49 protein-coding genes and 1 pseudogene (1 of these 50 running past the window's edge) are annotated in these 57,671 nt (G+C 71.3%); 18 read left to right on the forward strand and 32 right to left on the reverse strand.

The window, feature by feature from the left end; translation table 11 throughout:
• The 5 genes in view from tkt to pgl are tightly spaced (at most 34 nt apart) and all read left to right on the forward strand, a layout consistent with a single transcriptional unit that may run on beyond the window.
• Window positions 1–830, forward strand: the final stretch of a protein-coding gene (gene tkt, locus OO67_RS23100) for a transketolase (protein WP_033303103.1). Its footprint begins 1,258 nt before the window's first position; 830 of the gene's 2,088 nt are visible here — the last part of the coding sequence; the start codon falls outside the window, past its left edge; the stop codon is at window positions 828–830.
• Between the two features lie 34 nt (window positions 831–864).
• Window positions 865–1,983, forward strand: coding sequence for a transaldolase (tal, locus tag OO67_RS23105; protein WP_033303104.1), 1,119 nt, complete (start codon window positions 865–867; stop codon window positions 1,981–1,983).
• A gap of 4 nt (window positions 1,984–1,987) precedes the next feature.
• The gene (zwf, locus tag OO67_RS23110; RefSeq protein ID WP_033303105.1) at window positions 1,988–3,520 is read left to right on the forward strand and encodes a glucose-6-phosphate dehydrogenase; all 1,533 of its coding nucleotides are present in this window, start codon (window positions 1,988–1,990) and stop codon (window positions 3,518–3,520) included.
• Window positions 3,517–4,548: a glucose-6-phosphate dehydrogenase assembly protein OpcA gene (gene opcA / locus OO67_RS23115; RefSeq protein WP_033303106.1), complete on the forward strand. Its 1,032-nt coding sequence runs from the start codon at window positions 3,517–3,519 to the stop codon at window positions 4,546–4,548. Before zwf ends, opcA begins: the two co-directional genes overlap by 4 nt.
• Window positions 4,545–5,327 carry a 6-phosphogluconolactonase gene (pgl, locus tag OO67_RS23120; RefSeq protein WP_033303107.1) on the forward strand — a complete coding sequence of 261 codons (783 nt, stop codon included), beginning with the start codon at window positions 4,545–4,547 and terminating at the stop codon, window positions 5,325–5,327. Before opcA ends, pgl begins: the two co-directional genes overlap by 4 nt.
• Window positions 5,328–5,539: 212 nt before the next feature.
• Here pgl and OO67_RS23125 read toward each other — a convergent pair whose 3' ends face one another.
• Complete coding sequence (locus OO67_RS23125; protein WP_078598193.1) at window positions 5,540–6,637, reverse strand: GlxA family transcriptional regulator; 1,098 nt, start codon at window positions 6,635–6,637, stop codon at window positions 5,540–5,542.
• Window positions 6,638–6,763: 126 nt separating this feature from the next.
• On the opposite strand from OO67_RS23125, the gene OO67_RS23130 reads away from it, so the two are divergent.
• Together OO67_RS23130 and OO67_RS23135 are read left to right on the forward strand one after the other, a co-directional pair.
• Window positions 6,764–7,648: an NAD(P)-dependent oxidoreductase gene (locus tag OO67_RS23130; RefSeq protein WP_033303108.1), complete on the forward strand. Its 885-nt coding sequence runs from the start codon at window positions 6,764–6,766 to the stop codon at window positions 7,646–7,648.
• Window positions 7,645–8,256: a DinB family protein gene (locus OO67_RS23135; RefSeq protein WP_033303110.1), complete on the forward strand. Its 612-nt coding sequence runs from the start codon at window positions 7,645–7,647 to the stop codon at window positions 8,254–8,256. The genes OO67_RS23130 and OO67_RS23135 overlap by 4 nt, the downstream gene beginning before the upstream one ends.
• A 155-nt stretch (window positions 8,257–8,411) precedes the next feature.
• Here OO67_RS23135 and OO67_RS23140 read toward each other — a convergent pair whose 3' ends face one another.
• From OO67_RS23140 to uvrA, 14 genes are all read right to left on the reverse strand, one after another.
• On the reverse strand, window positions 8,412–9,929 hold the full coding sequence (locus tag OO67_RS23140) for a PH domain-containing protein (RefSeq protein WP_033303112.1): 1,518 nt from the start codon (window positions 9,927–9,929) through the stop codon (window positions 8,412–8,414).
• Window positions 9,926–10,429 carry a PH domain-containing protein gene (locus tag OO67_RS23145; RefSeq protein WP_033303114.1) on the reverse strand — a complete coding sequence of 168 codons (504 nt, stop codon included), beginning with the start codon at window positions 10,427–10,429 and terminating at the stop codon, window positions 9,926–9,928. Before OO67_RS23145 ends, OO67_RS23140 begins: the two co-directional genes overlap by 4 nt.
• A 3-nt stretch (window positions 10,430–10,432) precedes the next feature.
• Entirely contained in the window at window positions 10,433–12,085 is a 1,653-nt protein-coding gene (pgi, locus tag OO67_RS23150; protein WP_033303116.1) for a glucose-6-phosphate isomerase, read from the reverse strand.
• A 155-nt stretch (window positions 12,086–12,240) separates the two neighbouring features.
• The gene (locus OO67_RS23155) at window positions 12,241–12,576 is read right to left on the reverse strand and encodes an RNA polymerase-binding protein RbpA (RefSeq protein ID WP_078598194.1); all 336 of its coding nucleotides are present in this window, start codon (window positions 12,574–12,576) and stop codon (window positions 12,241–12,243) included.
• Window positions 12,577–12,685: 109 nt separating this feature from the next.
• Window positions 12,686–12,922, reverse strand: a complete 237-nt coding sequence (gene secG, locus OO67_RS23160) for a preprotein translocase subunit SecG (protein ID WP_033303120.1) — start codon at window positions 12,920–12,922, stop codon at window positions 12,686–12,688.
• Window positions 12,923–13,060: 138 nt separating this feature from the next.
• On the reverse strand, window positions 13,061–13,849 hold the full coding sequence (tpiA, locus tag OO67_RS23165; protein WP_033303122.1) for a triose-phosphate isomerase: 789 nt from the start codon (window positions 13,847–13,849) through the stop codon (window positions 13,061–13,063).
• A gap of 6 nt (window positions 13,850–13,855) precedes the next feature.
• A complete protein-coding gene (locus OO67_RS23170; protein ID WP_033303124.1) occupies window positions 13,856–15,067 on the reverse strand; it encodes a phosphoglycerate kinase in 1,212 nt (403 codons plus the stop codon).
• 112 nt (window positions 15,068–15,179) lie between these two features.
• Window positions 15,180–16,190 (reverse strand): type I glyceraldehyde-3-phosphate dehydrogenase, encoded by a 1,011-nt coding sequence (gene gap, locus OO67_RS23175; protein WP_033303126.1) that lies wholly within the window; start codon window positions 16,188–16,190, stop codon window positions 15,180–15,182.
• Between the two features lie 654 nt (window positions 16,191–16,844).
• Window positions 16,845–17,834, reverse strand: a complete 990-nt coding sequence (gene whiA, locus OO67_RS23180; RefSeq protein ID WP_033303128.1) for a DNA-binding protein WhiA — start codon at window positions 17,832–17,834, stop codon at window positions 16,845–16,847.
• Window positions 17,825–18,859, reverse strand: coding sequence for a gluconeogenesis factor YvcK family protein (locus OO67_RS23185; protein ID WP_033303129.1), 1,035 nt, complete (start codon window positions 18,857–18,859; stop codon window positions 17,825–17,827). The genes whiA and OO67_RS23185 overlap by 10 nt, the downstream gene beginning before the upstream one ends.
• Complete coding sequence (gene rapZ, locus OO67_RS23190; RefSeq protein WP_033303131.1) at window positions 18,856–19,821, reverse strand: RNase adapter RapZ; 966 nt, start codon at window positions 19,819–19,821, stop codon at window positions 18,856–18,858. Before rapZ ends, OO67_RS23185 begins: the two co-directional genes overlap by 4 nt.
• Entirely contained in the window at window positions 19,818–21,944 is a 2,127-nt protein-coding gene (gene uvrC / locus OO67_RS23195; protein WP_033303132.1) for an excinuclease ABC subunit UvrC, read from the reverse strand. The genes rapZ and uvrC overlap by 4 nt, the downstream gene beginning before the upstream one ends.
• 78 nt (window positions 21,945–22,022) lie before the next feature.
• Complete coding sequence (locus OO67_RS23200) at window positions 22,023–22,451, reverse strand: Rieske (2Fe-2S) protein (RefSeq protein ID WP_033303134.1); 429 nt, start codon at window positions 22,449–22,451, stop codon at window positions 22,023–22,025.
• 234 nt (window positions 22,452–22,685) lie between these two features.
• The gene (gene uvrA / locus OO67_RS23205) at window positions 22,686–25,718 is read right to left on the reverse strand and encodes an excinuclease ABC subunit UvrA (protein ID WP_033303407.1); all 3,033 of its coding nucleotides are present in this window, start codon (window positions 25,716–25,718) and stop codon (window positions 22,686–22,688) included.
• A gap of 175 nt (window positions 25,719–25,893) precedes the next feature.
• On the opposite strand from uvrA, the gene OO67_RS23210 reads away from it, so the two are divergent.
• Both OO67_RS23210 and OO67_RS23215 read left to right on the forward strand, forming a co-directional pair.
• Entirely contained in the window at window positions 25,894–26,583 is a 690-nt protein-coding gene (locus OO67_RS23210; RefSeq protein WP_033303135.1) for a maleylpyruvate isomerase family mycothiol-dependent enzyme, read from the forward strand.
• A gap of 10 nt (window positions 26,584–26,593) precedes the next feature.
• Window positions 26,594–27,250 (forward strand): MBL fold metallo-hydrolase, encoded by a 657-nt coding sequence (locus OO67_RS23215; RefSeq protein ID WP_033303136.1) that lies wholly within the window; start codon window positions 26,594–26,596, stop codon window positions 27,248–27,250.
• A gap of 68 nt (window positions 27,251–27,318) precedes the next feature.
• On the opposite strand, the gene OO67_RS23220 is transcribed toward OO67_RS23215, so the two are convergent.
• The 5 genes from OO67_RS23220 to OO67_RS23240 form a co-directional block, all read right to left on the reverse strand.
• On the reverse strand, window positions 27,319–28,317 hold the full coding sequence (locus OO67_RS23220; RefSeq protein WP_033303137.1) for a TerC family protein: 999 nt from the start codon (window positions 28,315–28,317) through the stop codon (window positions 27,319–27,321).
• A gap of 291 nt (window positions 28,318–28,608) precedes the next feature.
• Window positions 28,609–30,543, reverse strand: coding sequence for a TerD family protein (locus OO67_RS23225; protein WP_033303138.1), 1,935 nt, complete (start codon window positions 30,541–30,543; stop codon window positions 28,609–28,611).
• Window positions 30,544–30,667: 124 nt separating this feature from the next.
• Window positions 30,668–31,246: a TerD family protein gene (locus tag OO67_RS23230; protein WP_033303139.1), complete on the reverse strand. Its 579-nt coding sequence runs from the start codon at window positions 31,244–31,246 to the stop codon at window positions 30,668–30,670.
• A gap of 131 nt (window positions 31,247–31,377) precedes the next feature.
• On the reverse strand, window positions 31,378–33,513 hold the full coding sequence (uvrB, locus tag OO67_RS23235; protein ID WP_033303140.1) for an excinuclease ABC subunit UvrB: 2,136 nt from the start codon (window positions 33,511–33,513) through the stop codon (window positions 31,378–31,380).
• Between the two features lie 39 nt (window positions 33,514–33,552).
• Window positions 33,553–34,425: an MHYT domain-containing protein gene (locus OO67_RS23240; protein WP_033303142.1), complete on the reverse strand. Its 873-nt coding sequence runs from the start codon at window positions 34,423–34,425 to the stop codon at window positions 33,553–33,555.
• Between the two features lie 213 nt (window positions 34,426–34,638).
• Between OO67_RS23240 and OO67_RS23245 the strand changes: the two genes are divergently transcribed.
• The 5 genes from OO67_RS23245 (at window position 34,639) to OO67_RS23265 (ending at window position 39,456) form a co-directional block, all read left to right on the forward strand.
• Window positions 34,639–35,511 (forward strand): glycerophosphodiester phosphodiesterase, encoded by an 873-nt coding sequence (locus tag OO67_RS23245; RefSeq protein WP_033303143.1) that lies wholly within the window; start codon window positions 34,639–34,641, stop codon window positions 35,509–35,511.
• A 49-nt stretch (window positions 35,512–35,560) separates the two neighbouring features.
• Window positions 35,561–36,106: a methylated-DNA--[protein]-cysteine S-methyltransferase gene (locus tag OO67_RS23250; RefSeq protein ID WP_033303145.1), complete on the forward strand. Its 546-nt coding sequence runs from the start codon at window positions 35,561–35,563 to the stop codon at window positions 36,104–36,106.
• 79 nt (window positions 36,107–36,185) lie between these two features.
• Window positions 36,186–37,502: an MFS transporter gene (locus OO67_RS23255; protein ID WP_078598195.1), complete on the forward strand. Its 1,317-nt coding sequence runs from the start codon at window positions 36,186–36,188 to the stop codon at window positions 37,500–37,502.
• Window positions 37,503–37,570: 68 nt separating this feature from the next.
• Window positions 37,571–38,524 carry a pseudouridine-5'-phosphate glycosidase gene (locus tag OO67_RS23260; RefSeq protein WP_033303150.1) on the forward strand — a complete coding sequence of 318 codons (954 nt, stop codon included), beginning with the start codon at window positions 37,571–37,573 and terminating at the stop codon, window positions 38,522–38,524.
• On the forward strand, window positions 38,521–39,456 hold the full coding sequence (locus tag OO67_RS23265) for a carbohydrate kinase family protein (RefSeq protein ID WP_244300298.1): 936 nt from the start codon (window positions 38,521–38,523) through the stop codon (window positions 39,454–39,456). Before OO67_RS23260 ends, OO67_RS23265 begins: the two co-directional genes overlap by 4 nt.
• A gap of 426 nt (window positions 39,457–39,882) precedes the next feature.
• Here OO67_RS23265 and OO67_RS23275 read toward each other — a convergent pair whose 3' ends face one another.
• Both OO67_RS23275 and OO67_RS23280 read right to left on the reverse strand, forming a co-directional pair.
• Window positions 39,883–40,524: a nucleoside/nucleotide kinase family protein gene (locus OO67_RS23275; RefSeq protein WP_033303408.1), complete on the reverse strand. Its 642-nt coding sequence runs from the start codon at window positions 40,522–40,524 to the stop codon at window positions 39,883–39,885.
• 237 nt (window positions 40,525–40,761) lie between these two features.
• The gene (locus OO67_RS23280) at window positions 40,762–41,460 is read right to left on the reverse strand and encodes a winged helix-turn-helix transcriptional regulator (RefSeq protein ID WP_033303156.1); all 699 of its coding nucleotides are present in this window, start codon (window positions 41,458–41,460) and stop codon (window positions 40,762–40,764) included.
• A gap of 69 nt (window positions 41,461–41,529) precedes the next feature.
• On the opposite strand from OO67_RS23280, the gene OO67_RS23285 reads away from it, so the two are divergent.
• Both OO67_RS23285 and OO67_RS23290 read left to right on the forward strand, forming a co-directional pair.
• The gene (locus OO67_RS23285) at window positions 41,530–42,741 is read left to right on the forward strand and encodes a pyridoxal phosphate-dependent aminotransferase (protein WP_033303157.1); all 1,212 of its coding nucleotides are present in this window, start codon (window positions 41,530–41,532) and stop codon (window positions 42,739–42,741) included.
• Window positions 42,738–43,367, forward strand: coding sequence for a cysteine peptidase family C39 domain-containing protein (locus OO67_RS23290; protein WP_033303158.1), 630 nt, complete (start codon window positions 42,738–42,740; stop codon window positions 43,365–43,367). Before OO67_RS23285 ends, OO67_RS23290 begins: the two co-directional genes overlap by 4 nt.
• A gap of 154 nt (window positions 43,368–43,521) precedes the next feature.
• Here OO67_RS23290 and OO67_RS23295 read toward each other — a convergent pair whose 3' ends face one another.
• The 3 genes from OO67_RS23295 to OO67_RS23305 all read right to left on the reverse strand — a co-directional run bounded on the left by OO67_RS23295 (window position 43,522) and on the right by OO67_RS23305 (window position 49,045).
• The gene (locus OO67_RS23295; RefSeq protein ID WP_033303159.1) at window positions 43,522–44,799 is read right to left on the reverse strand and encodes an SWIM zinc finger family protein; all 1,278 of its coding nucleotides are present in this window, start codon (window positions 44,797–44,799) and stop codon (window positions 43,522–43,524) included.
• Window positions 44,796–47,786 carry a DEAD/DEAH box helicase gene (locus tag OO67_RS23300; RefSeq protein WP_033303160.1) on the reverse strand — a complete coding sequence of 997 codons (2,991 nt, stop codon included), beginning with the start codon at window positions 47,784–47,786 and terminating at the stop codon, window positions 44,796–44,798. The genes OO67_RS23295 and OO67_RS23300 overlap by 4 nt, the downstream gene beginning before the upstream one ends.
• Before the next feature lie 122 nt (window positions 47,787–47,908).
• Entirely contained in the window at window positions 47,909–49,045 is a 1,137-nt protein-coding gene (locus OO67_RS23305) for a slipin family protein (RefSeq protein WP_033303161.1), read from the reverse strand.
• 219 nt (window positions 49,046–49,264) lie between these two features.
• Here OO67_RS23305 and OO67_RS23310 point away from each other — a divergent pair, with 219 nt between their 5' ends.
• Entirely contained in the window at window positions 49,265–49,621 is a 357-nt protein-coding gene (locus OO67_RS23310) for a hypothetical protein (protein ID WP_033303163.1), read from the forward strand.
• Here the strand turns inward: OO67_RS23310 and OO67_RS23315 are convergent.
• The 3 genes and pseudogenes from OO67_RS23315 to OO67_RS23325 form a co-directional block, all read right to left on the reverse strand.
• Entirely contained in the window at window positions 49,615–50,076 is a 462-nt protein-coding gene (locus OO67_RS23315) for a DoxX family protein (protein ID WP_033303164.1), read from the reverse strand. The genes OO67_RS23310 and OO67_RS23315 overlap by 7 nt on opposite strands.
• Window positions 50,077–50,188: 112 nt before the next feature.
• Window positions 50,189–50,883 (reverse strand): annotated as a pseudogene (locus OO67_RS23320) (class I SAM-dependent methyltransferase).
• A 111-nt stretch (window positions 50,884–50,994) separates the two neighbouring features.
• Entirely contained in the window at window positions 50,995–52,137 is a 1,143-nt protein-coding gene (locus tag OO67_RS23325) for an ADP-ribosylglycohydrolase family protein (RefSeq protein WP_033303165.1), read from the reverse strand.
• A gap of 76 nt (window positions 52,138–52,213) precedes the next feature.
• Between OO67_RS23325 and OO67_RS23330 the strand changes: the two genes are divergently transcribed.
• On the forward strand, window positions 52,214–52,492 hold the full coding sequence (locus OO67_RS23330) for a DUF6343 family protein (protein ID WP_033303409.1): 279 nt from the start codon (window positions 52,214–52,216) through the stop codon (window positions 52,490–52,492).
• A gap of 150 nt (window positions 52,493–52,642) precedes the next feature.
• Here OO67_RS23330 and OO67_RS23335 read toward each other — a convergent pair whose 3' ends face one another.
• The 4 genes from OO67_RS23335 to rpsA all read right to left on the reverse strand — a co-directional run bounded on the left by OO67_RS23335 (window position 52,643) and on the right by rpsA (window position 57,276).
• Window positions 52,643–53,011, reverse strand: coding sequence for a tetratricopeptide repeat protein (locus OO67_RS23335; RefSeq protein WP_033303167.1), 369 nt, complete (start codon window positions 53,009–53,011; stop codon window positions 52,643–52,645).
• A gap of 72 nt (window positions 53,012–53,083) precedes the next feature.
• Window positions 53,084–53,686 carry a dephospho-CoA kinase gene (gene coaE / locus OO67_RS23340; RefSeq protein ID WP_033303170.1) on the reverse strand — a complete coding sequence of 201 codons (603 nt, stop codon included), beginning with the start codon at window positions 53,684–53,686 and terminating at the stop codon, window positions 53,084–53,086.
• 43 nt (window positions 53,687–53,729) lie between these two features.
• Window positions 53,730–54,668, reverse strand: coding sequence for a PAC2 family protein (locus tag OO67_RS23345; RefSeq protein WP_033303172.1), 939 nt, complete (start codon window positions 54,666–54,668; stop codon window positions 53,730–53,732).
• A gap of 1,087 nt (window positions 54,669–55,755) precedes the next feature.
• Window positions 55,756–57,276 carry a 30S ribosomal protein S1 gene (gene rpsA / locus OO67_RS23350; protein WP_033303174.1) on the reverse strand — a complete coding sequence of 507 codons (1,521 nt, stop codon included), beginning with the start codon at window positions 57,274–57,276 and terminating at the stop codon, window positions 55,756–55,758.
• Window positions 57,277–57,671: the final 395 nt, after the last annotated feature.

Here is a 57,671-nt window from a genome sequence, read left to right on the forward strand (position 1 = left end):
CCGAGGCCGACCCGTACGGCCGGACGATCCACTTCGGCATCCGCGAGCACGCCATGGCCGCGGCCATGAACGGCATCGCGCTGCACGGCAACACCCGCATCTACGGCGGCACCTTCCTGGTGTTCTCCGACTACATGCGCAACGCCGTCCGTCTCTCCGCGCTGATGCACCTGCCGGTGACGTACGTGTGGACGCACGACTCGGTCGGTCTCGGCGAGGACGGTCCGACCCACCAGCCGGTCGAGCACCTCGCCTCGCTGCGGGCCATCCCGGGTCTGAACGTCGTCCGCCCGGCCGACGCCAACGAGACGGCCATCGCCTGGCGCGAGATCCTCGAGCGCGGCAAGAAGGACTTCGGCAAGAGCGCCCCGCACGGCCTGGCGCTGTCGCGCCAGGGGCTGCCCACCTACCCGGCGGACGAGAACGCCGCCAAGGGCGGGTACGTGCTCTTCGACGCCGAGGGCGGCGAGGCACAAGCCGTCCTGATCGCCACGGGCTCCGAGGTCCAGCTGGCCGTCGAGGCCCGCGACGAACTCCAGGCGGCCGGCGTGCCGACCCGTGTGGTCTCGATGCCGTGTGTCGAGTGGTTCGAGGAGCAGGACCAGGCGTACAAGGACAGCGTGCTGCCGCCGTCCGTCAAGGCCCGGGTCGCCGTCGAGGCGGGCATCGGCCTCACCTGGCACCGGTACGTGGGCGACGCGGGCCGGATCGTCTCGCTGGAGCACTTCGGTGCGTCCGCGGACGCCAAGGTCCTCTTCCGCGAGTTCGGCTTCACCGCCGCGCACGTGGCGGAAGCCGCCCGGGAATCTCTCGCCGCCGCTGCGCGCTGACGCGGTTACACGACAAGTAGGAGATGTAATTCTCATGACAGACGCACTCAAGCGCCTCTCCGACGAGGGTGTGGCGATCTGGCTGGACGACCTGTCCCGTAAGCGGATCACGTCCGGCAACCTGGCCGAGCTGATCGACCAGAGCCACGTCGTGGGTGTCACGACCAACCCGTCGATCTTCCAGAAGGCCATCTCCTCGGGCGACGGTTACGAGCAGCAGCTCACCGATCTCGCCGCCCGTAAGGTCACCGTCGAGGAAGCCATCCGCATGATCACGACGGCGGACGTCCGTGACGCCGCCGACATCCTGCGTCCGGTCTTCGACGCGACGGACGGCCAGGACGGCCGGGTCTCCATCGAGGTCGACCCGCGACTGGCCCACAACACCCTGGCCACGGTCGCCGAGGCCAAGCAGCTGGCCTGGCTGGTGGACCGGCCGAACACGCTCATCAAGATCCCGGCGACGAAGGCCGGCCTGCCGGCCATCACCGAGACCATCGGGCGGGGCATCAGCGTCAACGTGACCCTGATCTTCTCGCTGGAGCGCTACCGCGAGGTCATGGACGCCTACCTGGCGGGCCTGGAGAAGGCCAAGGCCGCGGGCCTGGACCTCTCCAAGATCCACTCGGTCGCCTCGTTCTTCGTGTCCCGTGTGGACACCGAGATCGACAAGCGGCTGGACGCGGTCGGCAGCGACGAGGCGAAGGCCGCGAAGGGCAAGTCCGCCCTCGCCAACGCCCGTCTCGCCTACGAGGCGTACGAGGAGGTCTTCGCGGGCGACCGCTGGGCCGCCCTCGACAAGGCGCACGCGAACAAGCAGCGTCCGCTGTGGGCCTCCACCGGCGTCAAGGACCCGTCCCTCAAGGACACCCTGTACGTCGACGACCTCGTCGCCCCGAACACGGTGAACACCATGCCGGAGGCGACGCTGGAGGCCGTGGCCGACCACGGCGACATCACCGGCAACACCGTCGCCGGGGGCTACGACCAGGCACGCGCGGACCTCGACACGATCAAGGAACTCGGAGTCAGCTACGACGAGGTCGTCCAGCTGCTCGAGGACGAGGGTGTCGACAAGTTCGAGGCCGCCTGGAACGACCTGCTCAAGTCGACCGAGGCCGAGCTCGAGCGCCTCGCTCCTTCGGAGGGCTGACCACTTGTCTGGTGTTCCCGGAGCCAACCCGCTCCGTGACGCCCAGGACCGACGGCTCCCGCGTATCGCGGGGCCGTCGGGCCTGGTGATCTTTGGCGTCACGGGCGATTTGTCCCGTAAAAAGCTGATGCCCGCCGTCTACGACCTGGCCAACCGCGGCCTGCTGCCACCGGGCTTCTCGCTCATCGGCTTCGCGCGCCGCGACTGGGAGGACGAGGACTTCGCCCAGGTCGTCCACGACGCCGTCAAGGAGCATTCCCGCACCCCGTTCCGCGAAGAGGTCTGGCAGCAGCTCAGCCAGGGCATGCGCTTCGTCCAGGGCAACTTCGACGACGACGACGCGTTCGAGACCCTCAAGGCCACGATCGAGGAGCTCGACAAGGCGCAGGGCACGGGCGGCAACTTCGCCTTCTACCTCTCCGTGCCGCCGAAGTTCTTCCCCAAGGTCGTCCAGCAGCTCAAGAAGCACGGGCTGGCCGACCAGAAGGAGGGCAGCTGGCGGCGGGCCGTCATCGAGAAGCCGTTCGGTCACGACCTGGAGAGCGCGCAAGAGCTGAACCAGCTCGTGCACGACGTCTTCCCGCCGAACGAGGTCTTCCGGATCGACCACTACCTCGGCAAGGAGACGGTCCAGAACATCCTGGCGCTCCGCTTCGCCAACACCATGTGGGAGCCGATCTGGAACAGGTCGTACGTCGACCACGTCCAGATCACGATGGCCGAGGACATCGGCATCGGCGGCCGGGCCGGTTACTACGACGGCATCGGCGCGGCCCGCGACGTCATCCAGAACCACCTGCTCCAGCTGCTGGCGCTCACGGCGATGGAGGAGCCCGGCTCCTTCCACCCCAAGGCCCTGGTCGCCGAGAAGCTGAAGGTGCTCACCGCGGTGGAGCTGCCCGAGGACCTGGGCAAGCACACGGTGCGCGGGCAGTACACGCACGCGTGGCAGGGCGGCCAGGAGGTGCCCGGCTATCTGGAGGAGGACGGTATCGACCCCAAGTCGAAGACCGACACCTTCGCCGCGATCAAGCTGACGATCAACAACCGGCGCTGGGCGGGCGTGCCGTTCTACCTCCGTACCGGCAAGCGTCTGGGCCGGCGCGTCACCGAGATCGCGGTCGTCTTCAAGCGCGCCCCGTACCTGCCCTTCGAGTCCGGTGCGACGGAGGAGCTCGGCGGCAACGCCCTGGTCATCCGGGTGCAGCCCGACGAGGGGGTCACGGTCCGGTTCGGCTCCAAGGTGCCCGGCACGTCCATGGAGGTGCGGGACGTCACGATGGACTTCGCCTACGGCGAGTCCTTCACGGAGTCCAGCCCGGAGGCGTACGAGCGGCTCATCCTCGATGTCCTGCTCGGTGACGCCAACCTCTTCCCGCGCCACCAGGAGGTCGAGCTCTCCTGGAACATCCTCGACCCGATCGAGGAGTACTGGGACAAGCACGGCAAGCCCGCCCAGTACGCGGCCGGCACCTGGGGTCCGGCCGAGGCCGACGACATGCTCGCACGCGACGGACGGAGCTGGCGCCGGCCATGAAGATCGATCTCACGGAAACCACGTCCAGCAAGATCAACCAGGCCCTCATCTCGGCCCGCCGGTCCATCGGCTCCCCCGCCGTCGGCATGGTCCTCACCCTCGTCATCGTCACGGACGAGGAGAACGCCTACGACTCCCTCAAGGCGGCGAGCGACTCCTCGCGCGAGCACCCCTCGCGGATCATCGTGGTGATCAAGAGGGTCAGCCGTTCGCCGCGTGCGCGGCGCGACGCCCGGCTCGACGCCGAGATCCGGGTCGGCTCCGACGCCGGCTCGGGTGAGACCGTCGTCCTGCGTCTGCACGGCGAGCTGGCCAACCACGCCCAGTCCGTCGTCCTGCCGCTGCTGCTGCCGGACGCCCCGGTGGTGGCGTGGTGGCCCGAGGACGCTCCCGCGGATCCGGCGAAGGACCCTCTGGGCGCACTCGCCCAGCGCCGTATCACCGACACCTACTCCGCCGAGCACCCGCTCGACGAGCTGTCGGTGCGCGCGGCGACGTACCGGCCCGGGGACACCGACCTGGCCTGGACGCGCATCACGCCGTGGCGCTCGATGCTGGCGGCGGCGCTCGACCAACAGCCCGCGCAGGTCGTCTCGGCGACGGTCGAGGGCGAGTCCGACAACCCGAGTTGCGAACTGCTGGCCATGTGGCTCGCGGACCGGCTCGGGGTGCCGGTGGAGCGCACCCACTCCGGCGGCCCCGGCCTCACGGCCGTGCGGCTGGAGACCAAGAACGGCTCGATCGTCCTGGACCGGCCGGACGGCTCGCTGGCGACACTCTGCATGGTCGGCCAGCCGGACCGCGCGGTCGCGCTGAAGCGGCGGGAGACGGCCGAGCTCCTCGCGGAGGAGCTTCGCCGTCTGGACCCGGACAACATCTACGAGGCCACGGTGAAGTTCGGCGTGGAGCGCCTCGGCGGGCCCACGGAGCCGTCCTCCGTCGGTTCGGGGCAGAAGCGGCCGGAGCCGGCGGGCTCCGCCGCGCCTGCGGCGAAGAAGACGGCGGCCAAGAAGGCGGCGTCGAAGTGAGTGCTCCGCAGCTCGTCGTGCACCGCGACAAGGAGCTGATGGCTCAGGCCGCGGCGGCCAGGCTGATCACGAAGATCGTGGACGCCCAGGCCGCCCGCGGTTCCGCCTCGGTGGTCCTCACCGGCGGGCGCAACGGCAACGGCCTGCTGGCCGCGCTCGCCGCCTCGCCCGCCCGGGACGCGATCGACTGGTCGCGGCTCGACCTGTGGTGGGGCGACGAGCGGTTCCTCCCCGAGGGGGATCCGGAGCGCAATGTCACTCAGGCCCGCGAGGCCCTGCTGGACAAGGTGGAGCTGGACCCCTCGCGGGTCCACGCGATGCCCGCGTCCGACGGGCCGTACGGCGACGACGCCGACTCCGCCGCCGCCGGTTACGCGGCGGAGCTCGCCGCCGCGGCGGGTCCGGAGGACCACGGGCCCGTGCCGACGTTCGACGTGCTGATGCTGGGCGTCGGCCCGGACACCCATGTCGCGTCGCTCTTCCCCGAGCTGCCCGCGGTGCGCGAGACCGAGCGCACCGTCGTCGGTGTGCACGGTGCCCCCAAGCCGCCGCCGACCCGCGTCTCGCTCACGCTGCCCGCCATCCGGGCCGCGCGTGAGGTGTGGCTGCTGGCCGCCGGTGAGGACAAGGCGGAGGCGGCGGAGATCGCGTTGTCCGGTGCGGGAGAGATCCAGGCACCGGCCGCGGGAGCGTACGGCCGCAGCCGCACGCTGTGGCTGCTGGACGCCGCGGCGGCCTCGAAGCTGCCGCGCGCCCTGTACCCGCCCGCCTCGGCGTAGCGAAGCACCTCGGAAGGCCCGTCACCGCTCCCAGGAGCGGGGGCGGGCCTTCGCCGTGCGGCAACGGGGAGTCCGGGCCGCTCGGCCGTCCGGGGAGGTGTTCACGCCCAGGCCGACAAGGGCACCGCAGGGGCGCCGCATGGGGCAGCGCATGGCGTCAGGACTGCCGCGGCTGCTCGGGCACCGCTGGCGTCAGACCTGTCCGCCGGGAGTCAGGCACCGGCGGACGAAGTCCGCGGCGGCCTGCGGGGAGCCGCCGGAGGCCGGCCGGAGCCCTCGCCCGGCGGCCGGCTGCCGGGCACCGACGGGAGGGACGCGGGAACCGCCCGGGGGAACGCCCTCCGGTAGCTGCCCGGCGACACCCCGATCTGTCTGAGGAAGTGATGGCGGAAGTTGTTCGCCGTGCCGAGGCCGCTCAGCTCCCCGACCTTCTCGATGGGCAGGTCCGTGGATTCCAGCAGGCTCTGTGCCCTTGCCAGGCGCTGGTTCAGGAGCCACTGGAGCGGAGTCGCCCCGGTGGCTGCCCGGAGCCGCCGGTGGAGGGTCCGCGGGCTCATCGCCGCGCGCCGTGCCAGGTCCTCGACGGTCAGGGGCTGGTCCAGGTGTGCCCGGGCCCAGTCCAGCACGGGCGCCAGGCTCCCGTCGTCGGTGGTGGGCACGGACAGGTCGACGAACTGCGCCTGGCCGCCGGGCCGGTGTGCCGGCACCACCATCCGGCGGGCCAGCTGATTCGCCACGTGTGCGCCCAGGTCACGGCGGACCAGGTGGAGGCAGAGGTCGAGTCCGGCGGTCAGTCCGGCGCTGGTGAGCACGTCGCCGTCGTCGACGTACAGCACCGAGTCGTCGACCCGCACCTTCGGGAAGCGCTCGGCCAGTTGGGCGGTGTGCATCCAGTGGGCGGTGGCGCGCCGTCCGTCGAGCAGCCCGGCCTCGGCGAGCGCGAAGGCCCCGGTGCACAGGGAGACCATGCGGGCGCCTCCCTCGTAGGCGCGTCGCAGCGCGGTGATCAGTGCCGGCGGCAGCGGTCTGCCCTCGTCGACACAGGGGTCGGGCACGGAGGGCACGATGACGGTGTCGGCGCCGACGAGGTCGTCGAGCCCGTAGGGAGTCGACAGGGACAGTCCGGCCCCGGGCGGAGAACCGTCCTGCTGTAGCTCCCCCGTGCTGCACAGCCGCAGGTCGTACCAGGGGTCCGCCAGGTCGGGCTGCGCCTTCCCGAAGACGGTGCAGGGGATGCTCAACTCGTACAGATCCCACGAGGGGACCCCGAAGCCCTCGGGCACGACCACGGCGACCGAACCAGCGTTCATGCCCGAAGGGTATGGCAGGAATTTGGTGGTTGCCGTCATCCACGTCACTGTTCCCGGCCGCGGCCTGCTGCGATCTTGGTCCTCAGTCGACCGACCGCCGCAGGCGGACGTACAGGGAGTTGTGACATGCATGCTGATCGCCCCGCGGTAACCGTCATCGGACTGGGCTCGATGGGGTCGGCGCTGGCCACCGTGTTGATGGAACGGGGGCACCCGACCACGGTCTGGAACCGCTCGGCGCACAAGGCCCGGTCGCTGGCCGACCGGGGCGCCCTCCTCGCCACGAGCCCCGAGGAGGCGATCGCGGCGAGCCCGCTGACCATCACCTGCGTACTGGATCACGAGGCGCTGCACGCCCTTCTCGACCCCGTGGCGGGCGCTCTCGCGGGCAAGGTCCTGGTCAACCTCACCTCGGGCTCCCCCGAACAGGCCCACGAGGCCGAGGCATGGGCCCGGTCGCACGCCTTCGACTACCTCGACGGAGCGATCATGACCACCCCGCCGGGGGTCGGCAGCGCTGAGACGATGTTCCTCTACAGCGGTTCCCACGCCGCCTTCGAGGCCCACCGTCCGACTCTGGCGTCCCTGGGCGACCCCCTGCACCTGGGCACCGACCCGGGCCTGGCTTCCCTCTACGACGCCGCCCTGCTCGGCCTGATGTGGTCGACCATGACCGGCTGGCTGCACGGCACCGCGCTGGTCGGCGCGGAGAAGACACGGGCCACGGACTTCACCCCTGTCGCGATCCGCTGGCTGACCGCGGTGACCGGCTTCCTGACCACCTACGCGCCCCAGGTGGACGCCGGCCGCTACCCGGGTGACGACGCGACCGTCGACGTCCAGATCGCGGCCGTCGGCCACCTCATCCACGCCGCAGCGGCCCGCGGCATCGACAACGCGCTGCCCGAACTCCTGAAGTCCGCCATGGAACGGGCCAGGGCCGCGGGCCATGGCTCCGACAGCTACGCGAGCGTGATCGAAATCCTGAGGAACCCGGCGGACCACGGATGACCCCGACACCGACAACTGTCCCCGTTGCCGCCGCGCAGTGGACGGACCTTCTGACCGCTGCCGCCGACACCTGCCTCGCCGCCCTCCTCGACGGAGCCGGCCAGGACTGGTCACGTCCGGCCCACGGCCTCGACTGGTCCTGCCGCCGGACACTCGACCATCTCGCGCTCGGTCTGACGGGCTACACCGGCCTGCTCGTCGCCCGCCCCGACGACCGCTACATCACCCTCTTCGCGTCACTCGACCCCCAGGCCGGGATCCCCGACTGCCTGGACGGCCTCCGGATCGCCACGTCACTCCTCGCCTCCACCGTCGGCGTCACGACTGCCGACGTACGTGCCTGGCATCCATGGGGCCATTCCGACGCCGGCGGCTTCGCCGCCATGGGAATCACCGAACTGGCCGTCCACACCTACGACATCACCCGCGCCCTCGGCCTGCCCTGGACCCCGCCGGACAGCCTCAGCGCCGCCGTCCTCGCCCGTCTCTTCCCCACCGCTCCGTCCGGGCACAGCCCGTCCGACACCCTGCTGTGGTGTACGGGCCGCATCCCGCTCCCCGGGCTGTCCCGGCGCACGGACTGGCAGTGGGACGGCACAGTGCGCTGACCGCCACCACCGCCGCCGTCCCCCGCCCGGCCCCGGCCCCGGCGGCCCTGACGGCTCCGGCGGCCCTGACGGCTCCGGCTGCCCTGACGGCCCTGACGGGCCTGACGGGCCTGACGGGCCTGACGGGCCTGACGGGCCTGACGGGCCTGACGGCGTCACCGTCCGGACCGGCCACGCTCCAGGAAGGGCTCCAGCAGTCCCGGGACGGCGTCGGCGGCGAAGGCGAGTCCCTCGGAGGCGTCGGTGTCGTGGGCCGTGTACGCGCCGCCTCCCGCCGCCGTCGTGGCGGTGACGCTCAGCAGCCCGGCCCGGCTCTGGAACCACGACTGCTTCACCGTCCAGCCGATCACCCCGGCCCTCTCCAGTGCCGCTGTGGAGCGCCGGACCGACCCGGAACGGGTCACGAGGTACGCGCCGCTCAGCGCGTGCCCCAGGGACCGGTAGGCGTCGAGCGCCAGCGCCACGGCGACGGGCAGGAGCACCACCGCGCAGCCGAGCGCGGTCCACAGCAGTACGGGCGTCAGCAGGACGCCCAGGAGGACCTGGATCAGTACGGGCGCCAGGGCCGCCACCAGGGCCCGGCGCAGCCGTCGCCCACGGGCGGCCCGGGGGTGTGCCGTGAGCGGAGCGCCGGTGGGGGTCGCCGGCTCCCGCAGCACTTCCGCGGCGATCGTGTCGGCCAAGGCGCGGGGAGCGGCCGGCAACAGGGTGTTGTGGTCGGCCGCCCGTTCCTCGTCCTTGGTCAGGCCGGTGGCGATCGCGTCCACCCGTGCGGCGCCCGCGAGGCGGATGCCGAGGGGTTCCACCAGGTCCACCCCGCGCAGCCGCCGTTCCTCGACGGACAGGGAGCGCGAGGTGAAGAGTCCGCGCCGCACCCGCAGGGTGCCGCCCGGTTCGCGCTCCAGGCGGTAGTTCCACCACATCTCGATCCACAGCCCGAGCGCGCCGATCACACCGGCGACCAGGGCCGCCCCGGCCAGAACGACGATCGTCCAGACCAGCGGGGTGTCCCGGAGGCGGTCGGCGATCCAGTGGATCACCTCGGCCTGCGCCCCGACCCAGTCGCTGACCTGCATCACACCACCGGCGGCAGCGCCCCCGAGCAGGGGCGTGGCGAAGGAGAGGGGTGCGTAGCGGATCCACCGGGGGTCGAGCGTGGCCAGTTGGCCGTCGCGGTGCGTCCCGGGGACGTCGGCGACGGCACGGTCGAGGAGGTCACGGCGCAGCCGCTCGCCCTCGGCCCGGGAGACGGGGTCGAGCTCCAGCGTGGAGTCGCCGCCGGTGTGTTCACCGGTGCCGATGCGGACCGAGACCAGCCCCAGGATCCGCAGCAGCGGGTGGGCGGTGAGGTCGACGCTGCGGATCCGCTCGCGCGCCAGCGAGCGGCGCTTCACCAGGAGGAGCCCTGTGTGCAGGTCCACCCGCTCGGCGCCGACGCGGTAACGGGTGCGCCGCCACCGTACGTGGTCACCGGCGGCCGCACAGCCGATCAGCAGGACCGCTCCGGCCAGCGCCCAGCCGACGGCTGTCGCGTACCCGAAGCGGCCGGACAGAGCGACCGTGACCGGCACCGCGGCTCCCACGGCGACTCCCGCCGTGACCAGCGCGGTGACCAGGACCGTACGGCGATGGAGCCGCCGCCAGTCGGCGCCGCTGTCCGCGGCCGTGCTCACGTGGCGTCCCCGGGTGTGTCCTGGGTGATACGGGTCAGCCGCTCGGCGAGCTCGGCGGCGGCCTCATGGGTGAGCCCCTCGATCTCCACGGCGCCCTTGGCCGAGGCCGTGGTGACGGTGACCGTGGCCAGCCCGAAGAGCTGTTCCAGGGGGCCCCGCACGGTGTCCACGGTCTGGATGCGGGACATCGGCGCGATCCGCCACTCCCGCAGGAAGGCCCCGGTGCTCACGTACACCGCTTCGTCGGTGACCTCCCAGCGGTGGGTGCGGAACCACCAGAGGGGGAAGAGGACGGCGCACAGCAGGCCGCCGGCCGCGAGCACCGCGGCGGGCGTCAGCAGCCAGAACCTGGCGGGAGCGATGAGCCCGCCCAGGATGCCGAGGACCGCCACCGGAGCCGCTGTCAGCAGCAGCCACTGGACCCGCCACCACCCGACCGCCCGGCGGTCCGGTGCGTTGCGCGGTGGCCTGAGCCGTATCGTCCCCTCCCCCGTGGTCATGGCTCAGCGACCGCGCAGCGAGCGATACGTCGAGACGAGCGCCGCGGTGGAGCTGTCCAGCTGTTCGCCGCCGGTGCCTTCGGTCAGGACCGGCTCGATCTTCTTGGCGAGCACCTTGCCCAGCTCGACGCCCCACTGGTCGAAGGAGTCGATGTTCCAGACGGCGCCCTGGACGAACACCTTGTGCTCGTACAGCGCGATCAGCTGGCCGAGCACCGACGGGGTGAGCCGCTCGGCGAGGATCGTGGTCGTCGGGTGGTTGCCCTGGAAGGTCTTGTGCGGCACGAGCTCCTCGGCCACACCTTCCTCACGGACCTCGTCGGGGGTCTTCCCGAAGGCGAGGGCCTGGGTCTGGGCGAAGAAGTTGGCCATCAGCAGGTCGTGCTGGGCGATCAGCCCGGGCAGCAGGTCCTGGACCGGCGACGCGAAGCCGATGAAGTCGGCCGGGATGACCTTCGTGCCCTGGTGGATCAGCTGGTAGTAGGCGTGCTGCCCGTTCGTGCCGGGGGTACCCCAGACGACCGGCCCGGTCTGCCACTCGACCGGATTCCCGTCCCGGTCGACGGACTTGCCGTTGGACTCCATGTCCAGCTGCTGCAAGTACGCGGTGAACTTGGACAGATAGTGGCTGTAGGGCAGGACCGCGTGGGACTGCGCGTCGAAGAACTGGCCGTACCAGACGCCCAGCAGGCCCAGCAGCAGCGGGGCGTTCTCCTCGGCGGGGGCGGTGCGGAAGTGCTCGTCGACGAGGTGGAATCCGTCGAGCATCTCGCGGAACCGGTCCGGGCCGATGGCGATCATCAGCGAGAGGCCGATCGCCGAGTCGTACGAGTAACGGCCACCGACCCAGTCCCAGAACTCGAACATGTTGGCCGTGTCGACACCGAAGTCCGTGACCTTGTCCGCGTTGGTCGACAGCGCCACGAAGTGCTTGGCGACGGCTTCCTGACCGGCCCTCAGCCCGGTGAGGAGCCAGTCGCGGGCGGAGGTGGCGTTGGTGATGGTCTCGATCGTCGTGAAGGTCTTGGACGCGACGATGAACAGGGTCTCGGCCGGGTCCAGGTCGTGGACGGCCTCGTGGAGGTCGGCCCCGTCGACGTTCGACACGAAGCGGACGGTGAGCGAGCGGTCCGTGAAGGAGCGCAGCACCTCGTAGGCCATGGCCGGTCCGAGGTCGGAGCCGCCGATGCCGATGTTCACGATGTTCTTGACCGGCTTGCCGGTGTGACCGGTCCACTCCCCGGCCCTGACCCGCTCGGCGAAGGACGCCATCCTGTCCAGGACGGCGTGCACGGCGGGCACCACGTTCTCGCCGTCGACCTCGATCACGGCGTCGCGCGGGGCGCGCAGCGCGGTGTGCAGGACGGCCCGGTCCTCGGTGGTGTTGATCTTCTCGCCGCGGAACATCGCGTCCCGCAGGGCGGCCACTCCCGTGGCGCCGGCGAGGTCCCGCAGCAGACGGAGCGTCTCGTCGGTGACCAGGTGCTTGGAGTAGTCGATGTGGAGGTCGCCGACCCGGAGGGTGTACGCGGCCCCGCGGTCCGGCGCATCCGCGAACAGCCGGCGCAGATGGGTGTCGCCGAACTCCTCACGGTGCTTGCCGAGAGCCGCCCACTCGGGCGTCTGGTTGAGCTTGGTTCGGCTTTGTGCGTTCATCCCGGAAATCGCCCACTTCTTCTCGTACCTGCAACCTTCCCCGCTGCCCCTCCAACCTAATTGATCTGAGGGGTGCGGCGGGGCAACGGCGGGCCACGGGGCGGCATACGGATTCCGGCCGGGCACCCAGGGGGTGACCGGCCGGTGAACAACTTCTAGATCTCGCCGCGGAGTTTCGCCAGGGCTTCGGCGAGGATGGCTTCGCCGTCCGCGTCGCTGCGCCGCTCACGCACGTACGCCAGGTGCGTCTTGTACGGCTCGGTGCGGGGCGGAGCCGGCGGGCTGTCCCGGTCCTGTCCGGCCGGGAAGCCGCAGCGCGGGCAGTCCCAGGTCTCCGGTACCTGCGCGTCATGGGCGAAGCTCGGCTGCGTCTCGTGCCCGTTCGAGCACCAGAAGGAGATGCGGAGGCGCGGCGCTGACTCGCCTCGCTCGGCCTCCCCCATCGGCCCCGCTCCGACCCGGCTTCCCCGGATCGCGTTGCCACTTGCCACGGTCGTAACTCCCTGCGTGATGGTGCTCGAAGATGCCCCAGTCTACGTAAGGCCCAACGCGCGTCCAGTGAAAGGAGTTACACCCTCACCGGGAATCGCGAACGACGGGTCAGCCGTCCAGCTTGATGAGCAGACCGAGAACGACGATGCACGCGAACCAGATCAGACCGACCACGACGGTGATGCGGTCGAGGTTCCGCTCGGCGACCGACGAGCCACCCACGGAGGACTGCATCCCGCCACCGAACATGTCGGAGAGGCCGCCGCCCTTTCCCTTGTGCATCAGCACCAGCAGCATCAGCAGCAGGCTGAAGACGATCAGGGCGATCTCGAACGCCAAAACCACGGCTGGTCCCTACTTTCCGGAATTCATAGGACTGCATGTACGAACAGCGGGGGCCCGGGGGTACACCCCCCTCGGCCCCCGCAAGGGTACGACGGATCCGCGTCACCGCATACTCACCGGTTGCGGAGGCGGACGATTCTACTGGTCGCGGAAGCGAACGATCTTGACGAACTCGTCGGCGTCGAGCGCGGCGCCGCCGATCAGGGCACCGTCCACATCGGGCTGCGCCATGATGGCCGCGACGTTGCCGGACTTCACCGAGCCGCCGTACTGGATGCGGACGGCGTCGGCCAGCTCCTGCGAGTACAGCTCGGCGAGCCGGCGGCGGATCGCGCCGCAGACCTCCTGGGCGTCCTCGGGGGTGGCGACCTCGCCGGTTCCGATGGCCCAGACCGGCTCGTAGGCGATCACGATGGACTCGGCGTGCTCGGCCGGGACGTCCTTCAGCGCGCCGTCGAGCTGCGCCAGCGTGTAGGAGACCTGGTCACCGGCCTTGCGGATGTCCAGCCCCTCGCCGACACAGAGGATCGGGGTCAGGCCGTGCTTGAACGCGGCCTTGACCTTGGCGTTGCAGATCTCGTCGTTCTCGCCGTGGTACTGGCGGCGCTCGCTGTGGCCGACGGCCACGAACGTGCACTTCAGCTTGGCGAGCATGGGGCCGGAGATCTCACCGGTGTAGGCGCCGGAGTCCTGGGCCGAGATGTCCTGGGCGCCGTACTTGATCTTCAGCTTGTCGCCGTCGACCAGGGTCTGCACGGAGCGCAGGTCCGTGAAGGGCGGCAGGACGGCGACCTCGACGGCGTCGTAGTCCTTGTCGGCCAGGGCGAAGGCGAGCTTCTGGACGTGGGCGATGGCCTCGAGGTGGTTGAGGTTCATCTTCCAGTTGCCCGCCATGAGCGGGGTACGGCCTTGTGCGGGAGCAGTCATTGAGGGTCAGTCCTCCAGTGCGGCGAGTCCGGGAAGCGTCTTGCCCTCGAGGTATTCGAGGCTGGCGCCGCCACCGGTCGAGATATGGCCGAAAGCGTTCTCGTCGAAGCCCAGGATGCGGACGGCGGCGGCGGAGTCCCCGCCACCGACGACGCTGAAGGCCTGGGAGTCGACGAGTGCCTGGGCGACCGCCTTGGTGCCCTCGGCGTAGTCGGGGTGCTCGAAGACGCCCATCGGGCCGTTCCAGAAGACGGTGGCCGCGTCGGCGAGCTTCGCTGCGTACAGCTTGCGGGTCCCGGGCCCGATGTCCAGGCCCTCCTGGTCCGCCGGGATGGCGTCGGCGGCGACCGTGGTGGGGTCGGCCGGGGCCTTGGTCTTCAGGTCCGGGAACTCACGGGCGACGAGGACGTCGACGGGGAGCACGAACTCCACACCGAGCTCCTCGGCCCGCTTGAGGTACCCCTGGACGGCCGGGACCTGGTCCTCCTGGAGCAGCGAGGTCCCCACCTCGTGGCCCTTGGCCTTGAGGAAGGTGTACGCCATGCCGCCGCCGATCAGGATGCGGTCGGCCTTCTCCAGCAGGTGGTCGATGACTCCGAGCTTGTCGGAGACCTTGGCACCGCCGAGGACCACGGCGTACGGGCGCGCGACGTCCTCGGTGAGCTTCTTCAGGACGCCGACCTCGGTCGCGATCAGGCCGCCGGCCGCGTGCGGAAGCCGGGCCGGGAGGTCGAAGACCGAGGCGTGCTTGCGGTGGACGGCGCCGAAGCCGTCACCCACGTACACGTCGGCGAGCTCTGCGAGCCGGTCGGCGAAGGCACCGCGCTCGGCGTCGTCCTTCGACGTCTCGCCGGCGTTGAAGCGGAGGTTCTCGATGACGGCCACCTGACCGTCGGCGAGGGCGGCGACCGTCGCGCGGGCGGACTCACCGACCGTGTCGGTCGCGAAGGCGACCTCGGCACCGAGCAGCTCGCCCAGACGTGCCGCGGCGGGTGCCAGCGAGAAGGCCGGGTCAGGGACGCCCTTCGGGCGGCCGAGGTGCGAGGCGACGACGACCCGCGCACCGGCTGCGGCGAGTTCGGCGACCGTGGGCAGGACGGCGCGGATGCGGCCGTCGTCGGTGATCGTGGTGCCGTCCAGCGGCACGTTGAGGTCGGCGCGGACGAATACCCGCTTGCCCGCGACCCCTTCGGCGAGAAGTTCGTCGATCGTCTTCATCTGTTCCCATACTCCTTGGAAGGACTGATGAGCATGCAAGGGGGCTCGAACGGCGCCGCGTCGCGCCGTCCGAGCCCCTCACATCACACCTGGATGCCTGCCGATCCTAGGATCAGAGCTGGCCGCCGACGAAGACGGTCAGGTCGACGAGGCGGTTGGAGTAACCCCACTCGTTGTCGTACCAGCCGAGGATCTTCACCGAGTTGCCCTCCTGGACCATGGTCAGGGAGGAGTCGAAGGTGCAGGACGACGGGTCGCCGACGATGTCCGAGGAGACGATCGGGTCCTCGGTGTAGGTCAGGAAGCCCTTGAGGTCGCCGTCGTCGGAAGCCTTCTTGAACGCGGCGTTGACCTCGTCCTTGGTGACCTCGCGCTGCAGGGTCACGACGAGGTCGGTGGCGGAACCGGTCGGGACCGGGACACGCATCGCGATGCCGTCGAGCTTGCCCTTGAGCTGCGGGAGGACCAGGGCGGTCGCCTTGGCGGCGCCCGTCGTGGTCGGGATGATGTTCTCGGCGGCGGCGCGGGCGCGACGCAGGTCCGAGTGCGGGAAGTCCAGGATGCGCTGGTCGTTCGTGTACGCGTGGACCGTCGTCATCAGGCCCTTGACGATGCCGAAGTTCTCGTCGAGAACCTTGGCCATCGGCGCCACACAGTTGGTGGTGCAGGAGGCGTTGGAGATGACGTGGTGGTTGGCCGCGTCGTACTTGTCCTGGTTGACGCCCATCACGATGGTGATGTCCTCGTCCTTGGCCGGAGCCGAGATGAGGACCTTCTTGGCGCCACCGGCGATGTGCTTCTCGGCGTCGGCCTTCTTGGTGAAGATGCCGGTCGACTCGATGACGATGTCGACGCCCAGCTCACCCCAGGGGATGTCGGCCGGGTTGCGCTCGGAGAGCACCTTGATGGTGTGACCGTCGACGGTGATGGTGTCGGCGGTGTGGCTGACCTCTGCCTTGAGACGACCCAGGATGGTGTCGTACTTCAGCAGGTGAGCCGTGGTCGCAGTGTCACCCAGGTCGTTGACAGCCACGATCTCGATGTCCGCACCCTGCTCCAGCAGCGCGCGGAAGTAGTTACGACCGATGCGGCCAAAGCCGTTGATGCCTACGCGGATCGTCACGAACCGATCTCCTCGTTAGGAACGCCGGTTTCGATGCCGGCGAGTTTTATAGGGATGTCCCCGACCGCCTCCGACCCTACCTCTCCGAAGGCTCCGAAGTGACATCGAGAGCGCCGCTGCGAAGAGGGATCTCCTTACCGTCGAGTAGGAGCAGGGGATTCCGGCCGCGGACGCCGGCATGGGCGGCCCCGGCCCGCCCCCGGTCACCAAGCGTCAACAGCCGCCGGAACCGGGCCCCTTACGGCGCGAGGGCGGGCGGCGCCACCCGGTGGCGCGTTATCACCGGGAGTCACCGACGTGGGTCCGCCCCTCTCGGTGCGGCCCGCCGCCTGCGGCGGCATTGGCCCGATCCGGCGCCCTTCCGGAAGTACGCCACGGCGGACCGGGAGTTTCGCGCTCAATCGTGCAGCTCGGCACTCAATCGATGAATTTTCCAGGCCACCTGCGGGCTTTCGGGCGCGCGGGCGACAGAACTGCGCGAATCTTCCCGCTCAATCGTGCAGAGGCGCACTCGAATGCATTCCGAAAAAGGTCCTGCCCCATTCGGATCACTTCCCGCACCTGGCCGGTAAATGCCGTCGGCCCCACCTTCCGGGGCTCTGGCGGAGGGCCCCGGCCGCGCGAGGAAGGCGGCCGGTGCTCCCTGCGCCGCTCTCAGCCCACGAGGCCGTCGGCCAGCTCCTCGCTGAGGGTCGATTCCGTGCCCGGGATACCCAGGTCCTGGGCCCGCTTGTCGGCCATGGCCAGCAGCCGCCTGATCCGGCCCGCGACCGCGTCCTTGGTCAGCGGCGGGTCGGCGAGCGCTCCCAGCTCCTCCAGGGAGGCCTGCTTGTGCTCCATACGCAGCCGTCCGGCGGCCGCGAGGTGCTCCGGCACCTCCTCGCCCAGGATCTCCAGCGCGCGCCCCACACGGGCGCCCGCCGCGACCGCGGCGCGGGCGGAGCGGCGGAGGTTGGCGTCGTCGAAGTTGGCGAGCCGGTTGGCCGTGGCGCGGACCTCGCGCCGCATCCGGCGCTCCTCCCAGGCCAGCACCGCCTCATGGGCGCCGAGGCGGGTCAGCAGGGCACCGATCGCGTCACCGTCCCGGACGACGACGCGGTCGACCCCCCGCACCTCCCGGGCCTTGGCCGCGATGGACAGCCTTCGGGCCGCACCGACCAGCGCGAGCGCGGCCTCCGGGCCGGGGCAGGTCACCTCGAGCGAGGACGACCGGCCGGGCTCGGTGAGTGACCCGTGGGCCAGGAAGGCGCCCCGCCAGGCCGCCTCCGCGTCGCAGGTGGCCCCCGAGACCACCTGCGGGGGCAGGCCGCGGATGGGGCGGCCACGGCCGTCCACCAGACCGGTCTGGCGCGCCAGCTGGTCGCCGCCGGCCACCACCCGGACCACGTAGCGGGAGCCCCGGCGCAGTCCGCCGGGAGCCATCACGATCAGCTCCGAGCTGTGCCCGAAGATCTCGAGGATGTCCCGCTTGAGCCGGCGGGCCGCCATGGCCGTGTCCAGTTCGGCCTCGATCACGATCCGGCCGCTCACCAGGTGCAGCCCGCCCGCGAACCGAAGAATCGCCGAGACCTCCGCCTTTCTGCAGCAGGTCCGGGTCACGGGAAGCCGAGAGACTTCGTCCTTCACCGCTGGCGTCATCGCCATGGGCCGATCCTTCCATGCATCCGAAAAATACGGTCGTACGCGGCGGCCAACAGCTCCGGATCATGAATCGGAACGCCGTCGGGTGAGGCCACGGGGGCCAGCTCGACCGCGGCTCCGAGCCGCTGGGCGGCGTCGGCGAGGGACTCGCGGTCGGGCACGGCGGCCTCGTCGGCCAGCACCACGTCCATGGCGAGTTTAGGGGCGTGTCGTCCCAAAACCTCCAAATGACGCTGCGGTGAGAAGCCTTCTGTTTCACCGGGCTGTGGTGCGAGGTTCAGCGAGAGGACCTTACGGGCCTTCGTGGTCACCAGCGCGTCGAGCAGTTCGGGTACCAGCAGATGCGGAATCACGGAGGAGAACCAGGATCCGGGACCGAGCACCACCCAGTCGGCGTCGAGCACCGCGGCCACCGCTTCGGGCACCGCCGGCGGGTCGGCCGGCACGACGTGGACGGACTGCACCTCCCCGGGGGTGAGCGCCACCGTCGCCTGCCCGCGCACGACGACCGTGCTGTCGGGGCGCTCCGGGTCGTGCCCCCGTACGAGCGCCTGGAGCTCCAGGGGGACGGCGGACATCGGCAGCACCCTGCCGTGTGCTCCGAGGAGCTTGCCGACCAGGTCGAGGGCCTGGACGTGGTCGCCCAGCTGTTCCCAGAGGGCGACGATGAGCAGATTGCCCACCGCGTGCTCGTGGAGTTCCCCCTTGGACTCGAAGCGGTGCTGGATGACCTGGGCCCAGGTCTGGCCCCATTCGTCGTCCCCGCACAGCGCCGCGAGCGCCTTGCGCAGGTCGCCCGGCGGGAGGACGCCGAGCTCCTCGCGGAGCCGGCCGCTGGAACCGCCGTCGTCGGCGACGGTCACCACGGCCGTGAGGTCGCCGGTGATCCGGCGGAGAGCCGTGAGCGAGGCCGACAGCCCCATGCCGCCGCCGAGAGCGACGACCTTGGGCTGGGCGCCGCGCTTGCGGCCGGAGAGCGCGGCCGTGGCCCTGCTCAGCCGGCGCTGACGCAGATGGCGACTGCTCACTCTCGCCCCATGTCCCGGTGGACGAGGACGGTCTCGATCCCTTCGGTGGCCAGCCGGGCGGACAGCTTCTCCGACATGGCGACGGAACGGTGCTTGCCGCCCGTGCACCCGACCGCGATGGTCACGTAACGCTTGCCCTCGCGGCGGTAACCGGCGGCGATGAGCTGCAGCAGCTCCGTGTACTGGTTGAGGAATTCCTTGGCGCCCGGCTGGTCGAAGACGTAGTCGGACACCTCCTCGTTGAGCCCGGTGAAGGGACGGAGCTCGGGGACCCAGTGGGGGTTCGGCAGGAAGCGGCAGTCGACGACCAGGTCGGCGTCGACCGGCAGCCCGTACTTGAAGCCGAACGACATCACCGTCGCCCGCAGCTCCGGCTCCTCGTCGCCGGCGAACTGGGCGTCCATCTTGGCCCGCAGCTCGTGCACGTTGAGGCTGGAGGTGTCGATGACGAGGTCCGCGTCGCCACGCAGCTCACGCAGCAGGTCACGCTCGGCGGCGATGCCGTCGACGATGCGGCCGTCGCCCTGGAGCGGGTGCGGGCGGCGGACCGATTCGAAACGGCGTACGAGGGCGTCGTCGGACGACTCCAGGAAGACGATCCGCCGGGTGACGTGCTTGGCCTCCAGGTCCGCCAGGGACTCCCGGAGGTTGTCGAAGAAGCGTCGGCCGCGTACGTCGACGACGACGGCGATGCGGGCGACGTTGCCCTGGGACCGGGCGCCGAGCTCCACCATCGTGGGGATCAGCGCGGGCGGCAGGTTGTCGACGACGAACCAGCCGAGGTCCTCCAGACACTTGGCGGCGGTGCTGCGCCCGGCGCCCGACATTCCGGAGATGATCACCAGCTCGGGGATGGCGGGCGTGACGGCCTCTGCCTTCTCCGTGGTGCTTCCCGTACTCACGTGTGCTGCTCCGTCTGCTCGGCCGCGTTCGTCCTGGCGTTCATGCGCGTGCTCGGTCATGTCCTGCTGCCCCCGTCGTCGTCTTCGATGATCTCGCCCGTCGCGGTGTTCACGGCGGGCGCGGCCGGGGCGGCCGCGGCGAAGGCTGCGGCCACGGACTCCGCGGTCCTGCGCCCTATCCCCGGCACCTCGCAGACCTCTTCGATTGTCGCCTGCCGCAGCTTCTTGACGGAACCGAAATGCTTGATCAGCGCCTGCTTGCGGGTCTCGCCGAGGCCTGGCACGTCGTCCAGAGGGCTGCTGCGGATGCGCTTGGCACGCTTGGCCCGCTGGTAGGTGATGGCGAAGCGGTGGGCCTCGTCGCGGATGCGCTGCAGGAGGTAGAGGCCCTCGCTGGAACGCGGAAGGACCACCGGATCGTCGTCGTCGGGCAGCCAGACCTCCTCGAGCCGCTTGGCCAGACCGCAGACGGCGATGTCGTCGATACCCAGCTCGTCCAGGGCGCGCTTGGCGGCGGCGACCTGGGGCTGCCCTCCGTCGACGACGACGAGCTGGGGCGGGTAGGCGAAGCGCTTGGGGCGGCCGTCGTCCTCCCGGGGCTCCTCCCCGGGGCCGGTGTCCGGCCCCGGGGGCGCCACCGCGCCGGGCACGGGCCCACCCGGTGCGGGCTCCGGGGGCGCGGGGGCGGGGCCTGCCGGGCCCACCGGGGCGGGGGCCGCGGGATCCGCGGGTGCCGGGACGGGGCCTGTGGGTGCCGGGGTCTCCTCCCACTCCCCCGTCCGCTCCTTCTCGTGGAGGTAGCGCTTGAAGCGGCGGCCGATGACCTCGTGCATCGACCGGACGTCGTCCTGGCCCTCGAAGCCCTTGATCTGGAAGCGGCGGTACTCGCTCTTGCGGGCGAGGCCGTCCTCGAAGACCACCATGGACGCGACCACGTCGTCCCCCTGGAGGTGCGAGATGTCGAAGCACTCGACGCGCAGCGGCGCGGTGTCGAGGCCGAGTGCCTCGGCGATCTCCTCCAGGGCCCGGGAGCGCGTCGTGAGATCGGACGCGCGCTTGGTCTTATGCAGCCCGAGCGCCTGCTGTGCGTTCCGCTGGACCGTGATCATCAGGTCCTTCTTGTCGCCCCGCTGAGGGATCCGCAGACTGACCTGCGACCCCCTGCGGCCCGCGAGCCACTGGGACACGGCCTCGGGGTCCTCGGGAAGCGCCGGGACCAGTACCTCCTTGGGAACGGAGTCGCCCGTCTCCTCCCCGTACAGCTGCTGGAGCGCGTGTTCGACCAGGCCCGCCGTGTCGACGGCCTCGACCTTGTCGGTGACCCAGCCGCGCTGACCACGCACGCGTCCGCCGCGGACGTGGAAGATCTGGACCGCCGCCTCGAGCTCGTCCTCGGCGACGGCGATCAGGTCGGCGTCGGTGGCGTCGGCGAGGACGACCGCGCTCTTCTCCATGGCGCGCTTGAGCGCCCCCGCGTCGTCACGCAGCCGGGCCGCCCGCTCGTACTCCATCTCCTCGGCCGCCAGCATCATGTCCTTCTCGAGGCGGCGGATGTACGTCCCGGTGCGGCCGGCCATGAAGTCGCAGAACTCCTCGGCCAGATCCCGGTGTTCCTCGGGGGTGACCCGGCCCACACACGGGGCGGAGCACTTGCCGATGTAGCCGAGGAGGCAGGGGCGACCGGTCCGCTCGGCGTTCTTGAAGACACCCGCGGAGCACGTACGCACGGGGAAGACCCGGAGCATCAGGTCGACGGTCTCGCGGATCGCCCAGGCGTGCCCGTACGGGCCGAAGTAGCGCACGCCCTTCTTCTTGGCGCCGCGCATCACCTGGACGCGCGGGAACTCCTCGTTGAGCGTGACCGCGAGGTAGGGGTAGCTCTTGTCGTCGCGGTACTTGACGTTGAACCTGGGGTCGAACTCCTTGATCCAGGAGTACTCCAGCTGAAGCGCCTCGACCTCGGTGGAGACCACGGTCCACTCCACGGATGCCGCCGTGGTGACCATCGTGCGGGTGCGCGGGTGCAGACCGGCCAGGTCCTGGAAGTAGTTGGCCAGGCGCTGGCGCAGGTTCTTGGCCTTCCCGACGTAGATCACCCGGCGGTGCTCGTCGCGGAACTTGTAGACCCCCGGGGAGTCGGGGATCTGTCCCGGCCTGGGGCGGTAGCTGGAGGGGTCTGCCATGTCTCACACCCTACTGGCGGGCAGTGACAGAGCGGCATCTCCGGGAGCCCGGGGGCTCGCGAGGAGCTGCCGGGCCGGTCAGGCCCCGGGTCCCGCGACGAGCTTTCCGCCCTCGAGCTTCACGGGGACGGAGGGCAGCGGCACCGTGGCGGGCCCCTGCAGCGCCTTGCCCGTGGTCATGTCGAAGCGGCTGCCGTGGCAGGGGCAGTTGCCCTCGTTTCCCTCGACCTTGTCCAGGAGGCAGCCCGCGTGGGTGCACTGCGCGCTGAAGGCCCTGTACTGGCCGGCGGCCGGGCAGCTGACGACGACCCGCTGCTCCCGGTAGAGCTTCGCGCCGCCGACCGGGACCTCGTCCGCGGCACCGAGCTCGACGGGCGCGGTGGGAGTGGGCGTCTGCGCGTGGCCGAGCTTCGAGTCGGTGGAACAGGCCGCCGCTCCCAGGCCGGCGGCACCGGCGAGAGCGGCGCCCTTCAGTACGGTACGGCGGGCGGCGGGCAGGCCGGACATGCGGTCTCCACTGGTCGGGGGGACAGAGAGCCACCGCACCGTCCGGGGCACCGGGTGCCGGGGACCATGGGCACGGGCCGCACCTGATGGCATGGGCGACAGACCCGACGATACCGACAGAGAACGCCGGACCTTCGACCGGCCCCGGGGAGCGCCGGGCGGGCGGACGGGAAGGCCCTGCCGGCGGACGGGCGGCACCCCTTGTGCAGGGTGCCGCCCGTCCGCCGGCCGGTGTCAGGCCTTCCGCGCGCGGGCGGCCTTCTTCGGCGCGGGCTGCTCGGCCGTCGCCTTGCCGGCCGTCGCCTTGCCGGCCGTCCTGGCCGTGGCCGTCCTGCGGGCCGTGGTCGCCTTGGCGGCGACGGCCTTCTTCACGGGCGACTTACGGGCCTTGCGTGCCGGGGGCACCGCGGCCTCTCCGATCCGGTCCGCCCCCAGGACCTCCTGGAGGAACTTCCCGGTGTGGCTGGCCGGCACCGAGGCGATCTCCTCCGGGGTGCCCTCGGCCACGACCAGGCCGCCGCCGTTGCCACCCTCGGGGCCCATGTCGACGACCCAGTCGGCGGTCTTGATGACATCGAGGTTGTGCTCGATGACGATCACCGTGTTGCCCTTGTCGACCAGGCCGGACAGCACCGAGATGAGCTTGCTGATGTCCTCGAAGTGCAGACCGGTCGTCGGCTCGTCCAGGACGTAGACCGTGCGGCCGGTGGAGCGCTTCTGCAGCTCGCTCGCCAGCTTCACCCGCTGTGCCTCACCTCCGGAGAGCGTCGGAGCGGACTGGCCGAGCCTGACGTAGCCGAGACCCACCTCGTTGAGCGTGCGGAGGTGGCGCGCGATCGTCGGGACCGCCTCGAAGAACTCCAGGCCCTCCTCGATCGGCATGTCCAGGACCTCGGCGATGGACTTGCCCTTGTAGTGGACCTCCAGAGTCTCCCGGTTGTAGCGCGCACCGTGACAGACCTCGCACGGAACGTACACGTCGGGCAGGAAGTTCATCTCGATCTTGATCGTGCCGTCGCCGGAGCAGTTCTCGCAGCGGCCGCCCTTGACGTTGAAGGAGAAACGGCCCGGCAGATAGCCGCGCACCTTCGCCTCCATCGTCTCCGCGAACAGCCTGCGGACATGGTCGAAGACTCCGGTGTACGTCGCCGGGTTGGACCGGGGAGTGCGGCCGATCGGCGACTGGTCGACATGGACGACCTTGTCGACGAGGTCGTCGCCGTCGACCCGGGTGTGCCGCCCGGGGACCGACTTGGCGCCGTTGAGCTCGCGCGCCAGGTGGGTGTAGAGGATGTCGTTGACCAGGGTCGACTTCCCCGAACCGGAGACGCCGGTGACGGCCGTGAGCACACCGAGCGGGAACGAGACGTCGATGTCCTGGAGGTTGTTCTCCCGGGCTCCGTGCACCGTGAGCCGGCGCTCCGGGTCGACGGGACGCCGGATGTCCGGCATCTCGATGGCCCTCTTGCCCGCGAGGTACTGGCCGGTGATCGACTCCTTGTTGGCCAGCAGTTCCTCGAGCGAGCCGGAGTGCACGACCTTTCCGCCGTGCTCGCCGGCACCGGGGCCGATGTCGACGACCCAGTCGGCGACCTTGATGGTGTCCTCGTCGTGCTCGACGACGATGAGCGTGTTGCCCATGTCCCGGAGCCGGACCAGGGTCTCGATCAGCCGGTGGTTGTCGCGCTGGTGCAGGCCGATGGACGGCTCGTCCAGCACGTACAGCACGCCGACGAGTCCGGAGCCGATCTGGGTGGCGAGCCGGATGCGCTGGGCCTCGCCGCCGGACAGGGTGCCCGCGGCGCGGTTCAGCGAGAGGTAGTCGAGGCCGACGTCCACGAGGAACTTCAGCCGCTCGTTGACCTCCTTGAGGACCCGCTCGGCGATCTTCTTGTCGCGGGCGTTCAGCTTGAGACGGCCGAGGAACTCGGCGCACTCGCTGATCGACATCGCGGCGACCTCGGCGATGGACTTCTCCATCACCGTCACCGCGAGGACCAGCGGCTTGAGCCGGGTGCCCTCACAGGTCGGACAGGCGACCTCACGCATGTAGCCCTCGAAGCGCTCCCGGCTGGAGTCGCTCTCGGCCTCGGAGTGGCGCCGCTTGACGTACTGGACCGCGCCCTCGAAGCGGGGGGTGGTGTAGGCGCGCTCGCGCCCGTACCTGTTGCGGTAGCGGACCTCGGTCTGGATCTTGTGGCCGTGCAGCAGCGCCTTCTTGGCGCGCTGCGGCAGCCCGGCCCAGGGGATGTCCGTACGGAATCCGAGGGCGTCGGACAGCGCGGTGATCTGGCGGCCGAAGTACTCCTTGGTGTGGCCGTGCGACCACGGATGGATCGCACCCTCGTCGAGGGACTTGTCCTCGTCCGGGACGATCAGCTCCGGGTCGACCTCCATCCGCGTACCGATGCCCGTGCAGTCGGGGCAGGCGCCGAAGGGGGAGTTGAAGGAGAAGGAGCGGGGCTCCAGCTCCTCGAAGGAGAGGTCGTCGTACGGGCAGTAGAGGTGCTCGGAGTACATCCGCTCACGCTCGGGGTCGTCCGCCTCGAGGTCGACGAAGTCGAGCACGACCATGCCGCCGGAGAGGCCCAGCGCCGTCTCGACGGAGTCGGTCAGCCGGCGCTTGGCGCTCTCCTTCACCGTCAGGCGGTCGATGACCACCTCGATGGTGTGCTTCTCCTGCTTCTTCAGCTTGGGCGGCTCGGAGAGCTGGATCGTCTCGCCGTCGACCCTGGCCCTGCTGTATCCCTTGGTCTGGAGATCGGAGAAGAGATCGACGAACTCGCCCTTGCGCTCGCGCACCAGGGGCGAGAGCACCTGGAAGCGGCTGCCCTCGGGCAGGCCGAGCACCTTGTCGACGATGGCCTGCGGCGACTGGCGCGAGATGGGCCTGGCGCACTCGGGACAGTGCGGCTTGCCGATCCTGGCGAAGAGCAGCCGGAGGTAGTCGTAGACCTCGGTGATGGTGCCGACCGTGGAGCGCGGGTTGCGCGAGGTCGACTTCTGGTCGATGGAGACGGCGGGCGAGAGGCCTTCGATGAAGTCCACGTCCGGCTTGTCCATCTGGCCGAGGAACTGCCGGGCGTACGAGGAGAGGGACTCCACGTAGCGCCGCTGCCCCTCGGCGAAGATCGTGTCGAACGCGAGCGAGGACTTGCCCGATCCGGAGAGCCCGGTGAAGACGATGAGGGAGTCACGGGGGAGATCGAGCGAGACGTTCTTCAGGTTGTGCTCGCGCGCGCCACGGACGATGAGACGGTCGGCCACGCCGGTCCGCACCTTTCTGGAGAGAAGTGGGGGAACTGAGCCCCTGTCCCAGGGTATGGGGGGCGCCACAGCGATGTACGAAGCTTTCGACTCCGAGCGTATAGCACGCGCATTCGATTTACGGACGTCCGAAGACTCCATCACCCGAATGAGTGGTGGGGTCTACGCTCGGCCCATGACTGATCATGCGCGCGACCTGGAAGCTGTACGTGAAGCGACCGATCGGCTGCTCAGCGCCACGGGCAAGATGGACGACGGCGCCGTTGCCGAGCCGTCGCGTCTGCCGGGCTGGAGCCGCGGCCATGTACTTGCCCACCTGTCACGTAACGCCGACGCCCTCGTGAATGTTCTCCAGGGACGCCCGATGTACGCGAACAGCGAAACCCGGGACGCGGAGATCGAACGTGACGCCCCGCGGCCGCTGGCCGAACACCTCTCCGACCTGCGCACGAGCGGTGCACGCTTCCTGGCGGCGGCCGACGCACCGGCCGACTGGTCACGGACGGTCACCCTGCGCAACGGTGTGACGGACTCGGCCTCCCGGGTCCCCTTCCGCCGGTGGGTCGAGATCGAGCTGCACCACGTCGATCTGGGGGTGGGTCACGAGCTGGAGGACCTGCCGGAGGAGTTCGTCACCCGGGAGAACGACTTCCTGGCAGAACGCTTCGCCGGGCACCCCGGCGTCGTCCCCACGACCGCCTTCACCGAGGACGGCCAACTGTGGACGACGGGCGGCGGGGCCGAGGGCGCTCCGGTCACCGTGCGGGGCACGGCCGCCGACATCCTGGGCTGGCTCTGCGGGCGTCGTGACGGCTCCGCACTCACCGTGACGGACGGCAGCCTTCCGGCCCTGCCCCCGCTATAGGCTGCGTCCCATGACGTACAGCGGAACGGTCAAGGTCGGCGGACCTGCGGATGTGCACGAACTGACGGACCTGATGATCTCCAAGGTCGCCGTCGGGCCGATGAACAACAACGCGTACCTCCTGCGCTGCCGGGCCACCGGCGAGCAGCTGCTGATCGACGCGGCCGCCGAGGCGGGGACCCTGCTGCGGCTGATCGGTGAGGACGGGATCGCGTCCGTGGTCACGACACACCGGCACGGTGACCACTGGCAGGCACTCGGGGAGGTCGTCGCGGCCACCGGGGCGCGGACCTTCGCCGGGAGGTACGACGCCGAGGGCATCCCGGTCCCGACCGACGAGCTCGTCGAGGACGACGGCACGATCCGGGTGGGCCGGGTCACGCTGACCGCCAGGCATCTGACCGGCCACACCCCCGGGTCCATCGCCCTGGTCTACGACGACCCGCACGGGGCGCCGCACGTGTTCACCGGGGACTGCCTCTTCCCCGGCGGCCTGGGCAACACGCACAAGGACCCGGAGGCCTTCGCGAGCCTGTTCCACGACGTGCGGACCAAGCTCTTCGACCGTCTGCCGGACGAGTCGTGGATCTATCCCGGCCACGGTCACGACACCACGCTCGGCGCCGAGCGCCCGCACCTGCCGGAGTGGCGCGAGCGCGGCTGGTGACCGGGTAGGAACGCCCGACGGCCGGGTGCCCCTCGGGGCCCCGGCCGTCGGTGTGTCCGCCCGGCGCGCTACTTCTCCGCGCCGACGTTCTCGCTGTCGTCCTTCTTCTCGCCCTTCTCCGCCGCTTCCTGCTTCTTGGAGGCGATGAGGCTGGTGATCGTAGTGATCACCAGGACGCCGCAGATGACGGCGAGGGAGAACGGGATGGAGATCTCCGGGACGTGCACCCCGGACTCGTGCAGGGCGTGCAGCACGAGCTTGACGCCGATGAATCCCAGGATCACCGAGAGCCCGTAGCTGAGGTGGACCAGCTTCTTCAGCAGACCGCCGATGAGGAAGTACAGCTGACGCAGGCCCATCAGGGCGAAGGCGTTGGCGGTGAAGACGATGTACGGGTCCTGGGTCAGGCCGAAGATCGCCGGGATGGAGTCCAGCGCGAACAGCACATCGGTGGTGCCGATGGCGAGCATGACCACCATCAGGGGGGTCATGACGCGCTTGCCGTTGTTCCGGATGAAGAGCTTGGTGCCGTGGTACTTGTCGGCGACACCGAAACGGTGCTCGATCGACTTCAGGAGACGGTTCTCCTCGAACTCGTCCTCCTCGTCGTCGGACCGCGCCTCCTGGATCAGCTTCCAGGCGGTGTAGATCAGGAACGCGCCGAAGATGTAGAAGACCCACGAGAAGTTGGCGATGACCGCGGCACCGGCGGCGATGAAGATCGCACGCAGCACCAGTGCGATCAGCACACCGATGAGCAGAACCCGCTGCTGCAGGTGGGAGGGCACCGAGAACTTCGCCATGATCAGGACGAAGACGAAGAGGTTGTCGACACTGAGCGACTTCTCGGTGATGAAGCCGGCGAAGAACTCGCCCGAGGCCTGGCTCTCTCCGAAGACCAACAGGCCCAGTCCGAAGAGGGCGGCCAGGGCGATCCAGACGATGGTCCAGATCCCGGCTTCCTTGGTCGACACGTCATGGGGCTTGCGCCCGATGAAGAAGTCGACGGCGATGAGGGCGCTCAGACCAAAGATGGTCAGCGCCCAGAGGGTCCATGAAACGTCCACTGCGCCTCCGGCAGTTCGCTACGGGCTATAGATCAGCGTCGTCGCTGCCGGAGGTCTCTTCCACCCGGGAGCGCGGGGTGCGCGCCGGGCCGACGCCCCGGGACCGGTCACAGTCCGTATTGACGGGAACGCCGCGATCGGGAGTACTCCCCTCCGCATCAAGAACAGTACATGAAGCACCAAGAAACGGTAAAGTCCGGACCAAGGTGCAGCCAAAACGCCAGCTCAGGGATCACACGAGGCGTACCCGGCCAGCCTCACCGGTTGCGTACGGCCCGCCCCCACCGGTGTTCAGCGGTAACCCGCGCCCCGCGCCGCGGCGACCAGCGCGAGCACCTGGTCCAGGACGCGGCTGCCCTCCGGCACCCTCAGCGGCTCATAGGTCCACGCGTGGCCCACCCACGGGTCGGCGAGGTGGTCGTCGGCCACGGGGGTGATCCGCAACTGGGACCGCCACAGGGGGTCGAGCACGGGGCCGTAGGCGCGGGCGTCCTCGCGGTCGGCCACCATCAGCAGGTGCACGCCGACCGAGGGCCCCTCGTCGGCCAGATAGCGCAGCTGGGTGACGGCCCTGTCGTCGAAGCCGTGCGGGAAGTCGTTGACGATCAGCAGCTGCTCCCCCGTGTCCAGGTCCGGGGGCAGCGCGTCCGCGGCACCCGCCCTGAGCGCCATCTGCACCAGGTCGACGCGCCGGGTGAGGTGCGCGAGGACCGAGGAAACCCCCTCCGCCCCGGCCGCGGGCGGCCCGGCGAGGACACCGGCGCGGATCAGGGGGGACAGCTGGGCGGCGGCGGAACCGGCCGGATCGATGACGTGCACGGAGAACTCGTCCGACGGGTGGACCGCGAGCAGCCTCGCCGCCAGGGCCACCGCGGTCTCCATCGCCAGCCTCCGGAGCTGGTCCCCGGAAGTCGCCGCGGCCGCCTCGGAGCCCGTACGTCCGCTGTCGATCCAGATCCCTCGCTCCAGGGGCAGCCGCACCAGCAGCGGGATGCGCAGTCCGTTGCCCTCGGGCAGACGGAGGTCGCCGATGCGCATGGCCATCGGGATCTCCATCGGGACGCGGTAGCCGTGCCAGACGGGGTTGTCCCAGCCCGCGTACGCGGCGGGGAGGGCCGGCTCGACGACGGCCGACTCGGCGGCGAGCTGCGCGAGATCACGATCGAGGGCCTCGCGTGCCCGGCCGGTGAGTTCGTCGCGCTTGGCCCTGGCCTGCTCGCGGGCGCGGTCGCCCGCGCCACCGATGCGGCTGCGCGGGTCGGAAAGGGTCCGGTCGAGCTCCTGGTCCATCCGGGACTCGGCGAAGTCGACCGCACTGCGGTACGCGGCGACGGCGCGGGCGAGATCTTCGAACATCCCCCAGATCTGGTTGTAGAGGCGCTCGTCCATGGACCATCCGCCGGCGTCACCGGCGACGGGCTGCGCGGGCTGCCCGGGCGCGGTGGGCGGAGCCGCCGGGGGCGGCGGGGGCGGAGCCGAGGTCTGGCGCCGAGGGTGCGCGTAGTTGATGGGACCGCCCGGAAGGTCCGTGTGCGAGGACGCGGGGTCCGCCAGCGGCTCGGGGGCCTGCGCCGGTGCAGCCGGCCGTCCGTCGTCCGGGGAGGCGGCAGGGCCCGCGGGGTGACGGACCCGCTCGCCGTCGGGCGAGCGGGGCGGCGGCGTCACGGAGCGGGCGAGCCCGGAGGCGACGGCCTCCTGGATGGATGCGGCCAGCTCCGCCGCTCCCGCCACGCCCTGGTCGGCGAGCATCTCGGCGAGCCCGGCGGCATAGCCCTGGCCGACGGCGCGGACCTTCCAGCCGCCCTGGCGGCGGTAGAGCTCCACGGCCGACACCGCGGACTCGGTGTCCAGGCCGGTGAGGGTGAACGTGGCTATCTCGGCACCGTCGAGTCCGGTGACGGCGACGAAGGGCGCGGCGACCGCACCGAATCTGCCAGGCCGCCCGGCCCCCATGGGCAGCGCGAGGAGCACCGTGACGCGGTGCACCTCGTCGGGCAGGGCGTCCAGGTCCACGGCCAGCCGGTGGTCGGCCGCCGCCTGCCTGGACACCTCGAGTCCGGGCACCCGGTGCGACGCCGGATGGGCGACCCACTCGGCGCCACGGACCGTACCCCGCTCGTCCCCGAGCGTGGCCCCGGCCACCACGGGTGAGCCCGCCGAAACCCTGATCTCCAGACGGGTCTGGGGCAAGGTGTGGTTCTGCCCCCGGACCAGCTCGGCCGTCATTGCCCAGTCCCCCTCGACGTTCGGAGTGGTGCCCTGCCATGGGCGCAGCTCCCGGCGGCGGGGCCTCCGGGAGCTGCTCGTACACAAATCTGGGGGCCAGGTGTCGCCCGTGCCCCGGCCGCGCCTACAGGTGCGGCAGGATCGACGGCATCAGGTCCTGGAAGGTCCGGCCGTTGGCCGGGTTGCCGAGGGCGGTCATCTGCCATCCGCTGCCCGCACGGTGCACCTTCGCCATGATCTGCGCCGTGTACTGGCCGCCGCCGTCCAGCGTGTAGCGGGCGAGCTCCTGGCCGTTGGTCTCGTCGACGATGCGGCAGAAGGCGTTCTGCACCTCCTGGAACGTCTGGCCGGTGAACGAGTTCACCGTGAAGACGATCTGGTCGATGTGGACCGGGATCCGCTGCAGATCGACGAGGATGGCCTCGTCGTCGCCGCCCGAGCCCGCGCCGCCGACCAGGTTGTCGCCGGTGTGCTTGACCGATCCATCGTCGCTGACCAGGTGGCGGAAGAACACGACGTCCACGGGCTGCTTGTCGGCGAAGAGCACCGCGGAGGCGTCCAGGTCGATCTCCCGGGTGCGCGAGCCGAACAGTCCGCGGCGCGGGGCCGCCTGCCAGCCGAGCCCCATCCGTACCGCGGTCAGGGTCCCCCCGTCGCTCTTCTGCAGGCTGATGGCCTGACCCTTGGTCATGTTGACCGTCACGCGCTGTCCCCTCTCCGCTTGCCCCGCAACCATCCGTGTGCGGTTTCCCCGCACCCTACGCAGTCCCGGGATACGGGAAGGAGTGGTGGGCCATTTTTGTGTCGGTCCTGCAACATCGCGGGCCCCACGGGTCAGGCCAGCCCCGCCTCCCTCATCTGACGCAGCTCCTTCTTCAGCTCGCCCACCTCGTCCCGGAGCCGGGCGGCCACCTCGAACTGCAGGTCGGCCGCCGCCGCCCGCATGCGGTCCGTCATCTCCTCGATGATCCCCGCGAGCTCCGCGGCGGGCCGGTCGGTGACCACCGCGCCGCCCTTCTTCGCCTTGCCACCGGCGGCCTTGCCCCCTGCGGCGGCCTTGCCTCCGAGCGAGGGGACAGGCGCCTTGGTCTCCTTGCCCTGCCGGTAGCCGGTGCCGAGCAGCTGCTCCGTGTCGACCTCCTCACGGGCGATGGACGCGACGATGTCGTTGATCTTCTTGCGGAGCGGCTGTGGGTCGACCCCGCGCTCGGTGTTGTAGGCGATCTGCTTCTCGCGCCGGCGGTTGGTCTCGTCGATGGCCTGCGCCATCGCGGGGGTGATCTTGTCGGCGTACATGTGGACCTGCCCCGAGACGTTACGGGCGGCACGCCCGATGGTCTGGATCAGGGACGTACCGGACCGCAGGAAGCCCTGCTTGTCCGCGTCCAGGATGGCCACGAGTGACACCTCGGGCAGGTCGAGGCCCTCGCGCAGGAGGTTGATGCCGACCAGGACGTCGTACTCGCCGGAGCGCAGCTCGCGCAGCAGCTCGATGCGGCGCAGGGTGTCGACGTCGCTGTGGAGGTAGCGGACCTGGATGCCCAGCTCGAGGAAGTAGTCCGTGAGGTCCTCGGACATCTTCTTGGTGAGGGTGGTGACCAGGACGCGCTCGTCCTTCTCGGTCCGCTTGCGGATCTCGTGGACCAGGTCGTCGATCTGGCCCTCGGTGGGCTTGACGACGACCTCCGGGTCGACGAGTCCGGTGGGCCGGATGATCTGCTCGACGAAACCGTCGCCCCGGGACATCTCGTACTTCCCGGGTGTGGCGGAGAGGTAGACCGTCTGATTGATGCGGCCCAGGAACTCCTCCCATTTCAGCGGGCGGTTGTCCAGGGCGGACGGCAGCCTGAAGCCGTGGTCGACGAGGGTCCGCTTGCGGGAGGCGTCCCCCTCGTACATCGCGCCGATCTGCGGCACGGTGACGTGCGACTCGTCCAGGACGAGGAGGAAGTCCTCGGGGAAGTAGTCGAGGAGGGTGTGGGGTGCTGTTCCGGGGTCGCGGTCGTCGAAGTGCATCGAGTAGTTCTCGACGCCGGAGCAGGTGCCGATCTGACGGAGCATCTCGATGTCGTACGTCGTGCGCATGCGCAGCCGCTGGGCCTCCAGCATCTTGCCCTGCTTCTCCAGCTCGGCGAGGCGCTGCTCCAGCTCCCTCTCGATGCGGCCGACCGCCCTCTCCATGCGCTCGGGGCCCGCGACGTAGTGGCTGGCGGGGAAGACGTGGAGCGACCGGTCCTCGCTGATGATCTCGCCGGTGAGCGGGTGGAGTGTGGAGAGGGCCTCGATCTCGTCACCGAACATCTCGATGCGGACGGCGAGCTCCTCGTAGACCGGGAAGATCTCGATGGTGTCGCCGCGCACCCGGAAGGTGCCGCGGGTGAACGCCAGGTCGTTGCGGGTGTACTGCATCTCGACGAAGCGGCGCAGCAGCTGGTCGCGATCGATCTCGTCGCCGACCTTGAGCTGGACCATCCGGTCCACGTACTCCTGCGGGGTACCCAGGCCGTAGATGCAGGAGACGGACGCGACCACGACGACGTCGCGGCGGGTGAGCAGCGAATTCGTGGCGGAGTGCCGCAGCCGCTCGACCTCCTCGTTGATCGAGGAGTCCTTCTCGATGTAGGTGTCCGACTGCGGGACGTACGCCTCGGGCTGGTAGTAGTCGTAGTACGAGACGAAGTACTCCACCGCGTTGTTCGGGAGGAGCTCACGGAACTCGTTGGCCAGCTGGGCGGCGAGCGTCTTGTTCGGCGCCATCACCAGGGTGGGGCGCTGCAGCTTCTCGATCATCCAGGCGGTCGTCGCCGACTTGCCCGTGCCGGTCGCGCCGAGCAGGACGACGTCTTTCTCACCTGCGCGGACGCGGCGGTCCAGCTCGGCGATGGCCGCCGGCTGGTCACCGCTGGGCTGATAGGGACTGACGACCTCGAAAGGCGCCACCGAACGTTCGATCTTCGAGACTGGCCGCATGCAACCACCGTACGACCCCCCACTGACAACGGCGGGAGATCAGCGGCTCCGCGACTGCCGGTACGCCTTGCGCGAGGTGGACTCGTGGGGCGGCACGGGGCGGCGCTGGACGGGTATCGAGGTCACCGGGCCACCGCGCGCCGGAGCGCGGCCGGGCACCCGCCCGGCCCCTTCGGGGGTACCGGTCACCACGAGGGGGTCGATCATCACGACCACCGCGGCGAGCAGCAGGAAGACGCCCGGCCCGATCATCATCGGCAGGAGGAGCGAGGTGGGGGCCTCGCCCGGCCCCGACGGCGCCGCGTCCGGGTGCAGGTGGACCTGGAGCGCGGCCATTCCCGTGTAGTGCATCCCGCTCACCGCCACTCCCATGACCACGCTGGCGCCGAGGCTGGGGAGGAAGCCGTGGATCGAGACGGCCGCCCACAGCGAGGCGGTCGCGGCCACCACCGCGATGACGACCGAGAGCGAGACGGTGAGCGTGTCGTACTCGAACGCTCCCTCGAAGTTCATTCCGGCCATGCCGAGGTAGTGCATGGAGGCGACCCCGAGGCCGGTGATCGTCCCGCCGGTGACGAGTGCCATGCGGGTGGCGCCCCGGTAGCCGACGAGGAAGATGCCGATCCCCACCATGCCGACCCCCACGGCGAGGCTGGCGTAGGTGAGAGGCCTGTCGTAGCTCACCGGCGCCTCCCGGACGGTGAAGCCCAGCATCGCGATGAAGTGCATCGTCCATATGCCGGATCCGATGGAGGTCGCGCCGAGGGCCAGCCAGCCGGCTCTGGACGCACCCCTGGTGCGCAGGGACCGCGTGGTGCACCGGAGACCGAGTGCGGCGCCGAGGCATGCCATGAGGAAGGCCGTGACCGGGGTCACGAGGCCGTAGGTGAATCCGTCAACTGTGCCCTGCATGCTGGTACGCCCTTCGCGGTGTGCCCGGGTTCGGGGTGACCCTAAAGGGCAAGGCCCGGCAAGCAAACATAAGAACGGCATTTTATCCGCCTCCGGCCCTCCGCGGATTCGGTGCCTGACATTCCGTTCACAACATGGCCATCATCGCCCTCCCGCCCGTTCGGGAACGGATGCGAGTCTCTCCCTGTCCGCACCCCGACGCGAGGAGTACACGTGTCCGTACGCACAGCAACCACCTCCGGCGCCGTAGCCGCCCTGCTCGGCGGCTGCGTCCTGCTGCCCGCCGCCCAGGCGCAGGCGTCCGGCGCCCAGGACAGCCCGGTCGTCTACGCCCACCGGGGCGCTTCCGCCTACGCCCCGGAGAACACCCTCGCGGCTGTGGACGCGGCCGACGATCTGGGCATCGCCTGGGTGGAGAACGACGTGCAGCGCACCAAGGACGGTGTGCTGGTCGTCGTGCACGACACCACGCTGAGCAGGACCACCGACGCCGAGGAGGTCTTCCCCGGCCGTGCGCCCTGGGCGGTCAAGGACTTCACCGCGGCGGAGATCGCGGAACTGGACGCGGGCAGCTGGTTCGGGGCCGGCTTCGCGGGGGCCCGGGTGCCGACGCTCTCGCAGTACCTGGACCGCGTCGAGCGCAACCGCCAGAAGCTGCTCCTGGAGATCAAGAGCCCTCAGACGTACCCGGGGATCGAGAGGGAGATCCTGCGCGTACTGCGTCAGGAGGGCTGGCTCGACCGCGGTCACGTCAAGCACAGGCTGGTCATCCAGAGCTTCGGTGCAGAGAGTGTGAAAAATGTTCACGTTCTGCGTCCGGACGTCGTCACGGGCTTCCTGGGCACCCCGGCGGTGGCCGATCTGCCCTCGTACGCGGCGTTCACCGACCAGATCAATCCGTCGCACACCACCCTCAGTGCCGGCTACGTCGCCGCGGTGCAGAAGCTGAAGGGCGCGCACGGCAAGCCGCTCCGGGTGAACACCTGGACGGTGAACGACGCGGCGAAGGCGGCCCAGGTGGCCGGCTTCGGAGTGGACGGCATCATCACCGACAAGCCCGACACGGTCCGGGACGCCACCCGCTGAGCATCCCGGCGGGCCGGCGTTGTCGGTGGGCGGTCGTACGGTGGGCTGCGTGGAGAGCAACGAGCAGGTCGTGGAGTGGTCCGTCGTGCCGAGCGGTATCGGCCCCCTCCTGCTCGCCGCGACCCCTGCGGGTCTGGTGACCGTGGTGTTCCACGCGCGCCCCGCGGTCCGGGACGGAGCACTCGCACAGCTGCGGACACGGCTGGGCGCGGAGCCGGTGGAAGCACCGGACTCCGCGCTGCTGGCCGAGCCCGTGCGCCAGCTCGCGGCGTATTTCGCCGGGGAGCTGCGGGGGTTCTCACTCGCTCTGGACTGGTCCCTGAGCTCCGGCTTCCACCGCGAGGTGCTCCGCGAGCTCGCCGCCCACGTGCCCTTCGGGACGGTCGTGGGCTACGGGGACCTGGCGCGCAGGGTCGGTCAGCCGGGCGCAGCCCAGGCGGTGGGGGCGGCCATGGGTTCCAACCCGCTGCCGGTGGTGGTCCCGTGCCACCGGGTGGTGGAGAGCGACGGAGGGCTCGGCGGGTTCGGCGGCGGGCTGGAGACGAAGCGGCGACTGCTGGCGCTCGAGGGGATACTCCCGCAGCCGCTGTTCTGAACACCGGCCGTCCGACGCCGTGGGCGCGTCACCACCCGGAACCGCGCCCCGGCGCAGCACCGCCGTGTCCCGTCGCTCCATGTCGCCCGGCCGTACGAGCTGGCACACTGCGGCGGTGACGTCAGCGTTCCCCCCATCCCGGATCACATCCGCCGAACTCCCGGCCCTCCGGCGCCGGATATCCGCCGTACTCATCGGCAGCCAGGTACTCGGCGGCCTGGGCGTGGCCGTCGGTATCGCCCTCGCCCCGGTCCTGGCGGCCGAGGTGAGTGGTTCCGAAGCCCTCTCGGGGCTCGGTCCGACCTCCTCCGTGGCGGGCACCGCACTGCTGTCGCTGCCGCTGGCCGCCCTGATGACCTCGCGGGGCCGGCGTGCCGGCCTCGTACTGGCCTACCTGGTCGGGGCCATCGGGGCGTTCCTCGTGGTGACCGCTTCCGTCCTGGGCAGTTTCCCGCTGCTGCTGCTCGGTATGGCCGGATTCGGTGCGGGCTCGTCGGCCAATCTCCAGGCACGCTTCGCTGCGGCCGACCTCGCGGAGCCGGAGCGGCGCGCCCGGGCGATCTCCACCGTCATCTGGGCCACCACCTTCGGTTCGGTGCTCGGCCCCAACGTCGCCGCCCCCGCGAGCCGCGTGTTCCAGGGCACCTCAGTGCCGGAGACGGCGGGGCCCTTCGCATGGTCCTGTGTCATCTTCCTGCTCACCGGTGCCCTGGTCGCCGTGCTGCTCCGCCCCGATCCGCTGCTGACCGCCCGGGCGCTCGCCTCCGAGGACACGACAGCCGTCGCCGGCCGCTCGCTGCGGGCGGGGATCGCGGTGGTGCGTGCTGCCCCGATGGCACGGCTGGCACTCGTGACCGTCGCCGTGTCCCACACCGTGATGGTGTCCATCATGGTCATGACCCCTGTCCATCTGGGGCACCACGGCGCGGACATCCAGCTGATCGGCCTGGTCATCAGCGGACACATCGCGGGCATGTACGCGTTCTCCCCCGTCATGGGCTGGCTCGCCGACCGGGTCGGCCGGCTCTCCGTCATCGGACTGGCCGCCGGACTGCTGTGCTGCGCGGCACTGTTGGCCGGGACGTCGGGCGAAGGACACGTCCGGACGGCCGCAGGCCTGTTCGTCCTGGGTCTCGGCTGGTCGGCGGGCCTGGTCGCCGGCTCGGCGCTGCTCACCGACTCCGTACCGCAGGAAGCGCGGGCCGCCGTGCAGGGACTCTCCGACCTGACGATGAACACGGCGGCCGGCATCGGCGGCGCCGTCGCCGGAGTGATCGTCTCCCGGCTCGGCTACGGATGGCTCAACGCGGTCGCCGCCTGCCTCCTCCTGCCGATGTCCGCGCTCGCCCTGCGCAGGGCCGTGGCCCGTACGGCCCCGGATTCCGCGAAGGCCTGACCGGCCGGGCTTCGACGGCCCGGCCGCCGGGGGTTTGCGGCCCCCCTGCCGGCGACAGAGATGGGGGCATGCCTCAGAATCCACCGGCACCCCTGTCGCAGGAAACCGGACGCAGCGCCTTCGTGCTCTCCGAAGAGGTGCGGGAGGCCCTCGACGAAGGGCGGCCCGTGGTCGCCCTGGAGTCGACGATCATCGCGCACGGACTTCCGCGGCCCCGCAATCTCCAGGTGGCCAGGGAGCTGGAGGACCTCGTGCGGAAGGCCGGCGCGGTGCCGGCCACGGTCGCCGTGCTGGACGGCCGGGCCCATGTGGGCCTGGACGGCACCCGGTTGGAGCGGATCGCAGGGGACCCCGGTGTCCGCAAGCTGGGACACCGCGATCTCGCCCCCGCGCTGGCCCTGGGCGCGAGCGGGGCCACCACCGTGTCCGCGACGGCCTTCCTCGCCGCGCGGGCCGGTCTGGGCGTCTTCGCGACCGGCGGGCTCGGCGGCGTACACCGCGAGTGGACGCAGACGCAGGACGAGTCCGCGGACCTCCGGCTGCTCGCCGGGACCGGGATCACGGTGGTGTGCGCGGGTGTGAAGTCGATCCTGGACGTGCCCGCCACGCTGCAGCGCCTGGAGACGCTGGGTGTCGGCGTGCTGGGATTCCGGACGGAGCACTTCCCCGGCTTCTACCTGAGCAGCTCCGGCGAGCGGGTCGACTGGACGGTCGGCACGCCGGAGGACGTCGCGGAGGTCATGCGGGCCCGGGAGCTGCTGGGCGGCCCGCCCACGGCACTGATCGTCGCCAACCCCGTGCCGGAGGCGGAGCAGCTGGACCCGGCGACGCACGACCGGGTGCTCGCCGGGGCCCTGGAGGCGTGCCGGAGGCGGGGGATCACGGGGCAGGCCGTCACCCCGTTCCTGCTGGAGTACCTGATGCGGGAGACCGGGGGCGCGTCCCTGGAGGCCAACCTCGCCGCCGTGCGCGGGAATGTGCGACTGGCCGCGCGGATCGCCGTGGCGGCGGCCGCGCGGTGAGCGCGAGCGGTGGCACGCCCGGCGGGAACGGCCGCGCGGTGGGCGGAGGCGGCCTGCTCGTGGTCGGGGAGGTGGTGACCGATGTGGTCGTACGGCATACCTCGGCACCGCTGCACGGTACGGACACGCCCGCGCGCATCACCACGCTGCCGGGGGGTGCGGGAGCCAACGTGGCGTGCTGGGCCGCGCGTTCGGGATGCCGGGATGTCCGGCTGCTCGCCCGGGCCGGGGCCGATTCCGCGGCCTGGCACCGGGCCGCGCTGCGACGGGCGGGCGTGCGTCCGCTGCTGGGCGTGGACGAGGACGCCCCGACCGGCACGGTGGTGGCTCTGGTCGACCCCTCTTCGGAGCGCACCTTCCTCACCGACAGCGGGGCGGTCCTGCGCCTCTCCCCCGGTGAGTGGTCGCCCTCGCTGCTCGACGGTGCCGCCCGGCTCCACGTGTCCGGCTATCTCCTCTTCGCACCGACGAGCCGGGCGACGGCGGCGCTCGCGCTGCGGGACGCCCGGCGGCGGGGCGTCCCGGTGAGTGTGGATCCGGCTTCGGCCGGGTTCCTCGCGGGAGCGGGCGCGCCGGCGTTCCTGGATCTGGTCGAGGGGGTCGATCTGTTGCTGCCCAACGCGGACGAGGCCCGCGAGCTCACCGGTCTGCCGGACCCCTCGGACGCGGCGGCCAAGCTGAGCCGTCATGCGGGCCGGGTCGCCGTCACACTCGGGGACCGGGGTGTCCTGCTGGCGGCCGGCGGCACGGTCACCGCGCGCGTGCCCGCCGCGCCGGTCGGAGCACCGGTCGACTCGACCGGCGCGGGGGACGCCTTCACCGGGGGTTTTCTGGCGGCGCTCATCGCCGGGGCCGACGACGTGTCGGCGGCCGCGGCGGGATGCCGGGCAGGCGCGGAAGCGGTCGCCCTGGTCGGGGGCCGGCCGGTGTGAGCCGTCGCTTCGGAGCCGCGAGGGGTGCAGCTGTCCGGGCCCATGACACGCAGGGTGTGCAGGCCGTCCCGGGTGGCCGGCGGCATGGGCCGGCCACCCGGGCGCGACGGCGGTACCCCTCGGCAGGAGGCCGCCCCTCGGGGATCCGTGCGATGCCGGTCCTGGGCGGGCCGGCGGGACATGACGGCCCGGGACGTCCGATTCCTTGCGGCAGCGATCCGCACAGGAACGGCCTGACCGCGCCCTGCCTCCCCGATCCCGGGAAGGCAGGGACGGCGTCCGAGGCTCCGGCCACCGATGCGGGCGTGGACACACTCGCCACACGCGTCGTCGACACCCTGCTGCACGGAGTCGGCAGGGCGGACACACCCTGAGGGAACCGGTGCGGCGGGCGGGCCGGGCCGAACGCGCCCGGTGGCGGCGGTCCTAGGCGCCGAGCCCCGTCCAGGCGGGACGGCGGGGGTCGTCGGCCCGTACGACCGCGTCCGCCCGTCCGGCCGGGGCGACCTCGTCCTCGTACCGGGCGAAGGCGGGCAGCGTCCACCGCTCGCCCTCCTCCGTACGCCGTCGCAGCGCGCCCGGCGAGAGGCTCAGGTGGATTCCGAGGTCGAACGGGAACCACTGCCCGAGGAGCAGCGGCCCGTGCAGGATCAGCACCCCGCCCTCGGGCAGCACCTGGTACGGGCTGCGGGTCGCCCGGTCCGTCCCGGGGTCCCAGAGATCGGGCAGGACCCGTCCACTGCCGCCCGCTTCGAGCGGGCGGAACACCTCGCGCCACAGCGCCCCGGTGTCGAACCAGCTGTCGGCGTACGAGTCCGGGTCCTCCTTGCCGTACTCGTAGCGCAGGCTGGCAGGGCGCAGGAAACCACCCGTGGAGACGGTGAGCACCGGGCGCCCGCGGGCGCGCAGCGCCTCGGCGAGGTGCGCCGCGGCTTCTTCGGGACGGGCGGCAGGAGCGCCGTCGACGCCCACCCTCAGCCAGGCCCCGCCGTCGGCCGGTTCGAGTCCGTCGGCGTGAGCGGCGAGGGTGCGGGCCAGCCGCTCCCAGGTGATGGGTTCGAAGTGCACGCATCCATCATGGACCTGTCGCGCCACCATCCGCCTGGACCTCCCCTTCGGGGCGGCCCGGTCGTGGCGGGTTTCGGCGGCGTGAGGCGAGACGCCCGCCGGCCGGCCGGGTTCCGCACCCACGTCGCCCCGGACCGCCGTGACGGTGCCGTGGAGGTCCGCCCCGGCCCCGATGAACCACTCATCGGCACGAGCCGGTGAACGCACCTGCGTCACCGCCGAGTTGTGCCGAAGGTGTCAGGCTCCGGGGTGCCCACCGCCGCGGAGCTCATCGGCGAGCGGTCCTTCACCGAGCACCTTCGCCCGGCCCTCCTCGACCGCCTCCGCGAGGGTGCACCCACCGCGTCCGAGCTCCAGGACGACTTCCGCGTCCAGCACGAGGCACGCGTCCGGGCGGTCCGCCGGGCCGTAGCCGTACGCATCGCCTCCCCCCGCCTCCGCGCCGGTACGGATATGGAACTCGCCCTCCGCGAGCCTGACTTCGACCACTCCCCCGTGGGTGAGGCGATCGAGGGCACGCAGCAGCGGCAGCGCGAACCAGTGGGCCCTGACCGCGTCCGTGGGGCGGCGTTCACCGAGCGCCGGCGCGCCCCACCGGTCGAGCGCGGCCAGGACCGGGAGCAGACCACGGCCACGCTCGGTCAGTTCGTAGACCGCCGCGGCCGCGGGGGGCGGCAGGCGGCGGCGCACGGCCAGGCCACCCTGCTCCATGTCCTTGAGCCGGGAGGCGAGCACATCCGTGCTGACCCCGGGCAGATCGGCGTGCAGATCCGTGTACCGGCGCGGACCGGCCAGCAGTTCACGGACGATCAGCAGGGTCCACCGGTCACCGACGGAGTCGAGGGCGCGGGCGGTGGCGCAGAACTGGTCGTAGCTCCGGCGGCGGGCGGGGCGGGCGGGCTGCTGCTGACGTGGCATGCGACGCAGTCTAGACATGTTGTTGGACTTTCCAAGCCCGAACTTGGTAAAACCAAGTATCGCAATTCAGGCTCGGGGAGGCACCGCATGGAGTTCCGGCAGTCCAGCAAGCTCAACGAGGTCTGTTACGAGATCCGGGGCCCGGTCATCGAGCAGGCCAACGCCCTGGAGGAGGCGGGCCACAGTGTGCTCCGGCTCAACACGGGCAACCCGGCCCTCTTCGGCTTCGAGGCGCCGGAGGAGATCGTCCAGGACATGATCCGGATGCTCCCGCAGGCACACGGCTACACCGATTCGCGCGGCATCCTGTCCGCACGCCGCGCCGTCGCGCAGCGCTATCAGGCGATGGGGCTGACCGATGTCGACGTCGACGACATCTTCCTCGGCAACGGGGTCTCCGAGCTGATCTCCATGGCCGTGCAAGGGCTCCTGGAGGACGGCGACGAGATCCTGATCCCGAGCCCCGACTATCCGCTGTGGACCGCCGTCACCACGCTCGCGGGCGGGAAGGCGGTGCACTACACGTGCGACGAGGGGGCGGACTGGAACCCGGACCTCGCCGACATGGCCTCCAAGATCACCGACCGCACCCGGGCGATGGTGATCATCAACCCGAACAACCCGACGGGCGCCGTCTACCCCCGCGAAGTCCTCGACGGCATGCTCGACCTGGCGCGCCGGCACGGGCTGATGGTCTTCGCCGACGAGATCTACGACCAGATCCTGTACGACGACGCCGAGCACCACAGCGTGGCGGTCCTGGCGCCGGATCTGCTCTGCCTCACCTTCAGCGGACTGTCCAAGACGTACCGCGTCGCGGGCTTCCGCTCGGGCTGGATGGTGGTGTCGGGCCCTCAGCAGCACGCCCGCAGCTACCTGGAGGGGCTCACCATGCTCGCCTCCATGCGGCTGTGCCCCAACGCCCCCGCGCAGTACGCCATCCAGGCCGCACTCGGTGGCCGGCAGACGATCCGGGACCTCGTCGCCCCGGGTGGCAGGCTCCACGAGCAGCGCAACCGGGCTTGGGAGCGGCTCAACGAGATCCCCGGGGTGTCGTGCGTGAAGCCGAAGGGCGCCCTGTACGCCTTCCCGCGTATCGATCCCAAGGTGCACGACATCGTCGATGACGAACGGTTCGTCCTGGATCTGCTGCTGCGGGAGAAGATCCAGGTGGTGCAGGGCACCGGCTTCAACTGGCCGCGTCCGGACCACTTCCGCATCCTCACCCTGCCGCACGCCGACGACCTGGACGCGGCGATCAGCCGCATCGGCCGCTTCCTGAACGGATACCGCCAGTGACCTGCCCGGCCTGCCGCACCCCTGTGCACACACAGTTCGCCTCGCCCGGCCTGGTGCAGGCGATCGTGGAGGGCGGGCTCGATCCCGCGGAGGACCCCCGCTGGCCGGACTCGGGTGCGGCGTCACCCGCCGAGTACGCGCGCTGGGCAGGCCATCTGTGCGGTATGGCCTGCCTGCGGATGGCTCTCGGCACCGGCGCGCCGTCCCAGTTCGCCCTGCGGGACGGGGCGTTGAGGTACGACGCGTACACCGAGGACGCCGACGGGGTGATCAAGGGACTGGTCTACGCCCCCTTCGCCCGGTACGTGTCCGAGGTCCACGGCCTCGACGCGGTCGTCCACCGGCACCTCTCCCCCGCCGGAATCCTGGACCTCCTGGACGAGGGGCGACGGGTGATGACGTCCGTGCACTTCGGGATCCGGCACCCGGACCAGCCCGCTCCGGGGCGCGGTGGCCATCTGGTGCTGCTGACCTCCCGGACGGCGGACGGGGCCGGTGTCCACTTCCACAACCCGTCGGGGACGACGGCCACGACGCGCGCGGCCGATCTTCCGCTGTCTGTCTTCGAGCGGTTCTTCGCCGGCCGCGGGGTCTCCCTTCCCGGCCTCCCGGCAACAGGCGCGTAGCAGCTCGGCGTCACGGGTGGCCCGGCCGGGATCCTCAGGTTCCCTCCGGTGGGTGTGGGACACCCCCGGCTGGACGAGGAACGCGCCCTCGCCGACTTCCGCGGCACCGGCGCTCCCGGGCCGTGCACCGGACGGGCCGCCCCCGCGCGGATGTTCAGCCCCGCAGGGCCGTGAGGGCGGCGACCGGGTCGGGGTCCGGCGTGGCCCTGGGCCACCAGTCGTCCTGGCCCGGGTCGGATTCGTAGCCGTACCAGCGGCTGTCGTGGCCGAAGCGGAGCTGGAGGGTGCCCCCGGCGTTGGTCAGATGGTTGCGCCAGGGCTGGAAGCGCGGGAAGTCGGCCGCGGCGAGGGCGGGTCTGGCCCGGTCGAACGGGCCCGCCGGCGGGTCCCACGGGCTTTCCAGCACCTCCAGCCCCTCCGCGCCGCCCTGCCGCCAGGCGGCGACGGCCCGGGCCAGGTCCGTCGTGCTGCGACCTGTGGCGAAGGCCAGCTCGCGGTAGAGCGCCCGGGTCGTGGCGGTGAGCCCTGCGGTGGGGCGGGACGCGGCGATCCGTACGGCGTCCTGCCAGGTGCTGAGCCCGGCGAGCGGGTCGTCGCCGGTGGTGAGCAGCGCGTGGGCGCGGGCCGCCGCGTCCGCGGCGAGGTGGTCGAGGCCGAGCGGATCGCGCGCGCCGGGCAGCTCCGGGTAGGACGGCGGCACGCCGGGGTACGGCGGCACCGGCAGGGGCGCGGGCAGCGGCGGCAGGAACCGGCCGGCAAGGGCGTCACCGGCCGCGACGGAGGGCATGGCGGGGGTCTCCGGGCGCTCACGCGCGGAGTGCTCGGCGTTGCGGCGGCCCAGCTCGTCGAGGAGCTCACGCTCGCCCCGGCCGCGCATCAGCAGGAGGACGAACGGGTCACTGTCCAGGAGCCGGGCCGTCTGGAAACAGAGCGCCGCCACGTGCTTGCAGGGCCAGCCCCGGTCCGGGCAGGAGCAGTCCGGGTCAAGGTCACCGGCGGCGGGCAGCAGGCGGATGCCGGCCTCGCCGGCCGTGTCGACCAGGGAGTGCGGCATCTCCTTGTCGAGGAGCGCGGACAGATGCCCCGGCCGGGCCGCGACGGCGTCCAGGAACGTGTCCCAGTCCGAGGCCGGCAACGTGCGCAGGCGCAGCTCCGCGCGGTAGGGGCGGGGGCGGCTGCCGTGGACGTAGGCGATGACCCGGCCGGGGGTAACGGTGACCGCTGCGACATGACCGCCGTCGGCGTACGTACGGCCGCGGGCGAGGCGTCCCTCGTCCATCGACAGGGATTCCAGGGCCTCCACCCAGGCCCGGCCCCACCAGCTTTCCGCGAAGGGCCCGTCGGCGTCGGAGACACGGGCGGGCACGGCTTCAAAGGTACGCCGCAGATCGTCGGGGCCCGGGCGGGCCGCGGGGCTCCCACCGGGCCTCATGGCGTCCGCCGGAGTGACACGAGGTCGGCCAGATCACGGTCGCTGAGCTCTGTCAGGGCGGCCTCGCCGGTACCGAGCACCGCGTCGGCGAGTGCCCGCTTGGACTCCAGCAGTTCGCCGATCCGGTCCTCGACGGTGCCCTCGGCGATCAGCCGGTGCACCTGCACGGGCTGCGTCTGGCCGATGCGGTACGCACGGTCGGTGGCCTGCTCCTCGACCGCCGGGTTCCACCACCGGTCGTAGTGGATGACATGGGCGGCCCGGGTGAGGTTCAGTCCCGTGCCCGCCGCCTTGAGGGAGAGCAGGAAGACGGGCACCTCACCTGACTGGAAGCTGTCCACCATCCGTTCGCGCTCGGGCACCGGCGTGCCGCCGTGCAACAGCTGGGAGGGGATCGCGCGGGAGCCGAGGTGGGCGGAGAGGAGCCGGGCCATCGACACGTACTGGGTGAAGATCAGGACGGAGCCGTCCTCGGAGAGGATGGTGTCGAGGAGCTCGTCGAGCAGGGCGAGCTTGCCGGAACGTCCCGGGAGCCGGGTCGGCTCCTCCTTCAGATACTGCGCGGGGTGATTGCAGATCTGCTTGAGCGAGCCCAGCAGCTTCATGATCAGCCCGCGCCGCGCGATGCCCTCCGACTGCTCGATGTACGCCATCGTCTCCCGGACGGCCGCCTCGTAGAGCGTGGCCTGTTCCCGGGTGAGGAAGACGGGGTGGTCGGTCTCGGTCTTGGGCGGCAGTTCGGGCGCGATGCCCGGGTCGGACTTCTTGCGGCGCAGCAGGAAGGGGCGGACCAGCCGGGAGAGCCGCTCGACCGCCTCCTCGTTGCCCAGGCCCGCGGCGGTGCCGGTGTTCTCGACGATCCTGGCGTGCCGGGAACGGAACGCCTTGAGCGGACCGAGCAGGCCGGGGGTGGTCCAGTCGAGCAGCGCCCACAGCTCGGAGAGGTTGTTCTCGACGGGGGTGCCGGTCAGGGCGACGCGGGCCGGGGCGGGGATGGTGCGCAGCGCTCTGGCCGTCGAGGAGTGCGGATTCTTGACGTGCTGCGCCTCGTCGGCGACGACCAGCCCCCAGGTGTGTCCGGCGAGCTGCTCCGCACCGGAGCGCATCGTGCCGTAGGTCGTGAGGACGAAGCCGCCGTCGGAGCCGCCGAGGGTGCGGTCGGTGCCGTGGAAACGGCGCACGGGGACGCCCGGCGCGAAGCGGTTGATCTCACGGTGCCAGTTGCCGAGAAGGGACGCGGGACAGACGACGAGGGTGGGGGCGGCATGGGCGCGGTGCAGATGGAGCGCGATGACGGTGATCGTCTTGCCCAGGCCCATGTCGTCGGCGAGGCAGCCGCCGAGTCCGAGCGAGGTCATGCGGTCAAGCCAGGCCAGGCCACGGAGCTGGTAGTCGCGGAGGGTGGCGTCGAGGCCGGGCGGCGCCGGGAGGGTGGCGTCCTCGTCCAGGATGCGCGCGCGGAGCGCGGCGAGGGCTCCGGCGGGGACGGCCTCGACCTGTTCGCCGTCGACCTCGGCGCTGCCGGTGAGGGCGACGGCGAGCGCGTCCACCGGGTCCAGGAGGCCCAGCTCCCGCTTCCGTGCCTTGCGCACGAGCGCGGGATCCACGACGACCCACTGGTCGCGCAGCCGCACCACCGGCCGGTGTGCCTCGGCGAGGGTGTCCATCTCCGCCTCGGTGAGGTGGTCGTCGCCCAGGGAGAGCTGCCAGTTGAACGAGAAGAGCTGTTCGGCGTCGAAGAACGAGGTGCCGTCGGTGGCCGAGCCCGGTGCGGGCCGGACGACGGCTGCCGCGGTGAGCGAGCGGGCGAGCTCACGGGGCCAGTGGAGCGCCACCCCTGCCGCCGCGAGCCGCGCTCCGGCCGCGCCGATCAGCTCGTAGAGCTCGTCCTCGGTGACGGCGAGCACGTCGGGGACGGGCTGGTCGAGCAGCCGCTCCAGCGGCGGCCAGACACGGGCGGCGCGGCGCAGGGCGAGCACGGCGTCGATCCGGGCCCTCGGCCCGAAGGGCTCGCCCGCCCCGCCGTTCCACAGCGTGGCCGCGTCGGTGACGTAGGTCGGGTCGGCCAGGCTGTGCACCTGGGTGACGGCCGCCGCGGCATGGCGTGTGGCCGCGGGGGTGCCGGGCGCGTCCTCGTCCGCCGCTCCCCCGGTGGAGCCGCCGTCCGCCGCCTCTTCGGCGGCGCCACCGTCCGCCGCTTCCCCGGTGGAGCCGGAGGAGTCGAAGAGGTCGTACGCGGAGAGGTCGAGCCGGAGCGAGACGCGCACCCCCGCGTCGAGTCCGGCGGCCACCTCCACAGCCCAGGCCCGGGCGTCCGGGAGGTGCTGTGCCTCGCGGGCGGCGAACGGCGCTCCCATGGCGTGGGCCGCGGCGGGGGTCCGGGGCAGGGTGTCGGCGACGGCGTCGAGGAAGGCGCCGAGCAGCGCGCGCGGTTCCGGGACCCGCAGGGGTGTGCCGTCCAGCGGGACCGCGTGGCCCTCGGGCGGCATCGAGGCGGCGACGGCCCTCAGATGGGCGATGTCCTCCGCGTCACGCGGTCCGGCCCGCCAGGCGTCGTTGTCACCGGCCGTCAGGCCGGGCAGGAGCCTGCCGCGCGCCACGAGGGTGAGGGCGTGCAGGGCGGCCGCTCCCCACGCGCGGGTGGCGGGATGGGCCACGGCACGGTGCCGGGCGCGCGCGAGCAAGGGCACCGCGTCCGCGACGGGAAGCGCCACGGCGGGCACGGTGCGGGTGCGGACACCGTCCGTGTCGTGGCGGCCGACGACCGTGAGCTCGGTGAGGGTGAGGTCCGGGCGGGCGGCGGGAGACAGAGCGTCGTGGCGGGAGGGCTCGGTGACGGGGAACGCCCCGCCGGAACCCGTGAGGCCGACGCTTCCTTCCGGGTCCCAGAACGCGATCCGGCCGTCCCGGGGAAGCTCCGACGGCAGGAAGACCGCGGCGCACCTCAGCAGCCGGTCGGCGGTGACGTCCTGCGTCTGCCGTGCCATGTCCGCCGCCCCCTCCTGCCTCGGTCCGGTCGCGCTTCTCCTGTTCTCGTGAGTCTAGGCGGGGGGTGTGACAGCGCCCGCCCCGGCCGTGTCTCCACAGGTGGAGCGGGCGGGCAGCCGTCTCAGTGACGGTTGAAAGGCTTGCTGCGGGGGCGCTCGGACGGCTGTTCCGGACCGAGGCCCTGAGGTGCTTCCGGACCGAGGTCCGGAAGCACGTCCGGGCCGGGCTCCGGCACCGGGTCCGGCGCCGGCCCCCGACGGGCGGGAGGCCCGTCCGGCAGCGGCCGGTCCGTGAAGGTCTGCTCCGTGACGGGGTCCCCGAAGGGCGGGCTCACGACCGACGGATCCACAGCCGACATGCCCACGACCGAGGGATCCACAGCGGACGGGTACGCCTCCGAGGGCCTCCCGCCGGACGTCGTGTCCACGGGCCCGTCGTCCGTCACCGGCTGCTCGGGCCCGCTCCGCGACTGCCCGGAGCCGACTGGCGGCTGCGGCCCCTGCTGCGCCCGTTCCAGGAAGCGGAGCAGCTCCACCGGGAAGGGCAGGACCAGCGTGGAGTTCTTCTCCGCCGCGACCGCGACCACCGTCTGCAGCAGCCGAAGCTGCAGTGCCGCCGGCTGGGTCGACATCTGCTGCGCCGCCTGGGCGAGCTTCTTCGACGCCTGCAGCTCCGCATCGGCGTTGATGACCCTCGCGCGCCGCTCACGGTCCGCCTCGGCCTGGCGGGCCATGGACCGTTTCATCGTCTCCGGCAGCGAGACGTCCTTGATCTCCACCCGGTCGATCTGCACACCCCAGCCCACCGCAGGACTGTCGATCATCAGTTCCAGTCCCTGGTTCAGCTTCTCGCGGTCGGACAGCAGATCGTCCAGGTCGCTCTTACCGATGATCGACCGCAGCGAGGTCTGCGCCATCTGGGAGACCGCGAACCGGTAGTCCTCCACCTGGATCACCGCGCTCGCCGGGTCCACCACCTTGAAGTAGATGACTGCGTCCACCCGCACCGTGACGTTGTCGCGGGTGATTCCGTCCTGGGCGGGGACGGGCATCGTCACGATCTGCATGTTCACCTTGCGGAGCCGGTCGATGCCCGGGACGATCATGGTGAAGCCCGGAGGGCGCAGCGCGTCGTGGAGCCTGCCGAGCCGGAGCACCACGCCCCGCTCGTACTGCTTGACCACCCGGGCCGCGGCCATGGCGTACACCAGGCCGGCCGAGAGCACCGCCACCAATGCGATCAACAGCTCCTGGACCATCACGGCCCCCTGCCTCCGGGGTGCGTTCCCACACCCACCCATCACGCCCTATTAACACGATATGCCCGATATGTACATCATCGAACCCCCGTCCGGGTGTCAGCGGCCCCGGCCGGCCGCGCACCGGATGCCGTCGCCCGGGGGGCCGGGCAGGGTGGCCAGCGCCAGCACGTCTCCGTGACGTACCGATGAGCCGGACGAGCAGACGAGGACCCGCCCATGTCCGTCACCGCGCCCCCCACCGTTCTCCGCCGACGTTCCGGCATCGCCGCCGGAGCGGCCCTGCTCACCCTGGCCGTCGCGGGCTGTTCAGGACTCGGACGTACGGCGGTGGGGCCTGTGGCCTACACCACCGGGCGGGACGAGGTCGTCACCCTGCACAGCCCCTCGGTGAAGGGCTGCCACGAGCTGGCTCCCGACGGTGCGGAGAAGGTCGAGAACCGGACCCTGGTCGACATCATCCTGTACACCTCGCGCGACTGCACCGGCCGGCAGAGTGCCTACGTGGCCACCACCTTCACCGATGCCAACGCCGCGCGCGCCCTTCCCTGGCGCAGCTACCGGTTCGTTCACTGACCGGCGTGGGGCACACGCCCCCGTCCGCGGAGCAGGGCGTACAGCTCCCGGGTCCGCTCCCGCCGGTCCCGGGCGATGAGGACGACCAGGACGATGAGCAGGGCGGGCATGACCGCGTTCGGCGGATCGAGCAGCGTCAGCTGGACGACGGACGCACCGGCGAACAGCCCGACGAGGGCGACGGCGGCCACCCCTGCCAGCAGCGGGATCAGCAGGGCCAGCGCACCGGCCAGCTCCAGCCCGCCGATGGCGTACATCGCAGCGCTGCCCCAGCCCATCCGCTCGAAGGACTCGACGGCCGACGCATGGGCGACAAGCTTGGCCACCGCGCTGAAACCGAGGAACAGTGCGAGGGCGACGCGGGCTCCGGTCAGGGCGGCGGAGGCCACGCGTCGGCGCGGCGAGGAGGGGACGCGCGGCACGGTGAGCGCGGCGGGTACGACGGTTTCGGACATGGAGGTCTCCTCGGAGGGCGTGACGGGTGACGTGCGCCGGCGCGGGGTCGCGGTTCCTGCCACCTCGCCGCCTGGCGCTTACAGAGAGACAGACCGCGCCGGGCACCGGAACTCATCGCCCCGCGAGCCCCCGGTCCGAATTTCCTCGGATCTGCCCGGGCCGGGCCAGTACCCAGACCCCGTCCGGGGTGGGACGACGGTCGACGGCGAGCCCGGCCTCCTCCGGATACGCCTCGAACCGCTCCTCGGTCAGCTCCCGTGACCGGAAGGTCTGGGTCCACCGGGCGTCCTCGAAGACGTACTCCGCCCGGACCTCGTCCACACCGTCACCGACGGGCTCCGCCGAGAGGATCCGGATCGTGCGACCCGCCGCGTGATCCTCCCTCTCCCGGGGCAGACCGGAGTGGTGGCCGGGGCCTTCCCTCTGGATGAGCACGACGCCGTCGTCCCTGACGTACCGACGGCAGGTCCCCAACAGCCCTTCCCTGAGCCGGTGATCGCCGGGGTGCACCAGGAACGACCCCAGCACCACCGCGTCGGACCGCTCCTCGCCGAGGTCCAGCGTCTCGATGGGGCTGCGCACCGTGCGGGCTCCGCGGACGCGCTCCAACATCTGCGCCGACTCGTCCAACCCGGTCACGGCGAAGCCCAGTTCGACCGTTCGACCAGGGGATGCGTCACCCCGCCCGCCCCGCAGCCCAGTTCGAGCACGCTCGCCCCCGGCCGCAGCACCTAGCCGATCACCTCCGGCTCACTGCCGGCGGACAGGCGTACGCACAGCTCGGCCGCACAGCCGTCCGGCGTGATCGGTCCCGGCCACGCCCCGTGTGTCCTCCACGTACCGGTGGTCCGCTCATACCCGCCGGAACGGACAGGCGCGGAGCGGCGTTCCCCTGTCGGTGGCGCTGCCGGCCGCCCTCAGTACGGTGGGTAGTGGCCGTCCGGCCACGCCACCGGCTGCTCAAGTTCCATGCTCAGATCGTCGGCGAGTCCGGCGATCACGGACCGTCCTTCGGTGAGGGCCAGCCAGGAGGCAGGCAGCGGCACGTCACCGTGGTGCGCGCCGAGCAGGTTGCCGCAGACCGAGCCCGTGGAGTCGCTGTCGCCTGAGTGGTTGACCGAGAGCAGCAGCGCCTCGGCGATGTCGTCGGCGCCCGGGAGCACCAGCGCGCAGTACACGGCGATGGCGAGGGCCTCCTCTGCGACCCAGCCGGCGCCCAGGGATTCGACCCGCTCGGCGGTGGGCCGCCCCAGGGCCGCGAGGTCGACCGCCGCACGCAGCGCGGCCGTCGTCTCCTCGTGGCCGTGATGGCGGCTCAACAGGTCCATGGCGCGCAGCACGGCGCCCGCCGGTGAGTCGCCCTCCAGCAGATGTGTGACGACCGCGGCGAGCGCACCCGCCGCGTACGCCCCGGTCGGGTGTCCATGGGTGATCAGCGCGCACCTGGCGGCCAGGGCGAAGGCCGTCGCCCCGTCCGAGCCCAGCAGCCCGAAGGGGGCCGACCTCATCACCGTGCCGCAGCCCTTGGAGTGCGGATTGACGGGGCCGGGCAGGGCGAGAGGTGCGCCGGGCGCCGGGACGTGGCGTGACGCCAGTCCCGTCAGGCACGCGTTGCCGGGAGCGCGGCGTGCGTACAGCCAGCCCTCCTGCCTGAGCCGACCGGTCCGCACCTGGTCGTCCCCGCCACGCCGAGGCGGGGAGGGGTGGTTCTGGGTGTCCAGCCAGCGCAGGTAGGCGTTGCGGACGAGCTCCGCCTCCGCACCTCCGACGCCCTTGGCTGATGCCCGGACGTGGGCCCTGATCAGCCCTTCGACCGTGAAGAGCGTCATCTGGGTGTCGTCCGTGATCCGTCCCACGACTCCGTCGGAGTCCGCGACGGGTCCGCGTATCCCCCGCTCCCCGTGGGCACGACGGATCCCGTCGAGGGAGAGGAACTCGACCGGGTTGCCGAGCGCGTCCCCGACCGCACCGCCCAGCAGGGTGCCCCGCACCCTGGACCGGCGGACGGCGCCGGCACCCCACGCCGTTCCCCTGCCCGCGCATCCCTGCCCCGTCGTCACAGCCTGCTCCCCCGTCGTCCGCCGTCGGTTTCCGTACGCCGCACCTCCGGGGCATGCTGGAGAAGAGGCGATGGTGATGCGTACCGGAAGTGAACCGTCCACCGCACGCAGCCCCCTGCGGATGCGGCTCTGGCTGAGTGTATGGGGCATGGTCTGGGCCGTGTTCGGACTGGTGGCCTTCGTGGCGACCGGACGCGCCGGCTGGGCGACCGCCTGCGGCGTGCTGCTGCTGGTCACGGTCACGGACCTCTGCGTCGTCGTCCGTCATCTGCGGCAGGGCCCGCACTACCAGCCGGGCCGGGACATCCCGCCGTACGAACCCGACCGGGGCGGCCGGAGCCGGCCGGGTCGCTGAGGTGCGTCGGCCACCGGTGCGAATCCCGCCGACACGCCCCGGAGACGCTGCCCGGCCGTCGGCACCCTCAGGGGGCCGACATCTCAGGATGCCCATGTCTCAGGGGGCCTGCGCTCCCAGGGGGCCTGCGCTCTCAGGGGGCCTGCGCTCTCAGGGGCGGTCGTCGAAGCGGGCGGCCTGCAGGTACTCAGGCTTCGGGTCGAGCGCGGCGGCCAGCCGGAAGTGGCGGGTGGCCTGCTCGGGACGCCCTGCGCGCTGGAAGGTGCGGGCCAGCGCGAAATGCGCGAAGGCGTTGTCCGGCTCACGCTCCAGAACCAGCTCGAACTCAAGCTCCGCGGGGCGGAGTTGGGCAGCGGCGAAGAAGGCACGGGCTCGCAGCAACCGGGCCGCCGTGTTCTCCGGGTGGGCGGCTATCACCGAGTCGAGCAGCTTGACCGCACCGCGCGGGTCCCGTGCGGCGAGCAGCTGCTCGGCCGCGCGGAAGTCGATGACATGAGTTTCCGGGTTCCTCTCGGGCACGTCCGTATCCTTCCCTTCGCCTTCCGCTTTCCAACATCCGGACCTGGGTACGTATTCCGGCCCGGCGCCGGATCAGCCGGTGGCGGCCCGCGCGGTGAGCTCCGACCAGACCGTGCGGACCTGGGGCTCCAGGTCCGCCAGCGGACCGTCGTTGTCGACGACGAGATCGGCGACAGCAAGCCGCTCCTCGCGTGTGGCCTGCGCCGCCATCCTGGCGCGCGCATCGGACTCCGTCATGCCGCGCAGCCGGACGAGCCGGTCGAGCTGGGTCCCGGGCTTCGCGTCGACCACCACCACCAGGTCGTACAGCGGGGCGAGGCCGTTCTCGGTGAGCAGTGGGACGTCGTGGACGACGATCGCGCCGGGCCCGGCGGCACGCTCCAGTTCGGCGGAACGGGCCCCGACCAGCGGATGGACGATGGCGTTGAGCGTGGCCAGGCGCGCGGGATCGGCGAAGACGATCGAGCCGAGCGCCGGACGGTTCAGGGAGCCGTCGGTCCCCAGGACGCCGGGGCCGAACGCCTCGACGACGGCCGTGAGCCCGGGAGTACCGGGCTCGACGACCTCGCGGGCGATCCGGTCGGCGTCGATCAGTACGGCTCCGTAGCGTGCGAGCAGCCGTGACACTTCGCTCTTGCCGGCGCCGATCCCGCCGGTCAGGCCCACTTTCAGCATGCGTCGAGCCTAGCCTCCGGCCGGGGAGCAGCCGGAGACCACCTCAGGAATCGCCCTCACGTTCCGCGAGGAAACGCTCGAATTCGCGGCCGATCTCATCCGCGGACGGCAGATCGACCGGCTCGGCGACGAGGTTGCCCCGGGTCTCGGACCCCGCCACCGCGTCGTACTGGTGCTCCAGTCCTTCGACGAGGGAGACCAGCTCCTCGTCACCCTGGCGGACCTGCCGGTCGATCTCGTTCTGGGTGCGGTGCGCCTCTGTGCGCAGCGTGTGCGCGATGCTCGGCAGGACCAGTCCGGTCGCCGCGGTGACCGCCTCGAGCGCGGTGAGCGCGGCGTCCGGGTAGGCCGACCTGGCGACGTAGTGCGGCACGTGGGCGGCGACACCGAGGACGTCGTGCCCGGCTTCCATCAGCCGGTACTCCACGAGCGCCTCCGCCGAACCGGGGACCTGCGCCTCGTCGAAGGGGCTGCGGTGTCCGGGCATCAGGTCGGTGCGGTTGCCGTGCGGGGTGAGCCCGACCGGGCGGGTGTGCGGGACGCCCATGGGGATGCCGTGGAAACTGACCGCGAGCCGGACCCCGAGCCGCTCCACGATCTGTTCCACGGCGGCGGCGAACCTCTCCCACTCGACGTCGGGTTCCGGTCCGGAGAGCAGCAGGAACGGCGCGCCGGTGGCGTCCTGGACGACCTTCACGTCCAGGGTGGGCGACTCGAAGCCCGTGTACCGGTCGCGCTTGAAGGTCAGCAGCGGGCGTCGCGCCCGGTAGTCGACGAGCCGGTCGTGGTCGAAGCGGACCACGGTCTGGTGCGGCAGCGTCTCGAGCAGGCCGTCGACGATCTGCTCGCCCGTCTCGCCCGCGTCGATGTACCCGTCGAAGTGGTAGAGCATGACCAGGCCGGCCGACTCCTGGGCGAGCGCCATGTCGACGACGGCCAGGCCCTTCGGCTCCCATTCGTACAAACTCTGCGGTTCAGGCACGGTTACCGCTCCTCCTCGTGTTCCTCGACAAGAACACCCCGCCCGGCCATGGCATTCCCGCCCGCACCCATTCACTCGCGGTCACGCGAGGGCACGGCTGTTCGGTGCCGGCCCGCCTTCCGTGCCGAGGCGGACGCTCGATGCTTCCGTGCGCCGGTGCGGCCGGGGTGTGCACCGGCGAAGTGCTGGTGTCCGGCGGGCCGTCGAGCGGGAGCGAGGGCGTCCGGGTCCGCCGTCCAGGGAGTGCGCGCGGTCCCCGAGGACGTACCGCTCGCCGGGGCACCGGGGACGGCCACCGGCCGGGGACGGCTCCGTGCCCGTCCGAGTGCCGCCGCCTCCGGTCGCGCGGGCGGGCGTTGGCGTCCTCCTCGGTGAACACCTCGACGGAGGTGCCGGGTTCTTGACGCCGCCCGGGGTGTCCGCCGGGATCCTGGCGCGCCGGAGTTCGTGTCCCGTCGTCATCGAGGCCGACGGCCTGATGGTCGCCACAGGTGCCGGTGGCCGGAGCGAGACCGCCGGACGGTCGAGCCGCGCCCGCCGGCACGGCCGCGCGCCTCCAGGACCGCACATGCGCGCCGCGCCACGCCCATTTCGTACGGGCCGACGAGACCGGCGATGTCTCCGCCGACGGGTACGGCCTTCGCCGCCGCGCCCCTTCGGGGCGTGACCCGGAACTCGGCGCCCGGGGGCGATTGCCGGGCGGGGGCGATGCCGAGCGCCCCCGGGGAGGCGAGAACGGGAAGCCGCCGGCCGTGACCGCGTCGTGCGAGCGCCACGGTCGTGCGCGACGAGTCCCGGACCTGCCCGGCGCCACCGGCTGCGGACTGTGCTCCGTCGGTGTCGCTCACCCGGAGCGCGAACCGCCCCACCACCGCGCCCGCCACCGCGCCCACCACCGTCACGGCCTCCGGAGGTCGGACCGGCCGACGGAGGCGGGACCCTCCGACGGAGGCGGGACCCTCCGACGGACATCGCCGTGACGCCCTGAGGCCCCTCCGGACACGGGTGAGGCCCGCCCCCCGGAGGGGACGGGCCTCACCTACAGCTCTACAGCTACTGCAGCCGATGAGCGACTGGGGTCAGAGCGTCAGCTCTGGCCGCCGGCCAGCTTCTCGCGCAGGGCGGCCAGGGCCTCGTCCGACGCCAGGGCGCCGGAGTTGTCCGCGGACTCCGAGGAGTACGAACCGCCGCCGCCACCACCGCTGCCGCCGGAGGCAGCCGGGGCAGCGCCGGCCGGGGCAGCAGCGCCCTCGGCAGCGGCAGCCTCGTCGGCCTCGCGGGACTTGATGACCTGGGCCTGGTGCTGCTCGAAGCGCTGCTGCGCCTCGGCGTACTGCGTCTCCCAGACCTCGCGCTGCGACTCGAAGCCCTCGAGCCAGTCGTTGGTCTCGGGGTCGAAGCCCTCGGGGTAGATGTAGTTGCCCTGGTCGTCGTACGACGCGGCCATGCCGTACAGCGTCGGGTCGAACTCGACCGAGGCCGGGTCGCCGCCGAAGGCCTCGTTGGCCTGCTTCAGCGAGAGGCTGATGCGACGGCGCTCGAGGTCGATGTCGATGACCTTGACGAAGATCTCGTCGTTGACCTGGACGACCTGCTCCGGGATCTCCACGTGGCGCTCGGCCAGCTCGGAGATGTGGACCAGGCCCTCGATGCCCTCGTCGACGCGCACGAACGCACCGAACGGAACGAGCTTGGTGACCTTACCGGGAACGACCTGCCCGATCTGGTGCGTACGGGCGAACTGCTGCCACGGGTCTTCCTGCGTCGCCTTGAGCGACAGCGAGACGCGCTCGCGGTCCATGTCGACGTCGAGGACCTCGACGGTGACTTCCTGACCGACCTCGACGACCTCGGAGGGGTGGTCGATGTGCTTCCAGGAGAGCTCGGAGACGTGCACGAGACCGTCGACGCCACCCAGGTCCACGAAGGCACCGAAGTTGACGATCGAGGAGACGACGCCGGAGCGGACCTGACCCTTCTGCAGGGTCGTGAGGAACGTCTGGCGGACCTCGGACTGCGTCTGCTCGAGCCAGGCACGGCGGGACAGGACCACGTTGTTGCGGTTCTTGTCCAGCTCGATGATCTTGGCCTCGAGCTCCTTGCCCACGTAGGGCTGGAGGTCGCGGACGCGACGCATCTCGACGAGCGACGCCGGGAGGAAGCCACGGAGGCCGATGTCGAGGATGAGACCACCCTTGACGACCTCGATGACGGTACCGGTGACGATGCCGTCTTCTTCCTTGATCTTCTCGATGGTGCCCCAGGCACGCTCGTACTGAGCGCGCTTCTTCGAGAGGATCAGGCGGCCTTCCTTGTCCTCCTTCTGGAGAACCAGGGCCTCGATCTCGTCGCCGACCTTGACGACCTCGTTCGGGTCGACGTCGTGCTTGATCGAGAGCTCGCGGCTCGGGATGACGCCTTCGGTCTTGTAACCGATGTCGAGGAGAACCTCGTCCCGGTCAACCTTGACGATGACACCGTCAACGATGTCGCCGTCGTTGAAGTACTTGATCGTCTCGTCGATCGCCGCGAGGAACGCGTCCGCGTCGCCGATGTCGTTGACCGCAACCTGCGGAGTGGTGGCGGTGGTCTCGGTGCTGCTCGTCATGTGGGAAAGGGCTCCGGTACGGACAGTGAGTCGTAGGTACTGCTACGCCGAAAGCCCGTATCGCCTCTGCAGAAGCCGGACAGCCTGGAAAGCACCGATCCGATGATCCGGAAGGCGCCTCGACAACCGAGGGGACATGCAACAGACGCGAGCGCGGCCTGCTAGGTCTGAAGCGCGCAGGCTCGCAGCGCAACTTGTAGCATACGGGGGCAGCCGGACAGGGTCAATGCGCGAAGGCGCACACCCGGGGCACACCACCCCAATCCCGGCACAACTCACGTTCGCCGAGGCCACATCGGCGTCCGCGGTGTGTTGCGCGCATACGGGCGTACTCACCCGTACGGCCCGCGGCGGCACCCGTGCGAGGCCGGTGAAGGCAAACTACAACGACGGGC

Origin of the sequence: Streptomyces atroolivaceus (assembly GCF_000717025.1) — a bacterium.
Lineage (GTDB): Bacteria > Actinomycetota > Actinomycetes > Streptomycetales > Streptomycetaceae > Streptomyces > Streptomyces atroolivaceus.

Excerpts from the sequence above, each read along its gene's own strand:
- tal (WP_033303104.1), top strand. The coding sequence starts at position 865 with ATGACAGACGCACTCAAGCGCCTCTCCGACGAGGGTGTGGCGATCTGG.
- opcA (WP_033303106.1), top strand. The coding sequence starts at position 3,517 with ATGAAGATCGATCTCACGGAAACCACGTCCAGCAAGATCAACCAGGCC.
- OO67_RS23125 (WP_078598193.1), bottom strand. The coding sequence starts at position 6,637 with ATGAACGCTGGTTCGGTCGCCGTGGTCGTGCCCGAGGGCTTCGGGGTC.
- OO67_RS23130 (WP_033303108.1), top strand. The coding sequence starts at position 6,764 with ATGCATGCTGATCGCCCCGCGGTAACCGTCATCGGACTGGGCTCGATG.
- OO67_RS23135 (WP_033303110.1), top strand. The coding sequence starts at position 7,645 with ATGACCCCGACACCGACAACTGTCCCCGTTGCCGCCGCGCAGTGGACG.
- OO67_RS23145 (WP_033303114.1), bottom strand. The coding sequence starts at position 10,429 with ATGACCACGGGGGAGGGGACGATACGGCTCAGGCCACCGCGCAACGCA.
- pgi (WP_033303116.1), bottom strand. The coding sequence starts at position 12,085 with ATGAACGCACAAAGCCGAACCAAGCTCAACCAGACGCCCGAGTGGGCG.
- tpiA (WP_033303122.1), bottom strand. The coding sequence starts at position 13,849 with ATGACTGCTCCCGCACAAGGCCGTACCCCGCTCATGGCGGGCAACTGG.
- OO67_RS23170 (WP_033303124.1), bottom strand. The coding sequence starts at position 15,067 with ATGAAGACGATCGACGAACTTCTCGCCGAAGGGGTCGCGGGCAAGCGG.
- whiA (WP_033303128.1), bottom strand. The coding sequence starts at position 17,834 with ATGGCGATGACGCCAGCGGTGAAGGACGAAGTCTCTCGGCTTCCCGTG.
- rapZ (WP_033303131.1), bottom strand. The coding sequence starts at position 19,821 with ATGACCGAGCACGCGCATGAACGCCAGGACGAACGCGGCCGAGCAGAC.
- uvrC (WP_033303132.1), bottom strand. The coding sequence starts at position 21,944 with ATGGCAGACCCCTCCAGCTACCGCCCCAGGCCGGGACAGATCCCCGAC.
- OO67_RS23200 (WP_033303134.1), bottom strand. The coding sequence starts at position 22,451 with ATGTCCGGCCTGCCCGCCGCCCGCCGTACCGTACTGAAGGGCGCCGCT.
- OO67_RS23210 (WP_033303135.1), top strand. The coding sequence starts at position 25,894 with ATGACTGATCATGCGCGCGACCTGGAAGCTGTACGTGAAGCGACCGAT.
- OO67_RS23215 (WP_033303136.1), top strand. The coding sequence starts at position 26,594 with ATGACGTACAGCGGAACGGTCAAGGTCGGCGGACCTGCGGATGTGCAC.
- OO67_RS23225 (WP_033303138.1), bottom strand. The coding sequence starts at position 30,543 with ATGACGGCCGAGCTGGTCCGGGGGCAGAACCACACCTTGCCCCAGACC.
- uvrB (WP_033303140.1), bottom strand. The coding sequence starts at position 33,513 with ATGCGGCCAGTCTCGAAGATCGAACGTTCGGTGGCGCCTTTCGAGGTC.
- OO67_RS23240 (WP_033303142.1), bottom strand. The coding sequence starts at position 34,425 with ATGCAGGGCACAGTTGACGGATTCACCTACGGCCTCGTGACCCCGGTC.
- OO67_RS23255 (WP_078598195.1), top strand. The coding sequence starts at position 36,186 with ATGTCGCCCGGCCGTACGAGCTGGCACACTGCGGCGGTGACGTCAGCG.
- OO67_RS23260 (WP_033303150.1), top strand. The coding sequence starts at position 37,571 with ATGCCTCAGAATCCACCGGCACCCCTGTCGCAGGAAACCGGACGCAGC.
- OO67_RS23280 (WP_033303156.1), bottom strand. The coding sequence starts at position 41,460 with ATGTCTAGACTGCGTCGCATGCCACGTCAGCAGCAGCCCGCCCGCCCC.
- OO67_RS23285 (WP_033303157.1), top strand. The coding sequence starts at position 41,530 with ATGGAGTTCCGGCAGTCCAGCAAGCTCAACGAGGTCTGTTACGAGATC.
- OO67_RS23295 (WP_033303159.1), bottom strand. The coding sequence starts at position 44,799 with ATGAGGCCCGGTGGGAGCCCCGCGGCCCGCCCGGGCCCCGACGATCTG.
- OO67_RS23300 (WP_033303160.1), bottom strand. The coding sequence starts at position 47,786 with ATGGCACGGCAGACGCAGGACGTCACCGCCGACCGGCTGCTGAGGTGC.
- OO67_RS23305 (WP_033303161.1), bottom strand. The coding sequence starts at position 49,045 with ATGGTCCAGGAGCTGTTGATCGCATTGGTGGCGGTGCTCTCGGCCGGC.
- OO67_RS23310 (WP_033303163.1), top strand. The coding sequence starts at position 49,265 with ATGTCCGTCACCGCGCCCCCCACCGTTCTCCGCCGACGTTCCGGCATC.
- OO67_RS23315 (WP_033303164.1), bottom strand. The coding sequence starts at position 50,076 with ATGTCCGAAACCGTCGTACCCGCCGCGCTCACCGTGCCGCGCGTCCCC.
- OO67_RS23330 (WP_033303409.1), top strand. The coding sequence starts at position 52,214 with ATGCGTACCGGAAGTGAACCGTCCACCGCACGCAGCCCCCTGCGGATG.
- coaE (WP_033303170.1), bottom strand. The coding sequence starts at position 53,686 with ATGCTGAAAGTGGGCCTGACCGGCGGGATCGGCGCCGGCAAGAGCGAA.
- rpsA (WP_033303174.1), bottom strand. The coding sequence starts at position 57,276 with ATGACGAGCAGCACCGAGACCACCGCCACCACTCCGCAGGTTGCGGTC.